The sequence below is a fragment of the Atopobiaceae bacterium genome (assembly GCA_022483015.1).
In the GTDB taxonomy this organism is placed as follows: domain Bacteria; phylum Actinomycetota; class Coriobacteriia; order Coriobacteriales; family Atopobiaceae; genus JALCUE01.
On sequence record JAKVOB010000001.1, the window covers coordinates 115,344 to 171,224 of the forward strand.

Below are 55,881 nucleotides of genomic sequence, written 5' to 3' on the forward strand. Positions count from 1 at the left end.
CTCTGGAACATGTCGCAGACGACGAAGGTGATTCTCTGCTCGATCTTCGTCCTTGTGTTGGTCATCGAGCCGAACCTGTCGCTCGCAGCCCCCTGGTTCACCTCCCAGAAGGCCTATGGCGAGACGGCCGTCGCCGCGCAGGAGGCTGCGGCCACGGAAGGGCAGGCAGCCACGCCCGAGGCAACCGTGGCGGAGGAGCCTGTCGCCGCTGAGGAGCCTGCGGTCGAGGAGCAGGAGCCTGTCGCCGTCGAGGAAGGGCCTTCGGCCGAGGCACCTGCCGCTGAGGAGCCTGCAACCGAGGAGCAGACCGCTGACGAGGCCGTGGAGCCCACACCCGCCGAGAGCCCGGTTGCAGTCGAGGCCACATCGCCCGTCACCACCCCCACAGCCGAGGTCGCCTCGACCACATCTGCGACCAGCGCACCGTCCTCCAGCACCTCGACGCCCGCACAGGACACGCTCGTACCCATGGCCGCCACGGATGTGGCCGTCAGCTATGACGGTGGGTCCGTCAGTGTGGACAGCGGCACGTTCTCATTCGGTACCTCGGGCGTCAGCATGGGCGTCCTGATTGAGGGCACGCGCTATGACGGCACGAGCAGCACCTTGTCCCTGACCGACGGCGAAAGCGTCACACTCGAGCTCTCGTTCCCCGAAGGGCAGGACAAGTCCGCGACCGTCACGCTCGGCCAGGGCAACTCAAAGACCATCCTCTCGGGCGACGCCGACAAGAACTTCTCGTTCACCATGAGCTCCGACATCACCCAGATAGCCATCAGCATCCAGGACCTCTCCTCGGCCGAACTCTCCTATGAGAACAACAAGGTCGTGCCGAGCGCCGGCACCTTCACGTTTGGGAGCACGGGCGTCACTGCCAAGGCCACGGTCGGTGGCGTGGACTACACGGGCGACTCCGGGGACATCATCGGTGTCATCGGGAGCCAGGTGGTCCTCACGTTCGACGGCATCCCCTCCGACAAGGTGGTGACCGTCGAGAAGGACGGCTCCAAGACCACCATCGACCCTACCGCCTCGGACAAGACCTTTACGTTCGCATTGGGTACCTCATCCACTCAAGTGAACATCTCGGTCGATGACGTCACCACCACGTCGATCATGTACCAGAGCGAGAAGCTCACCCCGACCGATGGCAGCTTCGCATTCACCCCCACGGGCATAGCCTGCACGGTCAAGGTGGGCGGGACGGGATATCAGGGCAGTTCCGCCGACATCCCCGCACCCATCGGCAGCACCGTCGAGATCACGTTCACCGGCATCCCCGCAGGCGGCAAGGCCGACGTCAGCGTGGGTGGTCAGCAGAGGCAAGTCACCTCGGCCAATCCCACGGTCTCGTTCACCATGGACCAGAGCACGAACCAGATCCAGGTCGACCTTCCGTCCACGACGATCGTCTGGTCAGGCGGAACACCTACGGTCCAAGGAGGCACCTTCACCTTTGGCACCATAGGGTTGACCATGACGGCAAAGGTAGGGGGAAGCAGCTACACCGGAAGCTCGGTACAGATCCCAGCGCTCTCGGGCGAGACGGTCGCACTCGACTTCGACGTCCCAACAGGCAAGTCCGTGCTTGTCGAGGTGCAGACCGCAGGCGGTCCTCAGAGCAAGACGCTGACCTCGAGCGACCACGCCTTCTCGTTCACCATGGACGAGAACTCGGGGACGGTCACCGTAGGCACCTCGACCACCCTCAGCCTGAGCTCCACGTATGATGCCACCTACCAGTCGACCTATGCCAGCATCCAGTACCGCGTGAACGGGGGTGTCTGGACCGACCTCGCCACGAACACCACGGCGGGCACAGGTCAGTCCCAGCAAGGAACCACCTATACCTACACCCTGCCGAGCGGCACGGCAGACGTCAGGATCATCCAGCCCACCGATGGCACCGGAAAGCTCACCACCAACGGGGGCAAAGGCTGGATGGGGTCGTTCCAGAGCCCCTCGGGCACGGGCGTCCTACAGCCCTATCCCAGCGAGTTCAACGCCAACACCGGCTATGAGATAGACGGCTATGGCGTAGGCTCGTACACCATCGGCTTCACGCCCGCGTTCTGGTCGCTGTTCTGGGACAGCAAGACCGGTGGGTCCGTCCGCGATCAGGACGTGCTCACCAACGGCACCTGTCTCATCCAGGACTTCACCACCAACCCAGCCATCGTGCAGCAGGCCTCCCACCAGCAGGCCGATGGCACCGAGGGCTACGTGATGCTCAACAGCAACACCGCGACCATCACGGCCACGCTCACCCCCGCCCGTGGCTACCAGGTCCTCTCGACCAACATCAAGGACTCTGGCGGCAGCCAGATAGCCCTCACGGCAGACGCCAACAATGCCTGCACGTTCACGTTCAACGTCGCCAACAACGCGAACACGGCCATCACCGGTGCCTTCACCAAGGTCGATGACTCCGCCGAGGAGACGAGCGGCAGCCTCACATCCGCCAGCGTCTCCGACACGAACTCGGTCATCGACTCCGGCAACCTGGACATGAAGGTCGCTGATGCCGCCACCGACACGGCAGCCACCACAGTCACGGACGGCGGCACCGCGGTGGCCACCTACGACGTGAACCTCGACCAGTATTGGAACCAAGGCACGAGCTCGGCCCGCTGGACGAAGAACCTCACCGACCTTGGCGACACGGTGACGTTCACGCTCCAGCTCGCCGACGGCCTCCAGCTCGCCGACGGCGAGACCTACCAGGTCGTGCGCACCCACAATGGTGTGGATACGGTCGTGGACTCCACCTATGACGCCGCGACCAACTCGCTCACCGTCTCGTCCGACAAGTTCTCCGAGTTCACACTCGTGAAGAGCGCCGAGGCTGTCGTGACCCCCACCACGCCAGCTGCGACGACCACGGCCGCCGCGTCGGGCACGGCGTCCACACCCACCATCGCCGCGGTGTCGACCACGTCCTCCACGACCTCGACCCCCAAGACCGCGGACCCGCTGCCGACCACCCTCCTGGCAGGGTTTGCGACCTGCGGCATCGTGGCCCTTGGCATCGGTCTCGCACGCAGGGGACGGACTCGTCGGGACGAGGACGGCCGCTAGGCTGCTAGTCCTCCCAGAACCGCTTCGAGAGACCGGCGCGCGTCTGCGTGCCGGTCTTCTCGTATACCGAGGAGAGGTGCCTCTGCACCATGCGAAGGGATATCCCGAGGTCGATCGCCACCTGCTTGAGGGGCGCCTCGGTGGTGACGACCGGCTCCAGGACCTCGCGCTCGCGGGGCGTGAGGTGGTAGGTCTCCTGGAAGAGGCCCATGCGCTCGTCGAGACTGAGGGCAGGGGTCGGCGTGGGCCCGTCAGACACCGGCGTGAGCCAGGTCGAGGCCTCAGACATGACCAGGAACAGCGACAGCGCGATGCCCACGAAGAGCACCAGGTCGACGATGAAGATCAGGATGATGTCGCCCGACTGCACGAGCGCGAGCGACGGGATGGCGATGGCAAGCGCCACGGCGTTGTTGAGCGCACGCCCCATACCAGCCCAGAGCGACGGACGCTTGGTGAGCGGCGCGAGGATGAGGAACGACGAGGTGAGGTAGACCGCGTAGAACCCAGACGAGAGGAAGAAGATGACGGCACAGAGCCAGGCGCTCCCACCCTCCTCGAGCACGAGCACCGCGATGGTCGAGAGCATGGCCATGCAGAACATCACGATCGGCATGGGACGACGGTCCTTGAGGTCGAACGTACAGCCGGCAAGCAGGGCGCTCGCCGCCAGGAGGAGCCGTGGCCATGAGGCGAGCTGCACGTCCCCACGGGCATTGGCCATGGTGACGATGTTGTCGAGCGTCCCGAAGAGGCAGGTCATGAGCACGATCGCGACGACCATGCCGACAAGCTCACGACGGAGGCCACGGGCGGCACCCCCGTCAAGGTCTGGCGCGGCCTTCGCCTCCACGTCATCGGCGGCAGGGAGATGGACCTCCCCACCAGCACGTCCGAGGCAGAGGATGAGACCTACGCCTGCGACCGCAAGGAGGCAGAGCTCGAGGGGCATCGACCCCAACAGGTTGTTCACCAGGAACTGCAGGAGCAGCCCGGCCGCGTACGAGACCGCCACGAGCCGGGACAGATAGGGCCCGGCGAACGAGACCGACGCCACCCGATGCGCCGCTGCCCCGGCGATGCCGAGGACGACGAACGCCACGCAGCCGACGGCCTGGACGGCAGAGGCATCCCCGAGCAGGAAGACGACCACGAACGAGACGGCGAGGACCGCCGCGCCGACGGCCTGCGAGAGGGACCTCCGCTCGTGAAGCACACGCTCGAGCGGGGCATAGGCGACGAAGCCGACGACGCTCGCTCCCAGCACGAGACCTTGGGCCAAGACGACCGACTCCGAGCCGACCAGCCCGCCCATGACGGTGTCGAAGCAGAACTCCCCCGTGAGGAAGACGAAGAAGAACAGGGCGAGGGCGGCCACGGAGGTCGCGGCATCCCGTATCGCGCGCAGCATCCCCAGCCTCCTTACCCCAGGAGCTCTTGGACCTTCTCGACCAGCTGGGCCTGCGGCACCGTGACCTGCTCGTGCGTGGCCATGTCACGAAGGGTCGCCGTCTGGGCGGCCACCTCGTCGGGACCGAGCACCACGCAGACGCGCGCATGGTGCTTGTCGGCCTGCTTGAACTGGCTCTTGAGCGAGCGGCCCTGGTAGTCGGCCTCGCAGCGGATACCGGCCTGGCGCAGGGCGAGCGTCAGCGGGAAGACCTTCTCGCGGAGGTCTGCCTCGGTGTTCGCCACATAGACGCAGGAGGGGTCCTCACCCGCAAGGTCCACCCCAGCGTCCTCGAGCGCGAGCACGATGCGCTCGAAGCCCACGGCGAACCCGATGCCTGGGGTGGGCTTGCCGCCCTCGAGCTCCATGAGGCCGTCGTAGCGACCGCCGCCACCGATGGCACCGATGTTGGCATCACCCGCATACTCGACCTCGAAGACGGTCCGGGTGTAGTAGTCGAGGCCACGCACGAGCGTCGGGTCCTCGTCATAGGCGATGCCTGCCTCGTCGAGGTAGCGCTTGACCTGCGCATAGTGGGCCGCGCAGTCGTCGCAGAGCGAGTCGGGCAGCTTGGGTGCGCCCTCCATCACCTCGTTGCAGTGCGGGTTCTTGCAGTCGAACGCACGCAGGGGGTTGATCTGGGCGCGCTCGATGCAGTCCTCGCACATCTCGTCGGCGTGGTCGAGGATGAAGGCGCGGACCTTGTCGCGGTAGGCGGGGCGACAGGCCGCATCGCCCATCGAGTTGATCATGAGGTGGAGCTTGGAGGCATCGAGCCCGAGGCGCTTGTAGAACTCCATGAGGATGATGATGCACTCGGCGTCGGCCGCAGGGTCAGGTGCCCCGAGCCACTCCATGCCCACCTGGTGGAACTGGCGGAGGCGCCCCTTCTGCGGACGCTCGCCGCGGAACATCGGCTCGGCGTACCAGAGCTTCACCGGCGCCCCGCCCTGCGGGACGAGGTTGTTCTCCACGGCCGAGCGCACCACGCCGGCCGTCCCCTCCGGACGCAGCGCCAGACGCTGGCGAGGCTTGAGATGCGACTCCCCGCCGGCCGAGAACACGCCTTCGAGCAGCGCACCCGAGAAGACGCGGAACATCTCCTTGCGCACCACGTCGGTCGACTCGCCGATGCCATGGACGAAGGTGTCGACCTGCTCCATGGCAGGGGTCTCCATGAGGTCGAAGCCGTAGGCATCGAAGAGGTCGCGGGCCACGTCCTGCATGCGCTGCCAGGCACGCATGTACCCTCCGATAAGGTCCTCGGTACCCTGTGCCTTCTGTGCCATGAGCGGTGTCCCTTCACGTGTGGCCGCGGCGCGGCCCGATACAGCGTGGTCAAGTATAGAGCAAGGTCGCACGAGGACCGCGAGCTCGGCCCCCGCGGAGCAGTGACCTCGCGCGCGGGCTTGCTCCCAGAAGCGGAAGGACGGCGTGCCTCGCGCCTGAACCCCATCGAGGCACTACGGCACCGATTGGGTCTCCCGACATATAGGGAAAGGGGCCCGGCCATGACAGCCGAGCCCCTTCTGCGCCATCGGACGAAGCCGGCACTAGCAGATCTTGTAGATCCAGCTGTCGGGATCGGCGATCTTGCCCGACTGGATGCCCGTGAGGGTCTCGCGGAGCTTGGTCATGACCGGGCCAGGCTTCTCCATGCCGGCACCGATGACGGTGGTGTCACCGTGGTCGTCGATCTCACCCACCGGGGAGATGACGGCAGCGGTGCCGCAGAGGCCCGCCTCCACGAACTTGCCGTCCTTGACCTCCTGGAACTTGACCGGACGCTCGTCGACCTTCATGCCCAGGATGTTCTGGGCCACATAGACGAGACTGCGACGGGTGATGGAGGGCAGGATCGAGTCCGTGAAGGACTTGGGCACCACGAGCGTGCCGTCCTTGTCGACGAACAGGATGTTCGCGCCACCGGTCTCCTCCACGTAGGTATGGGTCTCGGGGTCGAGGTAGAGGTTGTCGTTGAAGCCGGCCTCGTGTGCGAGCTCGTAGGGGTACAGGCTCATCGCGTAGTTGAGGCCCGCCTTGATGTTGCCGGTGCCATGGGGCGCGGCACGGTCGTAGTCGGGGATACGGATGGCGATGGGCACGGCGCCACCCTTGAAGTAGGGGCCGACCGGCGTGACCAGGATGCGGAACTGGTAGGAGTCGGCAGGCTTGACACCGATGACCTCGCCCGTCGCGAACATGAGCGGACGCACGTAGAGCGTGGCGCCGGAGCCGAAGGGCGGCACCCAGGCGGCATTGGCCTTGACGACCTGCTTGACGGCCTCGACGAACTTGTCCTCGGGGAACTGCGGCATGACGAGGCGAGCCTCGGAGTCGGCCATGCGCTTGGCGTTGAGGTTGGGACGGAAGCAGACGATGTCACCGTTCTCGGTGGTGTAGGCCTTGAGACCCTCGAAGCACTCCTGGCAGTAGTGGAGGATGCCGGAGCACTCGGAGAGCGTGACGGTGTGGTCGGTGGTTAGACCGCCTTCCTCCCATGCGCCGTCATGGTAGTTGCAGACATAGCTGTAGTCGGTCTTCTGGTACGCGAAGGTCAGGCTACCCCAGTCCAGGTTCTTCTTCTCCATGCTGTGCTCCTCCACTGCTTGGGACACCCGCAACGACGCTGCGGGTTAGCGAAGAATTGTACCTCGCGACACAGGGGCCACGCCGTCCTGTAGCACATCGGAAACAGAAGCGGGCAGCGTACGGGCCCCATGCCGCCCATGAGCCCGTACCGCTAGAATGTCCTGGACGACCCAGCGAGACAGGAGCATCGCATGCGCATGTTCGACAACGACTATTCCGAGGGGGCGGCGCCCCAGGTGCTGCAGGCCCTCATCGCCACCAACGCCGAGCAGTGCCCGGGCTATACCGAGGGAGACCCCCACTGCGACCATGCGCGCGAGCTCATACGCGAGGCCTGCGCCGCACCTGGTGCCGACGTCGAGTTCTGCATCGGCGGCACCTCGGCCAACCTCGTCGGCGTCACGGGCATGCTCCGCGACTTCGAGGGCGTCGTCTGCACCAAGGACGCCCACATCGTGGTGCACGAGACCGGTGCCATCGCCGCCTGCGGACGGAGCGTCCTACCCACCCAGGACGCGGACGGGTTCCTCTCGCCCGCCGAGGCCGAGCGCGTCTGGCATGCCCAGACCTCGTGCGGCAGGCACATGACCCGTCCGGCCGTGGTCTACATCTCAGACACCACCGAGCTCGGCGGCGTGTGGACCCGCGCGCGCTTCGATGCCGTCTGCGACTGGGCGGACTCCCATGACCTCAAGGTCTACCTCGACGGGGCGCGCCTGGGCTGTGCCCTCACCGCCGAGAGCTCCGACCTCGACCTCACGCACATCGCGCGGCGCTGCGCCGCCTTCACCATCGGGGGGACCAAGAACGGGGCCCTCTTCGGGGAGGCCATGGTCATCAACGACCCGATGCTCAAGCGCTCCTTCCCCTACCTCGTGAAGGAGCGTGGCGGCCTCATGGCCAAGGGACGCCTGCTGGGCGTGCAGTTCGAGACCCTCATGCAGGACGGCCTCTACTGGCAGCTTGCCGAGCACTCCAACGGGTGCGCCTGCGCCCTGCGCGACGGCCTGGTGGCCGCCGGCCTCAAGCCCTACGTCGCAAGCGACTCCAACCAGCAGTTCTTCGTGGTCACCAACGAGCAGGCTGCACGTCTCTGTGAGGCCTGCAGCTGCGAGAGCTTCTTCTGGCCTGACGCCGAGCACACCGTGGTCCGCTTCACCTGCTCATGGGCGACCTCGGCAGCCGACGTGGCCGAGCTCGTCGAGTTCGCCGGGAACCTCTAGGCATGGCGGAACGCGTGACGCCCGAGGCTGCGGCCCACACCACCCATGACCCCCTCTCCCGCCCGCTCGTGGTGGCCGCGCTCGCCTGCCTGGCATGCCTGCTCTGGGGGTCGGCCGTCCCGGTGACGCGTATCGGCTTCGGGCTCTTCGGCATCGACTCGGACCAGACGGGCAACCAGCTGCTCTTCGCGGGGATCCGCTTCATGCTCTCGGGCACCTGCGTCACCATCGCATGGGCGCTTCTCGCCCGCAGGCATGGCACGCTCGCACGCCCACGTGCCCTCGACCTGCGCCATGCGGCCGTGGTGGGCCTGTTCCAGACGTTCGGCCAGTACCTGCTCTATTACGTGGGGCTCGCCCACGCCACGGGCGTCACCGGATCGCTCGTGCAGGGGCTGGGCGTGTTCGTCTCGCTCCTGGCGGCATGCCTGCTCTTCCGCATGGAACGCCTCACGGAGCGCAAGGTGCTGGGCTGCGTCGTGGGCTTCGCCGGGCTCGTGGTGGCAGACTACGGCAGCCTCTCGAACGGCATCGGCTTCACCTTCCTCGGGGAGGGGCTCATCATGCTCTCGTCCGTGGCGACGGCCCTGGCCGGCCCCTTCGTGCGGCGCTACTCCACCGAGACGGACCCCATCCTCATGTGCGGCCTGCAGTTCGTGATGGGAGGGGCGGCCCTCACGTGCATAGGGGTGGCCCTCGGCGGGAGCTTCTCGGTGAGCACGCTCCCGCAGGCGGGCACGCTCGCCTGGCTCGTGATGGTCTCGGCCGTGGCCTACGGCACCTGGAGCGTGCTGCTCGCCCACAACGACGTGAGCCATGTGACCGTCTATGGGTTCATGACGCCCGTCTTCGGGGTGCTGCTCTCGCTGCTGCTCCTGGGTGACGAGGGCAATCCCGTGACGGTCCTCACCTTCGTGGCGCTGGCACTCGTGTGCGCCGGCATCATCACGGTGAACTCCGGCAAGGAGGGGTGAGCTCCCCCGCTCGGCCTCGTTCCCTCGCGCTACCCCTGTGCCCTGCCGCGCCTTCCCGGTAGCGCCTCCACGATGGCAGGCCCCGCCTCCGAGAACGCGATGGCGCAGAAGATGAGGGCGAAGCCCGCCACGAGCCTCGGCGTCAGCGCCTCGCCGGCGAACGCCACCGAGAAGGCCACGCCGCTCGGGCTCTCGAGCGACGAGAGGAGCGCCCCTGCCGTGGGATCGACCTTGGTGAAGGCATGGTTCATGGCTGCCAGGCAGCCGAACGAGCAGACCACCGCCAGGAACGCCAGCACGCAGATGTTGCTCGCGCTCCAGACGGAGGCCGGGGGTGCCTGCTCGGTCGCGAGCGAGCAGGCGACCGAAGCCACGCCCATGACCACGAACTGCCAGAACGTGATGGCCCAGACGTCGTGCGACTGTCCCCAGCGGTTCACGGCGACCATCTGGAAGGCATAGAACACGGCGCCCACCAGGGTGAGCAGGTCGCCCAGGTTGAGGGGGAGGCCGCCGTCGAGCGCCACGAGGCCCAGGCCGCAGAGGCAGACGAAGGCCGCGATCACGTTGTGGCGCTCGGGCCTGCCGAGGTGCGCGGCCCACATGCAGAACGGCACGAGCACGCAGTAGCATCCCGTGAGGAAGGCGTTCTTGCCCGGCGTGGTGAGCGTGAGGCCGAAGGTCTGGAAGGCATAGCCCGCCCACGAGAACACACCGATGACGAGACCTGCCACGACCGTCTGCCTGTCGAGGTGCGCACGGATCCGACGCCGGAAGACCACGAGCATGATGAGGGCCGCCGAGACGAAGCGCGTCGAGAGCAGGAGGAACACCGGGAACTGGCTCACGGCGTCCTTCATCACGAAGAACGAGAACCCCCAGGTGAGCGCACAGCCGACCAGAAGGAGCTTACAGAAGGACGATGAGTCCGCGAGCCGCCTGACCTTCTCCATCAGCGCCCCGCGAGCGAGAATCCCTCGAAGGTATCGATCGACTCGTCGGCGGCGGACGTGTCCTGCACGACCGAGCCCGCCTTGACCCCGATGACATAGGCACCGGCCGCGTTGGCGGCGGCGATCCCACTCGGCGAGTCCTCGAAGACGACGGTCGCGGAGCCCATGGCCCCGAGGTTGTCCATCGACGCCAGGTAGCAGGCAGGGTCAGGCTTGCAGGCATCGACCATGTCTCCGCACACCACCGAGTCGAAGAGGTCGGCCATATGCAGGCGGTCGAGCGCGAAGAGGATGTCTGAGGCCTTCGTGGTGGAGACGAGCCCCACCGGGATGTTGGAGCGGCGGAGCGAGCGGACCAGGCGCACGACGCCAGGGATGGGAGCGAGCTCGAGGTCGCGATAGATGTCGACGCCGTCGGCATCCTCCTCGAGATAGCGCTCGTAGGTGAGGTCGGACCCGAGGGACTCGAGGAGGGCCGGGATGGAGTCCTCGCCTGCCGTGCCAGCCAGGGCCTCGACCTGCTCCGTGGTGGGATCGAGCCCGAGCCGCCGCAGGGTGGCCATGTTGCGTCTGGCGCCAAGGACCTCCGTGTCACAGATGACGCCGTCGAAGTCGAACAGGACGCACTCGATGTCCTCCGGCCTTGCCATGGGTCCTCCTTGGGTCGCATGCCGACGTGCCACAACACGCCCCAGCATACCAGCCAGGCAGCCCTGCGCTATCCTGATCGGCAGGCACACAAGGTAAGCGCGGACGAGAGGGACGAGATGGCGGAAGCTCCAGCTGGCCTGGCGGGATGGCTCATGCCCGTGGCCTGCCTCGCCCTCGCGGCGCTCCTGGTCGTGCTCGGCATCCGGCTCGTCAGGCGCCTCCGCGCCCGCAGGCTCTCACGCGAGTTCCGGACGCGCTTCGGAATGGAGCCGGGACGAGGCATCCACCTGACCCGACGTCGCGCGAAGTCACAGGGGAGCAGCTATGTCCTCGCCTTCCCCCGCTGGGCACGGGCGAACCGGGACGGCTCCCATGACGACCGCTCGAACGACAGGGGGACGCACCACGGCACCTGTCAGCTCGACCTCGACTCCTACACGCTCACCTGCACGGACCCGATCATGATGGCTGGCCTCGTCAGTGACCTGCGCCGTCGCGGTGCCGTCATCGAGCCGTGCGCACTCGAGCGCCTCAAGGCGGAACGGATGGGGCGGACCCGGACGAGACGGGGCGCCCTCGACTCGCTCGAGGACATATGCCGGGCCTATGCCGACGAGCCTGCCGGCTTCGAGCGGCTCTGCGCCGACCTGCTGCGCTCGCAGGGTCATACCTGCGAGGTCACGCCCGCATCCAACGACGGTGGCTATGACATCGTCTGCAGGCGTGGGGACGTCCTCGACATGCTCGTCGAGTGCAAGTGCTTCTCGCAGGGCACCGTGGTGGGACGTCCCCTCGTGCAGAAGCTCGTGGGAGCAGACCAGGGACCTGACGGGGCGTTGGCCCCCCACCTGCTGTTCATGACCACGTCGCGCTACAGCTCCCAGGCCCAGGCCTATGCCGCCGAGACGGGCGTCTCGCTGATAGACGGCGGGCAGCTGCTCCGCATGCTCGAGGAGCAGGGCCTCCTGGGGGGCGCGGAGACGGAAGAGGCCGCCGCGGGCACGGCTGCCGATGGCTGGCAGCTGACCCGCGACGACCTCATGAGGCACTATCCACCCGACTGGTTTGTGGGACAGGACCGCCCCTGAGCGACCCGTGGCGCTAGACCCTCGCCGCCACCGCATCCCCCATGGCGACCGTGCCCAGGATGTGGTCCTTCGGCGTGGTGGCATCCGCGATGTCGACCGTACGCCAACCGTCATCGAGCACGGCGCCCACGGCCGCCTCGACCTCGTCGGCCGCCTCGTCAAGGTCGAGGCCGTGACGCAGGAGCATCGCCACCGAGAGGATCTGGGCGAGCGGGTTGGCGATGCCCTTCCCCGCGATGTCAGGCGCGCTGCCATGGCTGGGCTCGAACAGGGGCGTGCCCTCGCCCAGGCTCGCGCTCGCAAGCATGCCGAGCGACCCCGTGAGCATGGAGGCCTCGTCCGAGAGGATGTCACCGAAGGTGTTCTCGGTCACGAGGATGTCGAACTGGCCAGGGTTGTCCACGAGCTGCATGGCACAGTTGTCCACGAGCATGTCGTTCGAGGCGACCGTGGGGTACTCGGCGGCCACGCGATGCGCGACGCTGCGCCACAGCCGGCTGCACTCGAGCACGTTGGCCTTGTCGACCGAGGTCACACGGCCATGCTCGTGCTTTGCGGCCGCCTCGTAGGCGAAGCGGACCACACGCTCGATCTCGCCCTCGGTGTACTCGCACTTGTCCGACGTGTAGACGCCCGCGGCGCCATCCAGGCCGGCACCGGGCACGTTCTCCCGACGCTCGCGCTCACCGAAGTAGAGGCCCCCCGTGAGCTCACGGACGATGAGCATGTTGACGCCGGACAGGCGCTCGGGACGGAGCGGGCTCGCGTCGGCGAGCGCGGACCAGATCTGGACCGGCCGCAGGTTGATGTGCAGTCCCAGCTGCTTCCTGATGCCCAGGAGCCCCTGCTCGGGACGGGGCGCGCCAGGTTCGGTCGTGTCCCACTTGGGGCCGCCCACCGCGGCAAGCAGGACGGCGTCGGCCGCGCGGGCCGCGTCCATCGTCGCCTCGGGCAACGCCGTGGGCCTCTCGCCTGCCGCACGCGTCGCGTCGATGGCGCAACCGCCGATGAGCTGGTCCGTGCACTCGAAGGCAATGCCGTGCTTGGCACCCACGGCTGCGAGCACCTTCTTGCCCTCGGCGATGATCTCGGGGCCGATGCCGTCGCCGGGAAGCGTGCAGATCCTGAAGGTCTTTGTCATCATGATCACCAATCTTCGAGTTTGCTTCTGACCAGAGTAGCGTATGCGGGAGCACCGATGGCTCGCCCAGGCACACCGCCCGCCCACGTTTTCGAACCGGGCCATGCCATCGCTCAGGTGACATCCCGTCGTGCCAGCGTATCGCTGCCATTGAGCGTAGACTGTTTTTGAATCTCCGTCCTAGCCACGTCATCCTCGTCTCTCTGAGGGAGCGCCCATGTCTGAGTACATCGTCGTCACCGAGAGCGGTTCGGACATCACCTGCGACTGCGCCGCCCGGGAGGGCATCGTCGTCGTCCCCATGCACGTCACGTTCGGCGATGAGAGCCGGGACGATGACGGGAGCTTCGATCCCGAGGTCATCTACGACCACTACCGCACGACCGGCGAGCTGCCCCACACCTCGGGCTGCTCGCCCCATGACTTCGAGCTCGCCTTTGACCGCATCCACACCGAGCATCCGAGCGCACAGATCATCTACCTCGCCTACTCGGCCATCACCACGGTGAGCCATGCCTCCGCGTTGGTCGCAGCCGAGGGACGTGGCTATGTCCACGCCTACGACACCAAGAGCGTCTCGTCGGGCCTGCACATGGTCGTCACCAACGTGGCCCGTTGGCTCCGCGCCAACCCTGACGTCACGATCGGCGAGGTCGATGCATTCGTGGCAGACCAGGTCGACCGCATCCGAATGGCCTTCATCCCCGGGGACCTTGATTACCTGCGCGCAGGCGGGCGCCTGTCGAACGCGGCCTTCCTGGGCGCCATGCTCCTCCGGATCAAGCCGACGGTCGAGATCGTCGATGGGCAGCTGGTCGCGACCGAGAAGCGCCGCGGCTCGATGTACAAGTGCTCGATCGACCTCACCGACCACTTCCTCGATCACGAGCCGCTCGACACCGGTCGTGTGACCTTCATCTACTCCGTCGGCGACAAGCCGGACCATCACATCCGTGCGGTGGTGGAGGGCATGGTGGGCCGTCGGGGGTTCGACGAGGTCGAGTGGGTCAAGACCGGCGCCATCATCTCGTCGCACTGCGGGCCTGGGGCCTTCGGCATCGTCGGACTCACCGCCAAGGCCTAGGCCCCAAGGGCCGTCACTCCCGTTCGCCCAGGGTACGCCTGGTGTGTGCCACGAGCCCTCCCTCATCGATGATCTCCTTGATGAAGGGTGGGAACGGCTGGGCCGAGAAGCTCTGGCCGTTCGTCTCGTCGGTGATGGTGCCGGAGTCGGCGTCCACGCTCACCTTGTCGCCGGCCTTGATGGCATCGACGGCCTCGGGGCACTCCATGATGGCGAGGCCCGTGTTGATCGAGTTGCGATAGAAGATGCGTGCGAAGCTCTTGGCGATGACGCACGAGACGCCGGCGGCCTTGAGCGCCACGGGCGCATGCTCTCGGCTCGAGCCACAGCCGAAGTTCTCCTCGGCCACGATGATGTCACCGGGCCTGACCGTGGTCGCGAACGTGGGGTCGAGGTCGCACATCGCGTGCTGTGCGAGCTCGGCCGGGTCTGACGTGTTGAGATAGCGCGCGGGGATGATGACATCGGTGTCGACGTCGCGCCCGTAGCGGAAGACCGTTCCCTCGAAGTGCATGGCAGCTCCTCTCGTGGTGGCGCCCGGAGGCGTCGCGTGGCAGTGTTAGTCGAGGTCCGTAGGCAGGGCGATGTGGCCCGCGACGGCGCTCGCCGCGGCGACGGCAGGGCCGGCCAGGTAGACCTCGCTCGTGACGTCGCCCATGCGGCCCACGAAGTTGCGGTTGGTGGTCGAGACGCACCGCTCCCCCGCCGCGAGGATCCCCATGTAACCACCCAGGCAGGGGCCGCAGGTGGGCGTCGAGAAGACGCAGTGGGCGTCCACGAAGACGTCGGCGAGTCCCTCGTCCATGCACTGCTTGAAGACGGCCTGCGTGGCCGGGATCACGATGCAGCGCACGCCATCGGCCACGGTGCGGCCGCGCAGGACGTCGGCCGCCGCACGCATGTCCTCGATGCGACCGTTGGTGCAGGAGCCGATGACGGCCTGGTCGATCCGCACGTCGCGTGACTCCGTGACAGGGCGCGTGTTGGAGGGCAGGTGCGGCCAGGCGACGGTCGGGACGATATCGGCACCATCGATCTTGATGGTACGGGCATACTCGGCGTCCGGGTCGGAGTGGTACTCGGTGTAGGGACGCTCCGTGCGGTCCTTGAGCCAGGTGCGCGCGACGTCGTCGACCTCCATGAGACCGGCCTTGCCGCCGGCCTCGATGGCCATGTTCGAGATGGTCATGCGGCCTTCCATCGACAGGTCGTGGATGGCCGAGCCGGTGAACTCCATGGCCTGGTAGAGCGCTCCGTCGACACCGATCATGCCGATGACGTAGAGGATGATGTCCTTGGCGGTCGCACCAGGGGCGAGCTCGCCGTCGATCTGGAAGCGGATGGTGGAGGGCACCTTGAACCAGGCACGGCCCGTGGCCAGCCCCACGCCGGCGTCAGTCGATCCCACGCCGGTCGAGAAGGCCCCAAGCGCCCCATAGGTACAGGTATGGGAGTCGGCACCGATCATGAGGTCGCCAGGGCCCACCACGCCCTTCTCGGGGAGGAGCGCATGCTCGATGCCGGCACAGCCCGTCTCGTAGTAGTGGGTGATGTGATGGGCATGGGCGAACTCGCGCATGGTCTTGGTCTGCTCGGCGCTCTTGATGTCCTTGTTGGGGGCATAGTGATCAGGCACGAGGCACACGCGGTCGCGGTCGAACACCTCCGTCGCACCGAGCTCGTCGAACACCTTGATGGCGATGGGTGCCGTGATGTCGTTGGCGAGCACGAGGTCGAGGTCGCACTCGATGAGCTGGCCAGGGCGCACCTCATCGAGCCCGGCATGGGCCGCCAGTATCTTCTCTGCCATTGTCATAGGACGTGCCATGTGGTTCTCCTCTCATCCTTCTGCGTCAGCAAGGGTCGGCATGCGAGGCCTTCGCTCGGGACCTCGCAGACCGACCCCATCGCCTGCCGGGTCATAGGACAGCCAGCGGGCTACGGTTGCTTCGGTAACGACCAGCGACTACTCCGCGCCCGTCTCGCGCTCTGACGTGAGCAGGCGGTTGAGGGCGTTGAGGTAGGCCTTGGCCGAGCTCACGATGATGTCGCCGTCGCTCCCGCGACCGGTGAAGACCTCGCCCCCCGCAGCCGTCACGCGGATGGTGACCTCGCCCAGGGCGTCGATGCCACGCGTCACGGCCTTGACCGAGAACTCGGTGAGGTCGTTCGAGACGCCCACGATCTTGTTGACGGCCTTGTAGACGGCGTCGACCGGGCCGGTGCCATAGGCGCAGTCGGTGGTGGTGTTGCCGTCCTCGTCGGTGAGCGTGATGGTCGCCGTGGGCGTGAGCGGGAAGCCACAGCTGATCTGCACCGCGTCGAGGCTCCAGATGGCCTTGGTCGACCGGTCGCGCTCGTGGATGATCGACTCGAGGTCCTCGTCGTAGACCTCCTTCTTCTTGTCGGCCACCTCCAGGAAGGCCTGGTAGATCTTGTCGAACTCCTCGTCGGCGAAGGTGTAGCCGAGCTCGGCGTAGCGGTGGCGCAGCGCGGCATGGCCGGAACGGGCCGAGAGGATGATCTGCGAGCCACCGGCGCCGACGTCGGCCGGGTCGATGATCTCGTAGGTGTCGCGCGCCTTCAGGACGCCGTCCTGGTGGATGCCCGAGGAGTGGGCGAAGGCGTTCGCGCCCACGATGGCCTTGTTGGGCTGCACGTTGATGCCCGTGATGGAGCTCACGAGCTTGGAGGCGTGGCAGAGCTCCTGGGTGACCACGTCCGTGTGGGCGTCGAGGTCGTCGCCATGCATGCGGATGGCCATGACGACCTCCTCCATGGCGGTGTTGCCGGCACGCTCGCCCAGGCCGTTGATGGTGCACTCGATCTGCGTGGCCCCCTTGGCCACGGCATCGAGCGCCAGCGCCGTCGCCATGCCGAGGTCGTTGTGGGTGTGGACGGCGATGGTCACGTCCTCGATGCCGTCCACGCGCTCGCGCAGGTCCTCGATCCGGGCACCGAACTGCCACGGCATGGAATAGCCCGTGGTGTCGGGGATGTTGACCACGGTGGCACCGGCCTTGACGGCCGCCTGGATCACGCGGACGAGGAAGTCCTCGTCGGACCTGCCAGCGTCCTCGGCATAGAACTCGACGTCATCGACGTAGTTGCGGGCGTACTTCACGCAGTGGATGGCCCGCTCGACGCACTCGTCCTCAGAGATCTTGAGCTTCTCCTTGAGGTGGGTGGGGCTCACGCCCAGTCCGGTGTGGATGCGCGGGCGCTTGGCGGTCTTGAGCGCCTCGGCCGCGACGTCGATGTCCTTGTCGACCGCGCGGGTGAGACCGCAGACGACGCAGTCATCCCCTGCGATGCGACCGATCTCGCTCACGCTCTTGAAGTCGCCAGGGCTCGAGATGGGGAACCCGGCCTCGATCACGTCGACCTTCATGCGCACGAGCTGCCGCGCGATGATGAGCTTCTCCTCGGTGTTCATGCTGGCACCGGGGGACTGCTCCCCGTCACGAAGCGTGGTGTCGAAGATGGCGATCTTGCGGGTCATGGCTTCCTCCTGCTCTAAGACCTGTCAAGGCCTTGACGGGGAACCGTATGGCTCGCGTGATGCAGGGGAAGGAGACGGTGACGCACGCGAGGCAAGGGTTCCAAGATGGGAACGCGGACGCGTGCGAGAGACGAGGTGTCCTAGCGCGCGCCCTTGGTAAGGAGCGTGGCAAGCGATAGGAGCGCTAGGCAACGGGTGGCCGGGGCGGGCTGGATCATGTGTGCCGCCTCCTGCATGGGCATGCCTCTCGTCGATGCGCAGGGCCCAGAGCCCCGCGGTTGCGAGAAGGATAGCACGATTCGTGCCCCATCACACCTCCGGGGACAGGATTCCCCTCTTTATGAGGACGCGCACCAGCGCCTCCACATACTCGGGATCGAACTGGGTGCCGGAGCAACGCCTGAGCTCGACGACGGCTGCCTCGGGAGAGATGCCCTTGTGATAGGGACGGCTCGTCACCATGGCGTCATAGGCGTCGGCCACGGCGATGACCTTGGCTGCAGGCTCGATCTGGTCTCCCGTCAACCCGTCAGGGTACCCGGTCCCATCGACGTGCTCGTGATGCTGCCTCAGGATTGATGCCACCCGGTCGCCGAGCACCGGCTTGGCTATCTGCTCGGACCAGACGCTGTGGTCCTTCATGATCTTGTACTCCTCGTCGGTGAGACGCCCCGGCTTGGTGAGGATCTCTATCGGGACGAGCTCCTTGCCGATGTCATGGAAGCGGGCAGCGAACTGGAGCATCGAGACCTCGTCCTCGGGAAAGTCCGTCTCGTGGGCGACCGCCCCCACGAGGGCCCTCACCCGCTCGCAGTGCGCCAGGGTGTCACCGTCGCGCTCCTGGAGGTCCTCGAGCGGCGGCATGAGCGAGCTCGTCCAAGCGACGTCGTCCTCGTAGGTCGAGCCCGTCGAGACGCAGAAGAGCTCCGATGCCTCGCTCGCGAGATAGACGACATCCGCCCTGAGGTCCGACAGCGTGAATACGTCACCGGGCAGCAAGACGATGTCAGGCTCACCCTTGGGACTCAGGACGAGCCTGCCCGAAAGGAGGTAGTACTCCTCGAAGTCTCCCGTGTCGACCGGCCTGAACACCCCGCAGGCGTTCTCATCGAACTGGAAGACGAGCGTGTCGGTGTTGCGATCGCTGCAGACGCGCACGACGCGGGCATGCGAGAAGTCCTGGACGTAGCGGCCCTCGTACCCCTCATGATGATAGACGGAGATGCCCTCCATGGGCCCGCTCCTCGCCTCTGCCTGCACCCCCACGGATAAGACTGATGAGGTTCTTACCCCCAAGCCAGCGAAGGAGCCGGAACAGCTCAGACTGCGTCGCGAGCGGTCCGGTTATCCCGCCGAGCGACTAGCGGGTCGGCGCGGCAGGACCGTCCTTGGTGGCCTCGTTGCCCGTGACGATGGCACGCGTGATCTCGTCGTTGAGCTGGTTGAAGCCTCCGGGGGTCGATGCGGGGAGCACGACCGTCTTGGCATTGCCCGACTCGGAGAGGCTCCTCATGACGTCGAGGTACTGGTTGAACATGACGATCTGGTTGACGTCCTCGATGTCCATGCCCACGGCCTGCAGGCTCTTGATCTGGTCGACGATGCCGTCGGCGATCTCACGACGGTAGTTTGCCTGTCCCTCGCCCTGGAGGCGCGTCTTCTCGGCGTCGGCCGTGGCCTGGGTCACGATCTCGATGCGCTTGGCCTCGGCACGCTCGCGGGTGGCCTCCTTCTCGCGCTGGGCGGCGTTGATGGAGTCCATGGCCTTCTTGACCGAGGGGGAGGGGTCGATGGACGTGATCAGGGTCTTGATCACGTCGAAGCCGAACCGCTTCATCTCGGTGCCGACGGTCTCCTGCACGTCGAGGGCGACGTCGTCCTTCTTGGCGAAGGCGTCGTCGAGCGTGAGCTTGGGGATGGCCGAGCGCAGGGCGTCCTCCATGTAGGACTGGAGCTGGAGGGCCGGGTCCGCGAGCTGGTAGTAGGCCGTGGGGACGTTGGTCTCGTCCACGCGGTACTGGGCGGAGGCGACGACGTTCACGAAGACGTTGTCGAGCGTCTTGGTCTCGAGGCTGACGTCGAGCTGCTCGATGCGCAGGCTCATCCTGGCCGCGATGCGGTCGATGAAGGGGGCCTTCACATGGAACCCTGCCGTCACGTACTTGTCGTACTTGCCCAGGCGCTCGATGACGAACGCCTTCTGCTGGGGCACGATGTAGAACGATCCCGTCACGACCATGACGATGAGGACGAGGATGACGAGGAATGTGATCACGATGACCTCCTGGGGCTCACACACTACCAACGGAACACACACTTGGTGCTACCTCACGCGTGGACCGTAGAGAACGTCAAGCAACACGACCTGGTTGCCATCATAGCGATAGATGATGACGAACGGACTGACCACGAGCTTCCTGATGTCCTCACCAAACCGCTCGATTACCGTCTCGCGAATCAGGCGGGAGCCCATCTCAGGAAAGACCGAAAGCCCATGGACCGACTCGAGTAGCCTCTCAAGGATTCGATCTGATGACACATCTGCCATGGCCCGTACGAACTCGTTCGTATATATGAGGGGAGTATCAGGCATGGCAAGCCTGTTGCGCTCGCCCTGCCCTCAGCTCCTTGATACGGCTCTCTCCCTCTTCCATCGAATAGACCCGACCAGCCTCCACATCCGCGAGACCGCGTGCGATGCCCTCGTTCACGCGTTCCTCGAAGGCAAGCTGCTCGGCCTTCCGCTGGACATACTCGTCCAGCACCTCCTCGGAGCACAGCACGTAGGCACCATGCCCGTTCTCCGTGATGCGAACGAGGCCTTTCCTGGCCTCCTCACGCACGGCAGCAGAGTCCTTCGAGAGGGCGCTCACCGGAAAGATGGCCTCCATGTCACTCCCTCCATCTGCGTTACGTTGGCATGGATGATACTACCATGTTCAGTATATCTTCGGAACATCTGAGGAACATATTCTGATTATTCGGCGTCAGTCTTATACCAACCCGAGCCTGGCGCAGGCGTTCCAGATGCCGTCATCGTCGACCGACGTGGTGACGAGGTCGGCCGCGGCCTTGGCACCCGGGGTCCCGTTGGCCATGGCCACCCCACAGCCCACGGCCGCCAGCATCGAGGCGTCATTGTCGCCGTCGCCGAAGGCCACGGCCTCGTCGAGCGTGAGGCCCATGCGCGCGAGCGTGGCCTTGACGCCCTCGGGCTTGCCACCCGTGGCGGGGATGACGTCGCAGAAGACGTCGCACCAGCGTGTGGTGGCCACGCCCTCGACGGCCTCGGTGATGAGGTGATCCCGCGACGGGTCCTGGAAGGCACAGAACTGGTAGACGTCGTGCGTGAGGCCGCGGCGGACGTCGCCCACGGTGTAGGTGAGGTTGGCGTTGCTCCCCGCCTCGAGCACGCGCGGCGAGAGGGCGCTCACGTAGGAGCAGGTCTCCTCCATCACGAGGATGTCGTAGCGACCCTCCTCGCACTGGCCGATGATGCCGGCCACGGCAGCGGGGGCGATCGGGTTCTTGAGATAGATGCCATCAGCGTCGAAGCAGAGCTGCCCCGAGAGGAGCACGTAGGCATCGAAGCCGTCCTCGACGCACGGTTGGAGCTGGTAGCGGGGACGGCCCGAGGCGACGCAGCACCTGATGCCCTTCTCGCGCAGGCACGCCAGGGCGTTCCTGGTGGACTGTGACATCCGGTGCGTCCTGGTGCTCACCATGGTGCCGTCGATGTCGAAGAAGGCGGCCCGTATCCGAGATGGCATCGCGCTACATCCCTGCCCGTCCGATGGCGGCCACGGCCTCACGGATCCTCTCGGGAGGTAGCACGAGGGCGAAGCGCACGTAGCCCTCGCCGTGGGGGCCGAAGCTCGCCCCGGGGGTCACGATGACGCCGGCACGCTCCATGAGGCGCAGGCAGAACTCCATGGAGTCCCCGCCGCCGGGGATGTGCGCCCAGACGAAGAGGGTGCCGTGCGCGTTGGGGCGCTCCCAGCCGATGGCCTCGAGGCCGTCGCATAGCGCGTCACGTCGGTCCTGGTAGGCCAGGCGCTGGGTCTCCACCTGCTCGAGCGGGCCGGTGAGCGCGGCGATGGCGGCATGCTGGATGGGATAGAACATGCCGAAGTCGATCTGGCTCCTGAGCTTGCGTAGGGCCGCGACCACGTCGGGGCGTCCCACCAGGAAGCTGATGCGGGCACCCGTCACGTTGAACGACTTCGAGAGGCTGAAGAACTCCACGCCCACATCGGCTGCCCCCGGATTGTTGAGGAAGCTCCTGCCGGCCACGCCGTCAAAGACGATGTCGGAGTAGGCGTTGTCATGGATGATGAGGATGTCGTGCTGACGCGCGAAGGCGATGACCTGCTCGTAGACCTCAGGCGTGCCCACCGAGCCCACCGGGTTCGCCGGGAGCGACACCACCATGTACTTGGCACGGTCGGCGACGGCAGGGTCGATGCCTGCCACATATGGCAGGAAGTCGTGCTCGGCCACGAGCGGATAGTACTCGAGCCTGGCCCCGCCGAGGAGGCTGCCCGCCTGGAACACCGGGTAGCACGGGTCGGGGATGAGCACGGTGTCACCCTCGTCGAGGAGCGCCATCCCGAGGTGCCCCATCCCCTCCTGCGTGCCGTTGACCGAGCAGACCATGTCGGGCGTGATGGAGACGCCGAAGCGGCGCTGGTAGTAGGAGCAGACGGCCTCGAGCATCTCGGGGAGGTCATGCAGGCTGTACTTCCAGTCCTCGGGGTGCTGGGCACTCTGCACGAGGGCGTCGACCACGTGCGCCGGGGGAGCGAAGTCGGGCGTGCCCACCGAGAGGTCGTAGATGGTCCTGCCCTGGGCCTCGAGGTCGAGGCGCTTTGCCTGCAGGGACGAGAAGACCTCGTCGCCGAAGAGGTCGAGGCGATGTGAGAGCTGCATGGGATGCCTTTCGAGAAGGACGTGAGAGACCTGGGTCGATGGTTCCACGATACCCCAATGCCACGGGAGAGCCGCGGCACGAGGTGGGATGGGCCGCGCGGAGGCGAGGCGACCGCCCATGTCTCCCGCCCCTGCGACCCCCCAGGGTCCCTCTCGGTAGAGGAAAGACAGCCTCCCGACACATCTTTCCCGCCCGGTCGTGGCAGACTAGACGCATTGTGGCCCGACGAATCGAGGACGTAGAGATGACACGCACCTTCAAGACCATGCCCCACCGTCGCACGAGGCTCGCCCTTACCCTCAGCTGCCTGCTGGCGCTCGTCATAGGCATGGTCGGCCTCTCGGCCTGTGGTGATGACACGTCGACCACCACGAGCACCGATGCCCCCGACTACCTGAGCCTTGCCAAGGACGCCTGCAGCTGGTCCAAGCTCGAGGAGCAGGGCCTGGTCATCAAGTACACCACGGCCGAGGCCACGAGCGGCTCGGCCTTCCAGACGCTGGGACTCGACTACGTGCTCGAGGGCAGCACCGGCGGTCGCAAGTTCACCCTGCTCCATGGCTATGACCAGCAGTACCAGTGCGAGTCTGAGTACCTGCGCTACAACGGCAGCTGGTACTCGCAGTTCGCGGGCTTCACGGCCACGCGCTTCATGATGTCGTCCGACCTCTGGTCGAGCAGCATCACCTATCCCAACCCGTCCATGTTCGACAGCTTCAGCCCCAAGCTCGTGAGCGACGTCAAGAATGATGACGGCACCTACTCGCTCGTCTACCAGATCACGCCCAAGAACGATGACGACGTCTGGGGCGATACCTTCTCGAGCTACCTCTCGAGCGGCGTGAGGCACCTCTACTGGGGGCTCACCCTCGACTCCAGCTATCGCCCGACCTCCGAGACGCTCGCCACCGACGCCGGCCTCACCGACACGGTGTGGGAGCCGCTCACCTACGAGTACGTCAACGCGTCCGACTACGACCTCACGTCGCTGTTCACCTTCGCCGACGCCTACGAGCAGTCCGACATGATCAAGGTCACGGTCGTCGACGCGGTCACCGGCGACGAGATCCAGACCATGGAGGTACAGCGCAACACGCCCGTCTATGTCGAGGTGCCCGACGGCGTGTCGATCTACACGGACGCGGCGTGCACGCAGGACTACAACCAGACCATGCTCGAGAACTGGCGCACGCTCGGCACCGAGCTCACACAACCGGCCGACCTCACGCTCTACGAGAAGTCGGACAGCATCGCGCTGACGACCACGGACGCAGGGACCCCCGTGACGACGGCAGCGACCACCGACGAGACCGCCACGGGCGCGGCGTCCGGCTCGACCGACGCTGACGCCGCCACGACCGCCGGTGCCTCGTCAGTGCCTCTGGCGGCAACCACCGCAACGTCATAGGCACGCCCACACCCGACCGCGCAGAACGCCTGCTCACCTGTTGAGCAGGCGTTCTGCGTTTCGGGCGACGACCTGCGCCATGGGCTCGTCGCGGATGCGCCCCACGAGCTCGAGGGCATGGGCGAGGGACCCCTGCTGGCGTTCGGGCGAGCAGGGCCTGTCGGGCGCCTCAGGGAGGTCCGTCTCGAGCAGGATGGCCTCGGCAGGCAGGTCATGCACATAGGCCCGGCCCTTCCGCGTCGCGAGCATGCGCTCCCCCACCGAGAAGGAGCAACCCAGGCGCACCGCACGTGCGAGCTCGTCCGACGTCCCCGAGAACCAGTGCAGCACGCAGCGGCAGCTGGCAGCCACGCCCGTGGCCTCGAGCACGTCGAGCACCTCGCCCGCGGCATGCACGGAGTGGATCGAGACCACGGGACGCCTCCCGGCCGCCTCGACCGCATCCATCGCGCGCTCGAGGGCCGCACGTTGCACATCATGGGTCGCGACATGCGCACACCCCAGGTCGAGCCCCACCTCACCGACGAGGTCGGCCCCGCCCACGAGCTCGCAGAACCGGCCGAGGGGGACCTCCGGGTCCGCCGCTTCGGAGACGTCCCACGGATGCAGGCCCAGGCCCACGACTACGTTGGTCGATCCTGCCAGCTGGGCATGCGCGGCCTCGTAGCCTGCCGGGCCCACCGTGCACGAGAGCGCGGAGACCCCAAGGGACCCGAGGGCCCTGGCATGCGCCGCCGGGTCCGGCACGAAGTCGAGATGGCAGTGGGCATCGAGCAGGTGCGGGGCCGCAGGCTCGCCGTCAGCGGCCATCGCGTGCCCGCTCGTCATCGATCCCCGTGAGATGCCTGATGACGTCACCTGCCAGCATCTGTCCCATGATCGGCGGCATGAACGAGGCCGTGCCCAGCGTGGCCCCGCGTCGCTCCTGCCCCGCCGGGGCGTCCGCGTCATCGGGTGCCGCCGCACTCGCACGCGCGTCGACCTCGAGCGGTCGCTCGGGCGAGAAGAGCACGCGCAGGTGGCGTATCCCCTGCTTGCGTGCGCGCTTGCGCACCGCGTGGCAGAGCGGGTCCACGCGCGTGTCGTAGATGTCAGCGAAGCGCAGACGCTCGGGATGGACCTTGTTGGCCGCCCCCATCGAGCTCACGAGCGGGACTCCCATGCGTTCGCAGAGCTCGGCCATGACCAGCTTGGTGGCCACGGTGTCGAGGGCGTCGACCACATAGTCGAGGCCGCCCTGGTCCTGCCGGCACCTCTCGAGGAGGGCCTCGGCGTTCTCGGGAAGCACCCTCATGTCATAGGTCGTGACCTGTGCGGCCGGATCGATGTCGAGCACCATGTCGCGCATGACCTCGACCTTGCGCCTGCCCACCGTCGAGGTGAAGGCGATGGCCTGACGGTTCACGTTCGAGGCCGACACCTCGTCGGAGTCCACGAGGGCGAGCGAGCCCACACCGCCGCGAGCGAGGGCCTCGGCACAGCTCGACCCCACACCGCCCAGGCCGAGCACCAGCACGCGGGCATGGGCGAGCCGCGCCAGCCCCTCCCGGGAGAAGAGCAGCTCGAGCCGTGCGGAAGCCTCCCCCTCCATGGGCCTCAGGCCGCCCGTTCTTCTCGCCAGACCAGCAGGCCGACGAGAGCGCTCACCACGGGGAGCACGAACGAGCCCGCGAGGTTGGAGGGGTCGAGGGTCGCAGAGCCCAGCCAGAGGTCGATCGCGAACGAGGCGACGGAGACGGCGAGCGAGATGAGCGCCATCACGAGGTACGGCGTGACCACCATCCGGCCGCGCGCGGCGCGGATGCCGAAGATGCCGCAGAGCAGGTCGAAGAACCCCGATGCCAGCAGGAAGGCGGCCACCACCAGGAGCAGGTCGGGACCCGAGAGCCCGCCTGCGAAGAGGCCGAGGGACGTGTTGGCCATGCTCTGCTGGAAGCCCTCGGCAAGCGAGCTCGAGCCTGTCATGAGCGCCGACGCAAGGCCGAGCAGGACGTAGAGGACCGCCATGAGGACCATCAGGACGGAGCAGATGACGAGCACCGCCTTCTTCCATCCATGGGGCGCGTAGGTCGTGTCCATGTGGGTCTCCTTTTCTGCCGCAGGGGTGCGGACGAGGGTCGCGACGACTAGAAGTTCGTGATGTACAGGAACTGCAGCATCGCATAGAACACGTAGACGACGACCGCGATGATGTTCATGGCGTCCTTGGGTACCCGATCGATCCAGCGTGCGATGAAGGGATAGATCACCCATGTGATGATGGTCGAGACCACGCCGAAGAGCGCGCCGTTCTGCAGGCAGATCTGCCCCATGAAGTTGAAGGGCAGAGGCGTGTAGTCCCAGAGCTGGAGCGTCGGGTTGGTGGCAAGGCCGAAGACGAGCTCGACGAGCGAGCAGACGATGCCGTTGATCACGAAGCTCAGGACGATCGGGAGCACGGGCACATGGACGTGCGCCTGGAGCCAGTTCTTGATGGGATAGAGCAGCAGCACGCACATGGCGAAGCCCATGCCCTCCGTGGGGAACGGGTAGAGCCAGTCACGCCAGAGGGAGGTGTCGGCCGGGTTGACGTCACCCGGCACGAGGCCGTTGAGGATGGCCACGCCGAAGGCGGCCTCCATCCAGTGGCCTACCACCGCGAAGATGCAGTAGAACATGACCAGGTCACGCCAGAAGCGGAGCTCGTTGGGCTTCGGGATGGCCGTGTCGTGCGTGGGAGCGAGCGAGAGGGGCTCCACGAGCACGGCCTTGACGCGACGCGAGGTGAGCATGTAGAGGATGACGAGCCCGTTTATCACCCAGGCGGGCCATTGCGCCATGACGTCCCCGCCGGAGACGGCCGCGAGCGCCACGTCCGTCGCTATGGCGAAGAGGTTCAGGAAGACGAAGTAGGGCCTCGCCGCCCGCATGCGCTGCATGATGAGCCAGACGCCCACGCCGTTGAGGACGACGGTCACCGCCCCCACGAGGGTGTTGAGGTCATAGACCATGACATCGCGCGAGACCATCCCCAGGTAGACCAGGGTCGTCACCACGTTGAAGATGCAGCCTATCTCGACAAGCCGTAGGAATCCGAGCTTGTGGCCGTTCGAGAAGTCCTTCTTGGACGTGCTCATGTGGTGTGGGCGCTCTTCCGCGCCAAGCTCAGCTTCCATGGGCCCCTCCTCGCGTCTCGGGTCTTTCGCCCCAGTCTAGCGTGTGCCTGGGCGTCCGAAGGGATGAAGTCGCCCAACGTCGTAAGCAGGACGGCGGAGGCCGTGGCACAATCACATCAGTACAAAACGGGGGCGCGGCCATCCGCGCACGGCACACAAAGGACTCCACATGCCTGAGGCAATCCGCAAGGTCAACGTCATAGGCCATCTCCATCCCGACACCGACAGCATCTGCTCGGCGATCTCCTATGCCTACCTCAAGAACCAGATCGGTCCCAAGGTCTACGAGGCGAGGCGTGCCGGCACCATCAGCCGTGAGACCGCCTTCGTGCTCAAGCACTTCGGCTTCGAGGAGCCTGAGCTCATCACGAGCGTGACCCCGCAGATCAAGGACATCGACATCAACCACCAGGAGGGCATCGCCCCCGAGACGAGCCTGTTCGCCGCCTGGCTGCTCATGGGCGAGGCCCACGTGGACACCCTCTGCATCACCGACAAGGACGACGACCTCCAGGGCCTCATCGCGCTCAAGGACATCGCGACGGCGAACCTGGACATCTTCGACACGAGCATGCTCTCGGTCGCACACACCATGGTGGGCAACATCGCCAAGACCCTCGACGGCCAGATTCTCGTGGGCGACGCGGCCGACACCATCGACCAGGGCAACCTCTGCGTCGGGACCACCCCCGAGATGATGGACGGCGTCATCAGCCCCGGCGACATCGTCCTCGTCACCAACCGCTACGAGTGCCAGCAGTTCGCCGTCGAATGCGGTGCCTCCTGCCTCGTGATCTGCTGTGGCGCCGACGTCTCCGAGAAGGTCCGCGACGCCGCCGAGCGTGCGCACTGCACCATCATCACCACGCCCTATGACACCTACGCCACCGCCCGCCTCATCTGCATGTCCTGCCCCGTCCGCGCGCGCATGCTCACCGACGACATCCTGAAGTTCAGCGTCAACACCGCCGTCGACGACGCGCAGAAGGTCATGGCACAGTCCAAGCACCGCTACTTCCCCGTCATCGACGAGGAGGGCCACTATGTCGGCATGGTGAGCACGCCCAACCTGCTCACGATCAAGCGCAAGCACGTCATCCTCGTCGACCACAACGAGCGCTCCCAGGCAGTCGAGGGCCTCGAGCAGGCCGAGATCATGGAGATCATCGACCACCACCGCATCGGGACCATCGAGACGAGCGGCCCGGTCATGTTCCGCAACATGCCCGTGGGATGCACCTGCACCATCATCTACTCGATCTTCCAGGAGAACGACGTCGAGATCCCCGCGAACATCGCCGGCCTCATGCTCTCGGCGATCCTCTCCGACACCCTCATGTTCCGCTCGCCCACCTGCACGATCGTCGACGAGCGCGCCGCGCACGCCCTCGCCGGGATCTGCGGCGAGGACATCGAGGCCTACGCCGACGCCATGTTCGAGGCCGGCGCCGACCTCACGGGACGCACCGCCGAGGAGGTCTTCCACTCGGACTTCAAGGTCTTCAGCCGTGGCCAGGCCCGCTTCGGCGTGGGCCAGAGCAGCTTCATGACCGAGAAGAGCCGCAAGGCCGCCGAGGCCCTCGTCGCCCCTTACCTCCCCGAGGCCGCGGCCGACGAGGAGCTCCCGATGGTCTTCTACATGTTCACCGACGTGAAGTCCCAGACCACCGAGTTCGTCTCGTGGGGCGAGGGCGCATCCGACGTCGTCGACAAGGCCTTCGACGTCACCTCCACCGACGGCATGGCCGTGCTTCCGGGCGTCGTCTCCCGCAAGAAGCAGGTCATCCCCAACCTCATGGCCGCCATGCAGGAGATCAAGGAGTAACGACGCGAGCCCGGCGGGGGCTCCGGACGTGACGTGTTCCTCTCGCCAGACGTGTGGCACACGTGGCCCCTGTTACACAGGTGGCCTCATTCGCAGGATTCCTGCCGAACAGGGGCACTTGTGTAACAGAAGCCTGCCGAACCCACGGACTTGTGTGACACCCTGGCGAGGGAGCATCCCGCCCGTCAGGTCCCACGACGGGTTCCAGCCGACCGCATGACGAGGGAGCGACCGTGAAGGACGTCTACACCATCGGCGAGAGGGGCCTCCGGCACGGCGGCGACATCGGCGCCGGGTCGCTCGTGCTCCTCGTCGACCCCACCTCCGCAGAGATCGACTCGGTCGTCGAGGCATGCGGCAGGCTCGGCACGTGCGAGCTCGACCGCGGCGACCTCCTGTTCGCCCTCGATGACGAGGAGCCCTCGCGCCTCGAGTCAGAGGACGGTTACACGATGCTCGTGCTCGATGCGCCCGTCCGCGAGCCGAGGGGCAAGACGAGCAGCTACCAGACCTACCCTGTGGGCATCTTCGTCACGGCCGGCGGCGTCACCATCGTGGTCTCGCTCGTCGACGTGCGCACCTTCAGGCGCGAGACCCGGGAGCGGGCCCTCGTGAGCCCGGCTGGCAAGCCCCACTACGTCTACGAGCTGCTCATGGCCATCGCCCTGAGCTACCAGGGGTTCCTGCGCGAGATCGAGAAGACCCGCAAGTCGCTCGTCGACGGCCTCGACAGCCGCGCGAGCAACGACGACCTCATGCTGCTCCACGGCCTCGAGACCGACATCGTCTACTTCGAGACCTCGCTCACGGGCAACCGCGCCGTGCTCGACCGCGCCGCCAGGAGCCGGCTCGCGGCCGACGACGAGGACCGCGACCTCTTTGCCGACGTGAACGTCGAGGTGAAGGAGGCCGCCGAGATGGCCCACATCTACCAGCAGCTGGTCGCCGGCACGCGGGACCTGTTCACCAACGTGATGAACAACGACCTCTCTGTCACGATGAAGGTCCTCACGAGCCTCACGGTGATCATGGCCGTGCCCACCATCGTGAGCGGCTTCTATGGGATGAACGTCGACGGGACGTGGATGCCGCTCTCGTCCACGCCGCACGGGTTCATCATCGTCTGCATCATCACGGCCGCGATCTGCGCCCTCTGCGCACTGCTGCTGCATCGCAAGAACATGCTGTAGCGCAGCGCCTCCTGGTGAGCGAGGCAGGCAGCTAGACCCTGGCGACGGCCTTGATCTCGACCTTGGCACCCTTGGGGATGGCCGCGACCTGGAAGCAGGCGCGCGCGGGATACGGCTCCGAGAAGAACTCCGCGTAGACGTCGTTCATGGCCGAGAACTCCGAGATGTCGGCCATGACGACGGTGGTCTCGACCACATCGCCCATGGACGCGCCGGCGGCAGCGAGGATCTCACGGATGTTGGTGAGGCTCTGACGGGTCTGCGACGCGATGTCGGGGCCGGCGAACTCTCCGGTGGCGGGGTCGATGGGGATCTGGCCCGAGACGTTGATGGTGGCACCGGCGGACTTGATGCCCTGCGAGTAGGGACCGAGGGCGGCGGGTGCTTGAGGCGTGGCGATGGCGGTGGCGGACATGGCAGCTCCTTGGGATGAGGGCGCTCGGGTGGGGCGCGGTTGGTCCTATCCTAGCGAGTTCGCGGGCAGACGTGGGGACGGCGCCAGATGCACGCACGCATCCCCTGACGTCTCACTGCCCGTGGCTGCCCCTCCCCCGCAGCGTCCGCACGCCCATGGCCACGAGCAGCGCCGCCGCCCCCACCAGGGCGATGGCCCCTCCCGGCCGCACGCCCAGGCCATAGGAGGCCACGATTCCCACCAGGCACGACGCAAGCGAGATGCCCACACTCGCGCCGAGGCAGGCCCGATACCCACGCGCCACCTGCAGCGCCGCCGCCACGGGGACCACCAGCATCGAGGACACCACGAGCGAGCCGATGGTCCGGGACGAGATGGACACGACCACGCCCACGACGACGGCGAACGCGACATCGACCAGACGCGTCCGCACCCCGCAGGTCCGCGCCAGGCCCTCGTCGATCGACACCACGAACAGGGCACGGCGCAGCACGAACAGGACCACCAGGGTGGCGATGCCCAGCACGATGACCAGCGCCAGCTCGGCATCGCTCACCGACACGAGGCTCCCGAACAGGTAGTCGTCAAGCGAGCGGGTGTTACCCGCGAACGACGAGAGGATGCCGGCGAGCCCTGCCCCCGTGGCCGCGACCACGGCGATGGCGACGTCGGCATAGTGTGGCATCCTCCGCCGCACCCCCTCGATCGAGAGCGCCGCGATGACACAGGCGACAAGCGCCCCCACCACGGGGTCCACGCCAGCGACGAGCCCCGCCGCCACGCCGGCGAGCGAGCAGTGCGAGAGCGCGTCACCCGTCATGGACGTACGCCGCAGCACGAGCGTCGACCCCACGAGCGGCAGCACCACGGCCAGCACGACGCCGCAGGCGATCGCCCTCCTCATGAAGGCATAGGCCAGCATCAGGCGACCCCCTCGGTTATGGCGGAGCGCGTCAGGTGCAGGATGCGCCCGCCCGTCCCCGCCGCGTTCGCGAGGTCGTGCGTCACCACGAGCGCCGCCAGGCCATCATCGCGGCAGAGGTCCGCCACCAACGAGAAGAACGCCTCGGTCGCAGACGCGTCGAGCGCCGAGGTGGGCTCGTCGAGCACGAGCAGGTCAGGAGCGCCCACGAGGGCCCGGGCCAGCATGGCCCGCTGGCGCTGCCCTCCCGAGAGCTCCGAGACCGGACGGTCTGCGAGCTCGGCCACGCCGCAGCGCGCGCAGGCCGCGAGCACCTGCGAGCGGGCATCCGCGCCCAGCCTGCCGAAGGCCCCTGCCTCGGCGAAGAGGCCCGTCCGCACGACCTCGGCCACCGTGGCGGGGAACGACGCGAGCCCCTCGAGGTCGCCCTGGGCGAGATAGCCCACGCGTCGCCAGTCGGCGAAGCGCCGCGCGTCGGTCCCCATGAGACGTGCCTCGCCCGCCGTAGGAGAGAGCTGCCCCAGCACGAGCCCTACGAGCGTGGACTTGCCGGCACCGTTGTCACCCTCGACGAGGCAGAGCTCGCCCGGGAGGACGCACGCGTCCCACGGGCCGAAGCCCTCCGAACCCGGATAGCGGAACCCCAGGGCACGGAGCTCTATGAGCGGCTCCCCATGAGGCCTCGTGACGCGTCGACCCGCACGTCCCTCTCGCCTGCAGCGTGCCCTCATGCCAGTGCCGCCTTGAGCTCGGAGAGGTTGCCCCTCATGACCGAGAAGTAGTCCTGCCCCTGCGCCAGCTCCTCGTCGGTGAGGCCCTCGAGGGGGTTCAGCTGCTCGGCCGTGGCACCGGTCTCCGAGGCGATGGCCTGGGCGACCTTGGGGCTCACGAGGTCCTCGTAGAAGATGGTGGTGATGCCGTCCTGCCTGACCTCGTCGGTGATGGCGGCCATGGCCTGGGCGTCAGGCTCGGCATCAGGGTCGAGGCCCTCGATGCCCACCTGGGTGAGCCCATACTCGTCGCAGAGGTATCCCCAGGCCTCGTGCGAGACCACGATCCTCTTGTTCGTGCAGGCCGAGAGTGTGCTCGCGTACTCCTGGTCGAGCTGGTCGGCCTCGGCGGCCGCCGTGGCATAGTTCGCCTCGAAGGTGTCGGCATCTGCCGGGTCGGCCTTCTCGAGCGCGTCGGCGATGGTGCGCATCTCGGCCTTGGCGTCCTTGGGCGAGTTCCAGACATGTGGGTCGTCCACGAGCTGGCCCGCCTCGGCCCCCTCGTCGGCCGTGACCTGGCGCAGGGTGATGCCGTCAGAGGCACATACCGATGCAGGGGCGTCGGAGCCGGCGGACGCCAGCACGTCGGACACCCAGGACTCCATCCCCGCCCCGTTGTAGACGAGGAGGTCGGCCGAGTCGATGGTCTGGATGTCGGCAGCGCTCGGCTCCCAGTCATGGGGCTCGGTACCCGCCGGCACCATGCAGGTGACGTCGACCTTGTCACCACCGATGCGCTGCGCGAAGTCGGCCATGGGATAGAAGCTCGCGACGACCTTGACCTTGGACGAGGTGCCGGCATCGGCAGCCTGCGTCGTGGCAGTCGAGCCGGCGCTCGCGGACGAGCAGCCGCAGGCCGCGAGGAGCACGGACACGGCGAGGCAGAGCACGGTCGCAATGCGGCCTAAGAGCATGGAGCTGGAACGAGACACGTTGAAGGACCTCCCAGACGAGTGACGAGAAGATGTGGCTCTCGCTCGCGATGGAAGATGGGGACCGGTGGCCGAGGCGCAGGACGCAGGCCGCGCCGTCAGTCGCCTGACGATGCCCCCGCGCGCCCCTTGGAGCACTCGTGGCAGTAGCCGTAGAGGACCGTCCTGTGAGGCTCGACCGTGAAGTCGTGCTCCTCGCTCACATGCTCCACGAAGGTCTCGAGCCCCTCGCAGTCGAGCGGAAACACCCGGTGGCACCCCAGGCAGGCGAGGCACGTCCCCTCGTCGGAGCCCTCGACGAGGCAGTAGCGCGCAGGCCCTCCCTGGCCATCGGGAACCTGCACGACCACGCCCGTGGCCGAGAGGCGCTCGAGCGTGCGGTAGACCGTCGTCTTGCCCACGCCACCGCCGGTGGCGGCAAGCGCCGACACGATCTGGTCCACCGTGAGCGACTCCCCGACATGGGCGCGCATGAGGTCGAGCACGGCCCCCTGCTGCCTTGTCGCGTATGGTCCCCTCTTGCCAGCCATCGTCTCACCGTTCCAAAGTGAAAACGAAAACCGTTTTCACTTTACTCAAGGGTCGGGTCATGTCAACACCCGGTCCGGACCTTTTCAATCAGTCTAGCGCGGAGGGACGGGCCAGCGTGCGAACAGGGCCGCAACGGGACGTCCTTCTCGGCCATGAGGTGCCTCCACTGCGTCTGTCGATGCAATTCCTAGCGTTTCAGAGCCACACAGGCACCAGAAAACGATAGGGGATGCATCGACAGACGAAGGCAAGGTCCCGGGTATCAGGTATCGGCCATGTTGCGACTCGCACGGCACCGCCACGTCCGACGCGCCCTCAGCCCACGTAGTCCCCGCGGCTCACGACCACCTCGCAGCCAGCAGACCCCACCACGCGCTCGAGCGCCGCGTGGTTCTCGGCAGCCTCGGCCCCCGAGCAGAGCTTGCCGTCGTAGAGCAGGTACTTGCCGCGCACGCCCGCCGGCGACAGGTTGGGCATGATCACGTTGGCCCCCGCCAGCAGGCCCAGGCGACGGCCGTCCGCGGCGACCGTGCCGAGTGCGGTCGTGGCCGGCAGGAGCGCATGGGGGAACATGAGCCTGAGGATCCCCAGCAGATGCAGGGTGTCGGCCATGCTGCCCGCCGGCTCGTGGGCGAAGGGCGTGTCATGGTGCGGCAGGAAGGGACCGATGCCGATCATGTGCGGCCCCAGTCGCTCCATGAAGCGCAGGTCGGCGATGACGTCGGCCACGGTCTGGCCGGGCGAGCCCACCATGAGCCCGCATCCCACCTGGTAGCCGATGGCCTTGAGGTCGACCAGGCAGCGCTTGCGATGCTCGCACGACAGCTCGGGCGGATGCAGTCTGCGGTAGTGGACGGGGTCGGCCGTCTCCTCGCGCAGGAGGTAGCGGTCGGCACCTGCGTCGAAGTAGGCCTGGTAGCTCGCGTGCTCGCGCTCCCCTATGGAGAGGGTCACGGCGCAGTCGGCAAAGCGCGCCTTGATGGCGGCCACGATGGCGCAGACGCGGTCGTCCGAGAAGAACGGGTCGTCGCCACCCTGCAGCACGAAGGTCCGGAGTCCCAGATCATATCCCTGCTCACAGCAGGCCAAGATCGTGTCCGCGTCGAGGCGGTAGCGCTCGGCATGGGCGTTGCCCGCCCTGAGGCCGCAGTAGTAGCAGTCGTTCCGGCAATGGCTCGTGAACTCGATGAGCCCGCGCAGGTAGACCACGTGGCCATACGTGCGCTCGCGCGCCTCGCGTGCCGCCGAGAAGAGCGCCTGCTCGTCAGCCTCCGACCACCCTGGCGCAAGGAGCCGCACGAGCTCGGCATCGGCAAGCGTGCGCTCGCGCGCCAGGCGGGCGATGAGCCCGGCCCGCCCGGACGCCGGCACGCGGACGTCCCTCTCCTCGTCCGTCACTCGTCCAGCTCCTTCTCCACGTCAGGGAGCACCCGGAGGCTCCGACGCAGGATGCCCCGCATCTGCGCGATGAGCACCCCGTAGTTGGTCATGGGGACGCCCTGGTCGGTGGCCTGGCGCATGCGATGGCACACCTCCCGCTCGTTGAGCATGCAGCCGCCGCAATGGACCACGAGGGCGTAGCGCGTGAGGTCGTCGGGGAAGCCCCTCCCCGACGAGCTCTCGAAGGTGAGGTCGAGCCCCGTGTACTCGCGCATCCAGCGGGGGATCTTGACCGTGCCGATGTCGTTGCACTGCCGGTGGTGCGTGCAGCCCTCGGCCACGAGGATGCGGTCGCCGTCATGCAGGCCAGCGACGGCGCTCACGCCCCGCACGGCCTCGGCGAGGTACCCCTTGTGGCGCGCCATGAGGATCGAGAACGACGTCAGCAGGACGTCGTCCGGCACGATGGCGGCGACCTCCTTGAAGACCTGGCTGTCCGTGATGACGAGCGAGGGCGGCTCGCGCAGGCGCCCCAGGGCGTCGGCCAGCTCGGTGTCCTGCACGACCATGGTGGTGGCGCCGGAGTCGAGCAGGTCGCGGATCACCTGCTGCTCAGGCAGTATGAGGCGCCCCTTGGGGGCGGCCTTGTCGATGGGGATCACGAGCACCACGACGCTCCCCCTCCCCATGAGGTCCCCCACGAGGCCGGGCTCGGGCGCGTCGTTCTCGCCCAGCGCCGCGATGCGCTCCTTGAGCCCCTCGATGCCCGTGCGCTCGGTGGAGCTCACATAGACCTCGTTGGCGTCGGCCGTGGGCACCTCGTCGAGCAGGTCGGCCTTGGTCATCGCGAGCAGATATGGGATCCCACGGTCCTCGAAGAGGGAGACGAGCTGGTGGTCGCAGGGCTGCATCCCCTGGGTCGCGTCCACCACGAGCACCGCCACGTCCGTGCGTTCGAGCACGCGCCTGGTCGCCGCCACGCGCTTGGCCCCCAGCTCGCCCGTGTCGTCGAAGCCGGGCGTGTCGATGATGACGACCGGCCCCATGGGCAGCAGCTCCATCGACTTGGTCACGGGGTCGGTCGTGGTGCCCCGCACGTCGGACACCACCGAGAGCTCCTGGTTGGTGACAGCGTTCACCACGCTCGACTTGCCGGCGTTCCTCCTGCCGAAGAAGCCGATGTGCACACGCTCCCCCGACGGGACGTCATTCAGGCTCATAGTGACCCACCTTCCATAAGATGCGCGAGGTCGATGGCCTCGCCCCTATACACACGACCGGAGAACGCCAGATGCGGGACCGAGAGAAACCGTGCCGCAGGCGGCGCGACGAGCTTCCAGAGGGGATCTGCCACGATGAGGTCGGCACCCTCGAGCTCGCGCGCGACCTCCTCCTCGCCCCGGGCGAGGACGTCGCCCGCGCCCAGGAGGGCGTTGTCGGCCTCGAGCGGGCAGACCAGGCGGAACGGACGTCCCAGGCGGCCGGCCAGGGCGACGGCGACCGACCCCATCGCCACCGGCTCGCCCACCACGACCGCCGTGGCAGCCGGGGCATCGGCACGCCTGCTCCCGCAGGGCGCCGAGCACTCCCCCGTCCTCTCGGCGGCGTCGAGCGCCCTCGCGAGTCCGTCCGCGAAGCCCGGTACGGGCGTGCCGGCCACCCAGGGCGTGCCGAAGCGCTCGCGGAGCACCTTGGCCGCAGCCATGCCGGTGGCCGAGACCACGAGGTTGACCGACCCCTGGGCCGCACGGCCGAGCCCGTCGAGCGTGTCCCCCATGGCCCAGCAGGACGTGACCTGCCAGCCGGCACCCTCGACCCAGGCGCGTATCGAGCCCAGCGCGCCGTCGGCCATGAGGTCGAGCGGCGTGGCCCCCAGGATGTTGAGGTGACGGGGCTGCGGTCGGGCGTCGTCCACGAAGCGTCTGGCGACCTCCGCGAAGGCCGCTCCGGCGCCGCGCACGTAGTCGTGCATGCCGTTGGTGGGCAGTGCGAAGCAGGGCACGCCGCACTCGCGCCCGATCGTGGCCGCGAGCGCGTCGAGGTCGCTTCCCACGAGGTAGGGGATCGGCGAGGCCACGAGCGCCACGAAGCGCGGTGCGAGGTCGCGCGCCGCCGCGACGACGTCGTCTACGAGGCGCCGGTCGTTGCCCATGAGGGCGTCCGACTCCTTGAGCCCCGAGAGGAACACCAGGCTGTCCTGGTCATACCAGCGCGTCTCGTCGAAGGTGTTGTAGGTTGAGTTGCAGCCCGACGGGTCGTGCAGCACCACCATGCCACCCAGCTCGAAGAGGGCCGAGGCCGCCCCCGAGACGTCCCCCGTGTAGACCGGCTCTATCCGCTGCGTCTGTCTCATAGGCAGCTCGCGCATCCCAGACCCTTGCGCTGCACGAGCGCCTTGGTGTCCTTCTCGGTGGCGACGGCCTCGACCATGAGGCGAGCCAGGTGACGGATGCCGTCGAAGCCCCAGAGCCCCCCGCCCTCGACCATGTCCACGAAATGTGGGGTGTCGAGCGCCCAGGCGGCCCACTGGCCTATCGCGAGCACGTCGCCCTCGCCCCCACGGGGACGCGTGCGCATGCGTGCCTGGACCATCGGATAGAGCATGAGGTCAGGTGCATGCTCGACGAGCCAGGCGGCATCGTCCGTCTCGTCGGGACGGACCGCGTCGAGGAAGGCCCATCGCACGTCGAAGCCATGCTCGAGCAGGAGGCGCGCAAGCCCGAGCGGGCGGGGATGCACGTTCTGGTCGATGGCCACGGGCAGGCCGGCGAGCGCCTCACGGGCCTGGTCCAGCGCGTCATCGGCCGCCGCCCGCAGGTCCGTGCAGTCGGGATGTGCCATCTCGAGCCCGTCTGCCAGCGCATCGATCCCGTGGGCGATCTCGTCATACGAGAAGGACCCCGGCAGGTAGAGCAGGTCCGCGCCCAGGCGCCCGGCCAGGGCCTCGATGCCATGCCGCGCCGTGGGATAGGTGCAGACCATGAGCTGCGCCTCGGCCAGGTGCTGGTAGTCCGCATAGGTCGCGCACCCCTGGACCTGCCTGACCTCGCAGCCGGCATCCCGGGCGAGTCCCAGCAGGTCGGCCGTGTCGTCGAGGGCGAAGTCGCTGCCGAGCACGTCGACCACGCGCTCCTGGTGGGGACATGGTCGCAGGGGGTCGTACATGGACGCGCGCAGCTCCTGCTCGGGGGTGAGGTGCTCCTTCTGGCGGATGGGGTCCATCCAGCACTCGACGAAGTCCACGCCGGGGAAGCGCCCGCGTAGGGTCCGCATGACATAGGCCACGTCACACCCCGTGAAGCGGTGGACGCAGACCAGGAACAGCAGGACCACCGGCGGCAGCTCGTCGAGCTTGGCGAGGACGTCGGCCACGCCGTCGATGGTGAAGCGCTCGAGGTCACCAGCCACGAGGTTCTTCTCGTCCAAGGCAACGAGCGAGAAGCGGTCGAGCTCCCCCATCTCGGCAGCCGTCATCACGACGCCGCGGACGCAGTTCTCGGCACAGACGTAAACCTGGTGCGCCTCGGGCACGAGCATGCCCGTGTGCACGATGTTCCAGGTCCCATGCACGGGGGCGTTGAACTCGAGGCCCTGCGAGAAGGGCCGCGGGAGCCGCGCGTCGGCCATGCGCACGCCGACGTCGGTGGGCACGGGCCGCATGACCTGCGTCAGCATGGTACGTCCCCCTCCTCGGGGGAGACCACGTTGGAGTAGGTGGCCTTGGCCGTCACGCCCGCGAGGCGCCCGAGCCTGCCCGAGAGCGTGTTGATCACGTCCTGCGGGGCATCGATGGCCACGCAGATGATGTTGACGCCCTTCTGCCGGTAGGGGATCCCCATGCGCCCGATGATGTAGCCCGCATCCTCCGAGAGGAGGTTGTTGAGCTCCTCGGTGTCGGCTCCCCCGCTGACGATGATCGAGACGATCGCGACCCTGGTCTCCATGATGTCCTCCTAGCAGATGCGGGGCAGGAGCTCGCCCGTGGGCTGGGGCAGGAGCGTCCGCGTGCCGATGCTCGTGCGCATGATGACCTTGCCGGGATGGTCGGCCGAGACGGTGCCGATGACGGCCGCCCCGTGCGAGTGGTCCGTGGCACGCAGGGCAGCGACCACGTCGTCGGCCACGTCGGCCGGTGCGAAGACGACCATCGTGCCCTCGCAGGCCAGGTAGAGCGGGTCGAGGCCGAGCATGTCGCAGACGCCACGGACCTCGGGCGCCACCGGCACGGCCTCCGCGTCGAGCTCCACCGAGACGGACGACTCGCCCGCGATCTCGTAGAGCACGGTGCCCACCCCGCCACGCGTGGCGTCGCGGATGACATGCACGTCAGAGGTGGTGTCGAGCATGGCCTTGACCGGTCCCCAGAGCGGGGCGCAGTCGGTCGTGACGTCGGCGTCGATGCCGAACTCGTCGCGCGCGAGCAGGATCGTGCAGCCGTGACGGCCGATGTCGCCCGTCACGATGACCTTGTCGCCCGGGCGGGCGGCATCGCCGGCGAGGTGCGTGCCCGGCATGACCTCGCCCACGCCCGTCGTGGTGATGAAGAGGTTGTCGACCTGCCCCCTGCCGGCCACCTTGGTGTCACCGGCCACGATCTCGACGCCGGCCTCGGCCGCCGTGGCGGACATCGCCGAGACGACCTGCTCGAGCCTCTCCAACGGGAAGCCCTCCTCGATCACGAAGGAGCACGTGAGGTAGAGCGGACGCGCGCCCATGCAAGCCAGGTCGTTCACCGTGCCACAGACGGAGAGCTTGCCGATGTTGCCACCCGGGAAGAACGGCGGGCTCACGATGAAGCCATCCGTGGTCATGGCGATCGGGCCGGCCGGCCGGGGCAGCACCGCGGCATCGTCCGCCGTGAGGTGTGGGTTGTCGAAGTGGGCCTTGAACACCGTGTCGATGAGCTCGGCGGTCTGCCGGCCTCCGGCCCCGTGCGCGAGCATGACGGTATCGCTCATAGCTGTTCTCCTCCGTATTGGTAGTAGGCCGAGCAGGCGCCCTCACCCGAGACCATGCAGGCGCCCACGGGATGCTGCGGCGTGCAGACCTTCCCGAAGAGCGGGCAGTCATGCGGGGTGCAGGCTCCCCTGAGCACGTCGCCGCAACGGCAGGCCGGGTTGGAGCGGCCCTCCACGTGCGGCAGGTCGAACTTCCTGCGGGCGTCATAGGCGGCGTAGGCATCGCGCAGGCGCATGCCCGAGCCGGGGATCTCGCCGAGGCCGCGCCACGTGGCGTCGCACGGCTCCATGAGACGGGCGACGAGCCCCTGGGCGCCCTTGTTGCCCTCGCGGGTCACCACGCGCGGATAGGCGTTGGCGAAGAAGGGCCTGCCCTCCTGCGACCTCCTGAGGATGATGGCAAGGGCGCACATGATCTCCGGTGCGGTGAACCCGCAGACCACACCCGAGACCCCCTGGCCCACGAGGTCCTCCTCGGCCCTGGTGCCCGTGATGGCGCAGACGTGCCCCGGATAGAGGAACGCGTCGGCACTCCCCTTCAGGGCCTGGTAGGCCTGTGGCATCGTCTTGTTGGCCGTGAGCAGCGAGAAGTTGCCGAGCCCGGCGGCGTCGGCCCGCTCCACGGCCAGGCAGTTGGCAGGCGTGGTCGTCTCGAAGCCGACCGAGAGGAACGTGACCTGCTCGGAGGCATGGTCGCGCGCATAGTCCACGGCGTCGAGCGGCGAATAGACCACCTGCACGCGCGCGCCCTTGGAGCGGGCGCCCGCCAGGCTCATGTCGGTCCCCGGCACGCGCACGAGGTCGCCGAAGGTGCACACGGTGACGTCGTGCTCGAGGCCCAGCATGACGGCCTCGTCGATGAAGCCGGGCGGCGTCACGCACACCGGGCAGCCCGGGCCCGAGATGAGCCTCACCTGGGGCGGCAGCAGCCCACGGATGCCCAGGCGGAAGATCTCGTGCGTATGGGTGCCGCAGACCTCCATGATGCGCAGGGCAGGACCGTCATAGGACTCGATGATCGCCCGCGCCTTGTCGGCCGCCCCCGTCACGAGAGCTCCTCGAGCAGGGCGTCCGTCTCGTCCTCGTCGTCCGACGTGATGCGCGAGATGGCCACGCCCGCATGCACCATGACGTACTCACCTGGCTCGAGGTCATCGAGCAGCTCGGCCGAGACCTCGCGCTGCGCCCCCGTGGCGTCCACGACGGCCGTCCCCTCCTGCACCCGCACTACCTTTGCCGGCAGTCCTACGCACATGTGACTCTCCTCTCCTCGCGCCGTCCGGCGCGTCGGTTCCCTCGCATGTCACGGCCACCATCACGAAGACCATGAGCCGCAATTCCCTCTCCTCCTCGCTGAGGTAGCGCATCCGGCACCTTTTATAGGCCATAAAGGTGCCGGATGCGCTACCTCAGCGGGCGCCATCACCCGTGACCACGGAGCCGCTCCATCGCCACGACGGCCTGTCCGAGCGAGATGCCCCCGTCGTTGGGAGGCACCAGGCAGTGCGTGAGCACCGAGAAGCCCGCCTCGGCAAGGCCGTCCGCCACCATCCCCAACAGCAGCGTGTTCTGGAACGTCCCGCCCGAGAGCGCGACCGTGCCCACGCCGCTCTCGTCACGGGCCGCCACGCAGGCGTCGACCGCCTGGGCTGCCAGGGCCCTGTGCGCAAGGAGCGCGAGCGCCCCGGCGTCGGCCCCCGCAAGCCTGAGGTCCATGACCTCCGAGAAGAGCGCGCGGGTGTCCATGACGATGCGACCATCGGGACCGCTCGTGAGGCCCGGCACCGCCCAGCCGTCGCACGACGCGCCTGCCCGCAGCGCGGCCTCGGCCGTCACCTGCAGCGCGCAGGCCGCCTCCGACTCGTAGGTCGACGCGCGCCGTATGCCCAACAGTGCCGAGAGGGCGTCGAACAGGCGGCCCGTGCTCGTGCAGGTGACGGCATTGACGTGCCTCTCGGCCATTCGCGCCTGCACGCGGCAGGTCCGCTCGTCGGCGAGCCCGAGCCGCTCGCAGGCCACCACCAGCTCGTCGGTGCTCCCGACGAGCTCGCGCGCCATCGAGACGGCGACCCTCCAGCCCTCGCGGGCGGCGGCGTCCCCGCCCACCAGCAGGAAGGGGCTGATGCTCCCCAGGCGTTCGAAGCCCGCGGCGTCGGCCAGCAGGAGCTCGCCACCCCAGATGGTCCCGTCCGTGCCGTAGCCCGTCCCGTCGAAGGCCAGGCCCAGGACCGGACCCGCGCAGTCGTTCTCGGCCATGCACGAGACGACGTGGGCGTGGTGGTGCTGCACCTCCACGAGAGGCAGCCCCGACTCCTCGGCCACGAGGCGCGTGTTGTACCGCGGGTGCAGGTCACAGGCCACGACTGTGGGCTCGATCTCGAGAAGGGCCTCCATGCGGCCGACCGTCTCGCACAGGGCGTCGAGCGTCCGTACGTCACCCATGTCGCCCACGTAGGGCGACGGGTAGAAGAGGTCGTTCTTGGCCAGGCAGAAGGTGTTCTTGAGCTCGCCACCCACGGCAAGGACCTGTCCGGCATACCCGCGCGACAGCATGGTCGGCAGCGGCGCGTAGCCCCGTGAGCGGCGGATCATGTACGGCCGGCCATGGAACCAGTCCATGACGGAGTCATCGGCACGTACGCGGATGGCCCGGTCGTTCGTGAGGATGCAGTCGCAGAAGCCGGCAAGCTCGGCGGCGGCGTGCTCGTCATCCTTGCAGATGGGCGCCCCCGAGACGTTGCCGCTCGTCATGACGAGGCAGTCGGGCACCTCGATGCCGTCATCGTACGAGAAGAGCAGCAGCTGGACGGGTGCGTAGGGAAGCATCACGCCCACGCGCGGGTCGTCGGGCGCGACCGCCTCGCAGAGCGTCGCCGTCGTCGCACGTCCGAGCAGCATGATCGGCTTCTGGTGGTTGTCGAGCACCTCCTCCTGGGCCGGCGTGAGCTCACACTCGCGACGCACCACGCCCATGTCGCGCATCATCACGGCGAAGGGCTTGGCCGGGCGCCCCTTGAGCGTGCGGAGCCGCCCCACGGCCTCCTGGTTGGTGGCGTCGCAGCACAGGTGGAAGCCACCGATGCCCTTCACGGCCGCGATGCCGCCGGCAGCGATGGTACGGCGCACGTGGCTGATGGCATCGTGCCCGCGCTCGGGCCGCCCCAGCAGGAAGACCTCGGGACCGCAGTCGTTGCAGCACACGGGCTGCGCGTCATAGCGACGCGACCCCGGGTCGGCGTACTCGTCGGCACAGGTGGGGCACATCCCGAAGGAGGCCATGCTCGTGCGCTCACGGTCGTAGGGCATGGTGTCGAGGATGGTGAGGCGCGGCCCGCAGCAGGTACAGTTGATGAAGGGGTGCAGGTACCTGCGATTCGTCGGGTCGAAGAGCTCGCGCTTGCAGTCATCGCAGATCGCGATGTCCGGCGACACGAAGATCTCGCCCGTGACCTTCTCGCTCTCCACGATCTCGAAGTCCGAGAGGGACGGCGCGTCCCCGACCGGCTTGACGTCGAGCTTCAGGATGGACGCCCGACGCGGCGGCTCGTGCTCGAGCAGGTGCAGGAAGCGACCCACCTGGGCCTCGGTGCCCTGGGCCACGACCTCGACATAGGGACCCTTGTTGCAGACGCTGCCGCACACGCCCGCGCTCGTCGCATGGCGGGCAACCGTGGGCCTGAAGCCCACGCCCTGCACGATGCCATAGACGCGGATGCGGCGCGTGACCAGGCCCGATGCCAGCGCATCACCCCTCGGGACCTCGGGATGCGAGCCCGTCATGGGACCAACCTCCCTGACACCGCGAAGTGGGGGGCGTCGACCCACGTCCCGGCAAACCCAGGGGCGAGCGCGCGCATGTCCGTGTCGGCCACGACCACGTCGAAGCCGCCGTCGGCCACGAGCCGCGAGAGGTCGTCCTCCTCGTCCAGGTGGACGTCACCGGGACGCGCGAGGGCGTCGTCGAGCATGAACCAGGAGGCGACCACGACCTCGGCACCGGCCTCCTCGCACCTCTCGCGCAAGGTGTCGGCCGCGACCTGCTGGTGGCACACGAGCACGCGCCTGCCTTCGAGCTGGAGCCCCGCGAGGAGGTCGTCCGCAAGCGGGTACGCCACCGAGAGGGGCGTCCCGTAGGTACGCTCGAGCCAGCGCGCGCCGGCCAGGCCGGACGGCGCCACCACGAGGTTCCGCTCGCAGGTGGATGCCGCACGCACGTCGTCCATCGAGGCCCCGGCCCCGTAGCAGACCACGTCGTCCCAGCCCTCCTGCCTGAGCCGTCCGCGCAGGAGCCTGCCGGCATGGGTCGTCGACAGGTCGAGCGGCGTGGCCCCGACGACGCCGAGGCGTCCCGGCACCACGGGCCCCCTCTCGGTCGCGAAGGCCTGGAACAGGGCGAGGTAGGCCTTGCTCGCGCCCACGTCATAGAGATGCATGCCGTCCGTGTCGATCGCGAGCGCCGGCAGGCCGCACGCATGCGTCGCCATGGTCGCCACGGCGGCGAGGTCCGTCCCGATGACGGCAGGGACCGGCGTCCCCACCAGGGCCACGAAGCTCGCTTCGATGCGGTCTGCGGCCGAGGCCAGCTTGGCGACCAGACGGTCGTCCCGCCCCATGATCGCGTCCATGTCGCGCAGGCCCGCGCTGAAGATGGCACTCCTGCGGGTGGACCAGCGCGGCTCGTCGAAGCCGCAGACGTTGCCGGCACACCCCCCGGCGTCCACGATCACGATCATGCCGCCCAGGTCGAAGAGCACCGAGGACGCTCCCGACTGGTCGGGGGCGAAGGGCGTGAGGCACCTCCTGAGACCCCTCACGCCATCACCTCGTCCAGACGACGGAGCAGCTCCACGAGCCCCTCGTAGCCGAACGGCTGGACCTCGTCGTTCCAGGCCACGTTGGGGACGTCGGGCTGGTAGTAGGCGGCATCGTGGCCGATGGTGACGTCGGCGGGCAGGAGCGAGGCATCATAGTCGAGCATCGTGGGCTCGAGGTTCGAGAAGACGCGGGTCTCTGGGCTCACCTCGGCGAGATGACGCAGGTAGGCAAAGCTCTCGTCGGTCACCGTGGCATAGAGCTCCGTGACGCGGAGGCCGGCGCGGGCGAGCGCGAGGGCGAGCTCGAAGGGGTCTGCGTTCGCGCACTCCCCTATGGCCACGCGGGCCCCGGCGTGCCTCTCCGAGAAGGACGCGAGCGCCGAGACCGCCTCGGAATGAGGGCGGGACGTCGTCGAGGTCGCAGCCCAGCACCTGGCCGAGGGCCTTGTACTGGCTCGCGATCCTCTCGACCTGGTAGAGGCGACGCAGCTCCACCGACGGCATGCCCAGTCGGCGCTCGAGGTCAGCCGCGGCCACACGCGCCTCGGGGTCGAGCACGAGGTTGAAGTTGGCCTCGGACATGGCCAGGTACTCGTCATAGGTGGAGCACCGCGCGAGCTCGTTGACCTTGCGGATGCCGGCCTGCCCGAGCAACCCATGGAGCTCGCACGCATCGCGCAGCGGCGAGAAGAACCCCATGACGTTGACCACGCGGGACCTGCGCGGACGCCCCTCGAGCAGCGAGTAGAGCTCCTCGCGCACGTAGACCATGGGCGGGCGGCGGCCCTCGCGCGTGAGGGCGTACATGTAGCAGGGGCGCACCGGCACGCCCGCGGCCTTGGAGGCCTGGGTGCAGACGCGCTCCATGTCGGTGCCGAGCAGCGCGTCCACGCACGTGATGCAGATCATGACCATGGAGGGCGGCTGGGCCAGACCCTCGCAGACCTCGCGCACGGCCTCCGGGATGAGCTTGAGGTGACGGCTCGTGACCACGTCCGTCTGGTCCATCGTGAGGTAGAAGAAGCGGTCACGGTAGCCCGGCAGGCGGCTCACGAGCGAGGTGTTCCTCCCGCAGCATCCCGGCGACACGATCAGCATGACCGAGCCTGGGATCGAGAGGCCGGCGCGCTTCACGCCGAACCCCTCCGCACCCGGTGAGTTGAAGGCCAGGGCCGCGGGGGAGCTGTAGATGAGGTGCTTGGACGAGACGAGCTCCGAGGGTAGGTCGGCCGGACCCCGACGCACGAGGTCGGCCACCGAGAAGCTCGCGGCAGCAGCACCCTGCGCGGACGCGCGGCCACAGGGCCCCGAGCAGGCCAGGCCATCCTCGTGGGGATGCCCTGTCATGACGCGCCCCCCTGGCGTGAGAGGAGGGTATGGGCGAGGTCGATGAAGCGCCGGCTTATGCCGGAGGTCGCGTCGGCCTCGACGACCGTCCTGCCCTCGTCCTCGCACGCGATGATCTGGTCGCTGCGGGGGATCTCACCCAGGATGGGAAGTCCGGCGCCGTCGGCGAAGGCCTTGACCTTCTCGTTCTCGTCGGCGACGTCGCGATGGTTGAGCACGATGCCGGCGACCTTGGCGTAGCTTCGGTCCTCGAAGTTGTGCACGGCCTCGTTGATGTTGTTGGCCGCGTAGAGCGCCATCTTCTCACCCGAGGTCACAATCACGACCTCCTGGGCATAGCCCTCCCTGATGGGGGCCGCAAAGCCGCCGCAGACCACGTCGCCCAGCACGTCGTACAGCACGACGTCGGGCTTCCAGGTCTCGAAGAGTCGCAGCTCGTCGAGGAGGTCGAAGGTGGCGATGATGCCACGACCGGCGCATCCCAGGCCCGGGGTGGGGCCGCCCGTCTCGATGCAGAGCACCCCGCCGAAGCCCTCGCGAGAGACCTGGCCCAGGCTCGTGGGCTCCTCGTCGTGCTCGCGGAGGTAGTTCATCACCGGCGTGAGCGGCTCGCCGCCGAGCAGGTTCACCGTCGAGTCGGCCTTGGGGTCGCACCCGATCTGGATGACGCGGAGGCCCATCGTCGAGAACGCGGCCGAGAGGTTCGACGTGACGGTCGACTTCCCGATACCGCCCTTGCCGTAGATGGCGACCTTGAGCATGGCACTCCCTCGACGGTCGCAGGCAGCCTGCCCACGGGGCGCGACGGTCGTGGGATCATAGGGAGGGGAAGCGATGGCATGGACGTGCCGACAGCCGGCCACGCCCTGCGCATACGATTCCGGCTCGGGGACCCTTGCCGTCACTGCATGCGAAACGAATCATGTGGGTCTTTCGGGAGGCGCGCGGCCGCCCGTCAGACATGACTAGTGTGGGCGGCAGAGTCCCATATGTCAATGGTGAACTCGCAGGTGGCACCCCTCCTCCGAACCTGGCCGTCCCGGCAGCCTGAGATCGTGCCCGACATGTTAGAGCGCCCGAAAACGGGTACAGCGAATATGGCGTTTTGAACACAAGTCAAAAACAGGCATCGGAGCGAGAGGCATCACCATGGACATGGACGCGTTCTACGACAAGCTCGAGCATGCAGGCTACATCCCCCAGACCTACTCCGACAAGGTACGCGACGGTGCAGCGCTCGCCCATGCCCTCGTCGGCGGCGGACTCACGGTCGTTCAGGTGGAATGCATGGGCACGTCAGGCGCCAAGGCCATCCACGACATGGCCACCGCCAAGCCCGACCTCCTCGTGGGCGCGGGGGCCATCGCCACCACGGACGCGCTCGCCACGGCCATCGAGTCCGGCGCCGGCTTCGTGACGCTGCCCACCTATGACGAGACGCTCTGCCGCGCCTGCCTCGATGCCGACATCCCCTGCATCCCCACCACGGTCGACGAGGGTGGCATCTTCAAGGCCCACAAGATGGGCCTCATCGTCACGGGCATGGTCACCGCCAACCCCCAGGACGCGATCTCGTGCATCGATCGGTTCGCGGCCGCCTTCGAGGGTCACCGCTTCATGCCCATCGGCTGCGTGGACGAGGACAACACCGCGGACTTCCTGGCAGATCCCGCCGTCCTGGCCTGCTGCTCGGAGGACTGGGTGACCAGGCCGGACTTCGTCGAGGGCGGGGAGTACGAGGGAATCACCCGTCTGGCAGCCGAGGCCAACGCCTGTGTCAGGAGGGCCCGCAAGTAGGGACATACGTCACGGTGCCTCGCGACATGACGATCCTCTCCGCATCCCCGTTTCACCAGAAGACGTGTCGTCTAGGGTTATTCCGAGCTCAACGGACATATGACCCGAGCTGACACGTCTTCTGACAAGGAGACGGCCACTTCCACGGAACGGCCCCATCGAGAGGGACGTTCCGTCGAGTCGGTCGGGCGAGTGGTATCGCCTCTGCCATACGTTCCATCTATTCCAGATGATGCTAGATAGGCATTTGTTATCGCACCCCCCTGGCCATATGCTCTTTGTGAGCAACGGCGCCCCCACCGGCGCATGGCGAAAGGACGAATGCGATGCCAGCCACAGACCAAGACGCCACGACGACCGACCGGGTCGACCTCACCGAGAGCCTCGCAGGCCTCACCTCGGAATTCGCCAGCACCGATCCCGAGTTCGTCGACCTGTTCGACGCCTTCGCCTTTGACGAGGTGCCCGACCGCGTCCCCCTCGACGACCACACCCGCGCCCTGGGATGGCTCTCGACCCTCGTCGGATGCCAGGGCATCGACGCCTACCGCGTGATGCTCCCCCTGGCCCTCACGATGGGCATCACCCCCACGGAAGCCAAGGAGGCCGTCTACCAGGCGACGGCCTATCTTGGCCTAGGGAGGGTGTTCCCCTTCCTCACGGCGACGAACGAGGTGCTTGCCGAGAAGGACGTCACGCTTCCCCTCGCGCCCCAGGCGAGGACCACGCCCGAGGGTCGCCGCGAGGCCGGCACGCAGGCCCAGGTAGACATCTTCGGTGACGGCATGCGCGACTTCTGGAGGAACGGCGACGCCGAGTACCCCCAGATCAACGAGTGGCTGGCCGCGAACTGCTTCGGCGACTACTACACGCGCGGCGGCCTCGACCTCAAGGCCCGCGAGCTCGTCACGTTCTGCATCATCGCGGCCCAGGGTGGCTGCGACGGCCAGCTCCAAGGCCATGCCGCAGGCAACCTCCACATCGGCAACGGCGAGGCGCTCCTCCTGGCCGTCATCTCGTCGAACCTGCCGCTCATCGGCTACCCCCGCACCCTGAACGCCATCACCGCGCTCGAGGCCGCAGCCGCCTCGGCAGACAAGGAGTGACCATGTCCCGCACGCTCGTCACGTACTTCACCTACTCGAACGGCAACACCGAGGGCATCGCACGGGCGGCTGCCGAGGCATTGGGCGCCGACCTCTGCGCCATCGAACCCATGAGCCCCTATGTCGGCAGCTACGACGACGTGGTCGAGCAGGGCAAGGAGGAGGTCGACACGGGCTTCATGCCCGACATCGAGCCTGCCGAGTTCGACCCCGAGTCCTATGACGTCATCGTGGTGGGTACCCCGACCTGGTGGTACACCATGGCACCCCCGGTCCGCACGTTCCTGGGGGCACACGACTGGGAGGGCAGGACCGTCGTCCCCTTCATGACCAACGCCGGATGGCCGGGGTCCGTCATCGACGATATGGAGGACGCCTGCCCGGGGGCCGCCTTCGCCCATGCGAAGGAGTTCCGCTTCGACAGCCAGGGTGGTGACCAGATGGTCACGCCGCAGGCAGAGCTTGACCGTTGGCTCGACGAGCTTCGGACGCACGACTGACGCCCGACCAGCCGGACGACCCCACGCAGGTCATCGCCTCGAGTGGGTATCCTTGTAGCATCAAGGCACGACCTCCCATAGGAAGGGATCCATCATGAGCACATCCGCAACCACGCTCGCCCGACCGCTGCCCTCCGTGAGGGTCCAGACGCTCGCGACCATCGCCGCCATAGTGGGGGCCGTCGCCGTGCCACAGCTGTTCCATGTCGCCGGTGCGGCCCTGGGGCTGGGCACCGCGTTGGGCGAGACGTTCCTCCCCATGCACCTGCCCATCATCCTCGTCGGCCTTCTCGCCGGCCCGTATGCAGGCATCATCGCGGGCGTCTTCGGTCCCCTGGCGAGCTTCGCGATCTCGGGCATGCCCGGCATCGGGATGCTCCCGTTCATGATGATCGAGCTCGGCACCTATGGCCTGGTGGCGGGGCTCCTCCGCCCGACCAAGGCCCCCACGGTCGGCAAGGTCCTCATCACACAGGTCGCAGGCCGCCTCGTCCGTGCGGCAGCCATCCTGGTGGCCGTCCTCGCCCTGGGAAACCAGGCCATCGCCATCAGCACCATCTGGACGAGCGTCGCAGCAGGCCTCCCCGGCCTCATCCTCCAGTGGGCCCTGCTCCCGCTGGTGATCCACCTCGTCGACAAGGCCCAAGGCACCTCGCTCGAGGGTTAGGTCCCATGACCGCCTCATCGAGCAGATCCGATATGACCCGCGCCCAAGGGCTCCTTGGACGCGGGTCCTTCACGTGCGTGCTCTGCAAGGGTGACGTCACGCTCACGAGCTCCGCGCGCGGCGTCGCGCCGCTCCTCGCCTGGCTGGCGTCCAAGAAGGACCTCGCGGGGTTCTCGGCCGCGGACAAGGTGGTGGGTCGTGCGGCGGCGTTCCTCTATGTGCTCATGGGTGTGGGTGCGGTCTTTGCCGACACGATGAGCGAGGGGGCACAGGACGTGCTCCTGGCCCACGGCATCGAGACCAGCATGGCGACGCTCGCCGACCACATCGTGAACCGGGCCGGCACAGGTCCGTGCCCCATGGAGGATGCCGTCCATGGCATCGATGACCCCGAGCAGGCGCTCGAGGCCATCAAGGTCAGGCTTGCCGAGCTGAGAGGTGCCAGGAACTGTTCCTGAGCGGACGGTCTGGCACGGGGCCCCAAGGCCCCCGTCCTTCTCGCCAGCGGTCGTCGCGGCCTACTCGAACTCGGCCGCGACCTCCTCCAGGAGCTTGCGGATGGGCAGGTGCTGCGGGCAGACCTGCTCGCATCTGCCACATCCGAGGCACTCCGAGGCCTTGGCGTGCCCTCCCGTGGTATGGACCTGGCCGTAGTAGTAGGCCGAGTTCCAGCCCCCGAAGGCGCGCTTGTCGTTGAGGCAGCCAAAGACCTCGGGGATGTTGATGTGCTTGGGACAGCCGGCAGTGCAGTAGTGGCATGCCGTGCAGGGTATGAGGCCCTTCGCGGCCAGGACCTCGTGCACATGCCTGAGCCCCGCGACCTGCTCGTCATCGAGCGGAGACGGGTCGACCATGGTCGAGAGGTTGTCGCGCAGCTGGGCCATGTCGCCCATGCCCGACAGGATCATGGCGACCCCCGGCTGCGTCGCGGCGAACCTCAGCGCGAAGCCCGCGTTCGAGAGGTGCTCCGGGTTGGGGACCTCATCGAGCGCCGCCTGCGCGTCATCAGGCAGGTTCACGAGGTTGCCGCCCTTGACGGGCTCCATCACGATGACCGGGAGTCCTCGCTCGGCACAGACCTCGTAGCAACGCCTGCTCTGGATGGCCGGCGCCTCCCAGTCCTCGTAGTTGAGCTGGATCTGCACGGCCTCGACCTCGGGGTGCTCGTCGAGGATGCGCGCGAGCACCTCAGGCCGGTCATGGAACGAGATTCCCATGTGGTGGGCCTTGCCCTGAGCCACGAACTCCCGGGCCTGCTCATAGGCACGGCATTCCATGAAGTGGTCGTAGTTCGAGAGGCCCTGCGCGTGCATGAGCAGCAGGTCGAAGTGGTCAACGCCACAGGCGACGAGCTCGTCCTCGAGCACGGGCATGACGTCGTCGGCCGTCTTGAAGAAGTTGGCCGTGAGCTTGTCCGTCAGGAAGAAGGCGTCGCGCGGATGCCGTTTGACCAGGCATTCGCGCACCGCGACCTCGCTCTGGCCGTCGAGGTAGCCATGTGCCGTGTCGAAGTAGTTCAAGCCAGAGGCCAGGAACGCGTCGAACATGGCGCTCGTCGCCTCGAGGTCGACCTTCCCGTCGACCATCGGTAGGCGCATGCACCCGAACCCGAAGCGCCCGACCTTCTCGTCAGTCCATGATGCCATGGTCGTTCCTCCTCGTGTCGTCCCTGGCCGCCATCAGAGGCTCGCGACGAGGATCTGACGGACCTCGTCGGGAGAGAGCTCGTGATACCCGCCGTCGAGCACGAAGGTGGCCTTGACGGTGTCATCGATCAGGTCCTCGGAGAGTCCGAGCTCGCGCGAGTGCATGACGACGCCGATCTCGCCCATCCACGCCTCGAGGGCGTCGAGCCCCTCGCTCGCGACCTGCTCGTCGGTCTTGCCGTTCGCGTCCACGTCGAAGACCTCGGTCGCGAAACGGCGGAACTTGGGCAGGCCATAGGGCATGACGAGGCGGTAGTAGGGCATGGCCACAGCCGAGAGGGTCATGCCGTGGGTCGCGTCGGTGACGGCACCGATGGCCTGGCCCAGCATGTGCACCTCCCAGTCGGTCGCCTTGCCGCAGGCGATCAGCGTGTTCAGGGCGAGCGTGCAGGCCCAGGTCACGTTCGAGCGGGCCTCGTAGTCCGCAGGGTCGGCCACGGCTGCACGCCCGTTGCGTACGAGCGAGCGCATGAGGCCCTCGGAGAGGTAGTCACTCACGTTGTCATCGTCACCCGAGAAGTACTGCTCCTGGACATGGTTGAACGCATCGAAGATGCCGGCCCTCATCTGGTAGTCCGGCACGGTGAACGTGACCTCGGGATTCACGATGGCGAAGCGCGGGATGACGTCCGACCCGAAGACGTGGCCGATCTTGAGCTTGGCCGCATGGTCGGTGATGACGGAGCCGGCGTTCATCTCCGAGCCCGTCCCGCTCATCGTGAGCACGTCGCCCACGGGGATGATGCGGTTCTGCGGGTCCTCCATGTGCAGGTAGTAATGCTCCCAGGGGTCACCGTCGCACCAGGCGCCGACCGAGACGCCCTTGGCGTAGTCGATCGTGGAGCCTCCGCCCACGGCAAGGATGAGGTCGACGTCGTTGTCACGTGCGACCTTGCAACCCTCGCGGAGCTTGTCGGCCGTGGGGTTGCTCATGACACCCGCGACCTCGGCCACGGTCTTGCCGGCCGCAGCGAGGATGGAGATGACCTCGTCATAGAGGCCGGTGCGCTTGACGGAGCCGCCGCCGTAGACGAGAAGCACGCGGTCGCCGTAGGACGCGAGCTCGCCCGCGAGCTCGTCGAGGGCCTCGGGACCGAAGTGGACGGCGCAGGGGTTATGGAACGTGAAGTTACCTAGCATGTGAGCTCCTCGCTTGTGATGGTTTTGATCGTGCGACCTCGTGACGGGCATCGACCTATCCGAGCTTGGCGTAGTCCTCGTCGGACACCGGCTCGAGCCACTCGTTGGAGGCGTCCTCGCCCGGCACCTCGATGGCGAGGTGCTGGAACCACGAGTCCTTGGTCGCGCCATGCCAGTGCTTGACGCCCTCGGGAATGTTGACGACGTCCCCGGGGCCGAGCCTTCGTGCGGGCTTGCCCCACTCCTGGTACCAGCCACATCCGGCCGTGACGAGCAGGATCTGGCCGCCACCCTTGGTGGCATGGTGGACATGCCAGTTGTTGCGGCATCCCGGCTCGAAGGTGACGTTGCCGACGCCAACCTGCTCCGTGCTGAGCATCTTGAGGTAGCTCTGTCCCACGAAGTACTGCGCGTACGCGTCATTGGGCGCGCCCGTCTCGAACACGCTGAGATCTCCCTTACCCATGGTGGTGTCCTCTCGTTCGGTCTTCGTACACCCACATCTCGTGGCACATCCGCCTGCCGGATCGGCAGCGGCATCGCCCTTGCATCTGAGCCGGAATATGAGGTAGTCCAGGCAATCGAGACGCTGCTGGTCGCCGTGGATCCGCTCGAGGAGTCTCTGCCTCACCCGGGCGAGCATGAGGTCGCGCGTCCGGGCGTCGGCGGTCGCGATGCGCGACGCCTCCCCTGGCGGGCAACCGATGTCACACAGGCAGCAGGTGATGTCCCCGTCATCGAGCACCATGCCTCCCCTCCCCGTCGGTTCCGTGGTTCCATTCTCCGGTGAGGTGGCAGGAATGTAAAATGCCTATCTTGCACTATTGGGTATACGTGACACGTATGTCATTCTCGTCAGCAGGGAGCGCCTCATGGAACTTCGTACGCTCGAGTACTTCCTCGCCGTGGCCCGCGAGGAGAACATGACCGCAGCCGCCGACGTCCTCCACGTGACCCAGCCCACCCTCTCGCGCCAGATAGCGGACCTCGAGCGCGAGCTCGGGGCCACGCTGTTCATCCGGTCGAACCGGGCGACCACGCTCACCGAGGACGGCATGCGCCTGCGACAGCGCGCCGAGGAGATCGTGGGGCTGGCCGAGCGCTGCGAGGCCGAGTTCCGCCTCCCCGACGAGGACCTCGCCGGGACCGTCGCCATCGGCGCAGGCGAGACCGTGATGATGCGCCGCGTGGCACGGGTGGCCCAGCGCATCCATGCGCGCCATCCGCTCGTCCACTTCGACCTCTACAGCGGCAACGCTGACGACGTCGCCGAGAGGCTCGAGCACGGCACGCTCGACCTCGGCCTCATGCTCGAACCCGTGGACAAGGCCCGCTACGAGTACCTCACCCTGCCCGACAAGGACACCGTGGGCGTGCTCATGCGCGCCGACGACCCACTCGCGCAGGAGGATGCCATCACCCCCGAGCAGCTCGCGCGGATGCCGCTCCTCCACTCGTCACGCGACGTCGCGCATAACTTCGACCTCAGGACCTGGTCCAAGAACCGGATAGACCCCGACCAGGTCGACTTCGTGGGGACCTACAACCTCATCTTCAACGCAGGCCTCTTCGTCGAGGCAGGCGTCGGCTACTCGCTCACCCTCGAGGGGCTCAGTGACGTGAGCGGGACGAGCAGCCTGCGGTTCGTGCCGCTGCGCCCTCGACTCACCATGGGTGGCGTCATCGTGTGGAAGAAGTACCGGCTGCCCTCGCACGCCGCCGAGGTCTTCCTCGACGAGCTGCGCGCGGACCTCGAGAGCGAGGAGGGCGCGTCCTGAGGTCCCGACGGACCGATGTGGCCACCCTCATGACAACGTGAGCTGCAGGGCATAGGTGCCGACCGAGGTGGCGTACTGGACGTTGCGGCACGGATGGCCGGAGTCGCCCAGGACATCGAAGGCGTCCTGCCCCTGGAAGAGGGCGCAGAGCCGCGCGTAGGTGTCCGCATCGGCGCAGCACACGTCGAGCACGTCGCCATCCTGCGAGGCGAGGATCCCCTCGAGCTCGGAGACATCGTAGGCAGAGAGCATGAGGCCGCGGCGCACGTACCAGTTGTCTGCGGTGGCAGAGGACGCCGGCATGTCCTCGGCGTAGGTGGGGGCATGCGTCGCGCCCATGACGTCGCTCGTGACGTTGAGCCAGTCGTGCCGGAGCGTCGCGTCCGCCTGGTCGTCACCCGTGACGTCCGTATAGTAGACCTCGCCGTCGAGGACCGAGCGGTTCCACGCATGGCTCTCGCCGTCATAGGTGCCCTCCACGTCGTAGCACGAGACGCCTGCCCTGCGCATGAGGTAGCAGTAGGCGTTGGCATATCCCATGCAGACGCAACGGCCATTGACCAGGGCCCCGTAGACGTCCTGGTCGGACTCGTCGACCGACGCCTCGTAGGTGACGTGCTCGCAGAGCCAGTCGTGCAGGTAGACGGACTTCTCGTAGTCACCCATATCAGCCGTCAGGCCCGAGAGGGCTGAGTCCGCCACCGACTCCACGGCCGTCCGCACGGCAGCCGTGTCACCGTACTTCTCCGAGAAGTGCATCGTGGTCCCCAGGATGGACCTCGTGTAGCTCCCCGACCCCGAGACCCAGAAGAGGTCGGGCGTCTGACGGACCGCGTCGAAGAGCGCGTCCAGGTCGGAGTCGCTCGAGGCCCCC

General features: G+C 67.4%; 55 protein-coding genes and 1 pseudogene (2 of these 56 running past the window's edge). 15 read left to right on the forward strand and 41 right to left on the reverse strand.

Going from position 1 to position 55,881, the window contains the following annotated elements:
- Positions 1-3,078 carry the 3' portion of a hypothetical protein gene (locus tag LKE50_00475; protein ID MCH3967119.1) on the forward strand. It extends 9 nt beyond the left edge of the window, so the window shows 3,078 of its 3,087 coding nt (coding positions 10-3,087); its start codon lies off the left edge, out of view; its stop codon occupies positions 3,076-3,078.
- Positions 3,079-3,082: 4 nt separating this feature from the next.
- On the opposite strand, the gene LKE50_00480 is transcribed toward LKE50_00475, so the two are convergent.
- The 3 genes from LKE50_00480 to LKE50_00490 all read right to left on the reverse strand — a co-directional run bounded on the left by LKE50_00480 (position 3,083) and on the right by LKE50_00490 (position 7,119).
- Entirely contained in the window at positions 3,083-4,489 is a 1,407-nt protein-coding gene (locus LKE50_00480; GenBank protein ID MCH3967120.1) for a LuxR C-terminal-related transcriptional regulator, read from the reverse strand.
- Positions 4,490-4,500: 11 nt separating this feature from the next.
- On the reverse strand, positions 4,501-5,817 hold the full coding sequence (gene hisS, locus LKE50_00485; protein MCH3967121.1) for a histidine--tRNA ligase: 1,317 nt from the start codon (positions 5,815-5,817) through the stop codon (positions 4,501-4,503).
- Between the two features lie 264 nt (positions 5,818-6,081).
- Positions 6,082-7,119 carry a branched-chain amino acid aminotransferase gene (locus LKE50_00490; GenBank protein MCH3967122.1) on the reverse strand — a complete coding sequence of 346 codons (1,038 nt, stop codon included), beginning with the start codon at positions 7,117-7,119 and terminating at the stop codon, positions 6,082-6,084.
- A 192-nt stretch (positions 7,120-7,311) separates the two neighbouring features.
- Between LKE50_00490 and LKE50_00495 the strand changes: the two genes are divergently transcribed.
- Together LKE50_00495 and LKE50_00500 are read left to right on the forward strand one after the other, a co-directional pair.
- The gene (locus LKE50_00495; GenBank protein MCH3967123.1) at positions 7,312-8,343 is read left to right on the forward strand and encodes a beta-eliminating lyase-related protein; all 1,032 of its coding nucleotides are present in this window, start codon (positions 7,312-7,314) and stop codon (positions 8,341-8,343) included.
- Positions 8,344-8,345: 2 nt separating this feature from the next.
- Positions 8,346-9,317, forward strand: coding sequence for a DMT family transporter (locus LKE50_00500; protein ID MCH3967124.1), 972 nt, complete (start codon positions 8,346-8,348; stop codon positions 9,315-9,317).
- Positions 9,318-9,346: 29 nt separating this feature from the next.
- On the opposite strand, the gene LKE50_00505 is transcribed toward LKE50_00500, so the two are convergent.
- The gene (locus tag LKE50_00505; GenBank protein MCH3967125.1) at positions 9,347-10,270 is read right to left on the reverse strand and encodes a DMT family transporter; all 924 of its coding nucleotides are present in this window, start codon (positions 10,268-10,270) and stop codon (positions 9,347-9,349) included.
- The gene (locus LKE50_00510) at positions 10,270-10,920 is read right to left on the reverse strand and encodes an HAD family phosphatase (protein MCH3967126.1); all 651 of its coding nucleotides are present in this window, start codon (positions 10,918-10,920) and stop codon (positions 10,270-10,272) included. Before LKE50_00510 ends, LKE50_00505 begins: the two co-directional genes overlap by 1 nt.
- A 117-nt stretch (positions 10,921-11,037) precedes the next feature.
- Here LKE50_00510 and LKE50_00515 point away from each other — a divergent pair, with 117 nt between their 5' ends.
- Positions 11,038-12,009 (forward strand): restriction endonuclease, encoded by a 972-nt coding sequence (locus tag LKE50_00515; GenBank protein ID MCH3967127.1) that lies wholly within the window; start codon positions 11,038-11,040, stop codon positions 12,007-12,009.
- Between the two features lie 13 nt (positions 12,010-12,022).
- On the opposite strand, the gene leuB is transcribed toward LKE50_00515, so the two are convergent.
- Positions 12,023-13,153, reverse strand: a complete 1,131-nt coding sequence (gene leuB, locus LKE50_00520; GenBank protein MCH3967128.1) for a 3-isopropylmalate dehydrogenase — start codon at positions 13,151-13,153, stop codon at positions 12,023-12,025.
- A gap of 214 nt (positions 13,154-13,367) precedes the next feature.
- Between leuB and LKE50_00525 the strand changes: the two genes are divergently transcribed.
- On the forward strand, positions 13,368-14,234 hold the full coding sequence (locus LKE50_00525; protein MCH3967129.1) for a DegV family EDD domain-containing protein: 867 nt from the start codon (positions 13,368-13,370) through the stop codon (positions 14,232-14,234).
- A gap of 13 nt (positions 14,235-14,247) precedes the next feature.
- On the opposite strand, the gene LKE50_00530 is transcribed toward LKE50_00525, so the two are convergent.
- The 9 genes from LKE50_00530 to LKE50_00570 form a co-directional block, all read right to left on the reverse strand.
- A complete protein-coding gene (locus tag LKE50_00530) occupies positions 14,248-14,748 on the reverse strand; it encodes a 3-isopropylmalate dehydratase small subunit (protein MCH3967130.1) in 501 nt (166 codons plus the stop codon).
- Positions 14,749-14,793: 45 nt separating this feature from the next.
- Entirely contained in the window at positions 14,794-16,062 is a 1,269-nt protein-coding gene (gene leuC / locus LKE50_00535; GenBank protein ID MCH3967131.1) for a 3-isopropylmalate dehydratase large subunit, read from the reverse strand.
- A gap of 138 nt (positions 16,063-16,200) precedes the next feature.
- Positions 16,201-17,736 carry a 2-isopropylmalate synthase gene (locus LKE50_00540; GenBank protein MCH3967132.1) on the reverse strand — a complete coding sequence of 512 codons (1,536 nt, stop codon included), beginning with the start codon at positions 17,734-17,736 and terminating at the stop codon, positions 16,201-16,203.
- 309 nt (positions 17,737-18,045) lie between these two features.
- A complete protein-coding gene (locus LKE50_00545) occupies positions 18,046-18,969 on the reverse strand; it encodes an HD-GYP domain-containing protein (protein ID MCH3967133.1) in 924 nt (307 codons plus the stop codon).
- Positions 18,970-19,096: 127 nt separating this feature from the next.
- Positions 19,097-20,011 (reverse strand): SPFH domain-containing protein, encoded by a 915-nt coding sequence (locus tag LKE50_00550; GenBank protein ID MCH3967134.1) that lies wholly within the window; start codon positions 20,009-20,011, stop codon positions 19,097-19,099.
- 48 nt (positions 20,012-20,059) lie between these two features.
- A complete protein-coding gene (locus LKE50_00555) occupies positions 20,060-20,329 on the reverse strand; it encodes a type II toxin-antitoxin system RelE/ParE family toxin (protein MCH3967135.1) in 270 nt (89 codons plus the stop codon).
- Positions 20,322-20,627, reverse strand: coding sequence for a hypothetical protein (locus LKE50_00560; protein MCH3967136.1), 306 nt, complete (start codon positions 20,625-20,627; stop codon positions 20,322-20,324). Before LKE50_00560 ends, LKE50_00555 begins: the two co-directional genes overlap by 8 nt.
- A 102-nt stretch (positions 20,628-20,729) precedes the next feature.
- On the reverse strand, positions 20,730-21,506 hold the full coding sequence (locus LKE50_00565; protein ID MCH3967137.1) for a Cof-type HAD-IIB family hydrolase: 777 nt from the start codon (positions 21,504-21,506) through the stop codon (positions 20,730-20,732).
- A gap of 4 nt (positions 21,507-21,510) precedes the next feature.
- On the reverse strand, positions 21,511-22,665 hold the full coding sequence (locus LKE50_00570; protein ID MCH3967138.1) for an aminotransferase class I/II-fold pyridoxal phosphate-dependent enzyme: 1,155 nt from the start codon (positions 22,663-22,665) through the stop codon (positions 21,511-21,513).
- Between the two features lie 245 nt (positions 22,666-22,910).
- Between LKE50_00570 and LKE50_00575 the strand changes: the two genes are divergently transcribed.
- On the forward strand, positions 22,911-24,074 hold the full coding sequence (locus LKE50_00575) for a hypothetical protein (protein ID MCH3967139.1): 1,164 nt from the start codon (positions 22,911-22,913) through the stop codon (positions 24,072-24,074).
- A gap of 33 nt (positions 24,075-24,107) precedes the next feature.
- Here the strand turns inward: LKE50_00575 and LKE50_00580 are convergent, their stop codons facing one another.
- From LKE50_00580 to LKE50_00595, 4 genes are read right to left on the reverse strand one after another with little or no spacing between them, the layout of a single operon-like run.
- Positions 24,108-24,902 carry a TatD family hydrolase gene (locus LKE50_00580; GenBank protein ID MCH3967140.1) on the reverse strand — a complete coding sequence of 265 codons (795 nt, stop codon included), beginning with the start codon at positions 24,900-24,902 and terminating at the stop codon, positions 24,108-24,110.
- Positions 24,874-25,665, reverse strand: coding sequence for a tRNA threonylcarbamoyladenosine dehydratase (locus LKE50_00585; GenBank protein ID MCH3967141.1), 792 nt, complete (start codon positions 25,663-25,665; stop codon positions 24,874-24,876). Before LKE50_00585 ends, LKE50_00580 begins: the two co-directional genes overlap by 29 nt.
- A gap of 5 nt (positions 25,666-25,670) precedes the next feature.
- The gene (locus LKE50_00590) at positions 25,671-26,153 is read right to left on the reverse strand and encodes a hypothetical protein (protein MCH3967142.1); all 483 of its coding nucleotides are present in this window, start codon (positions 26,151-26,153) and stop codon (positions 25,671-25,673) included.
- Between the two features lie 47 nt (positions 26,154-26,200).
- On the reverse strand, positions 26,201-27,229 hold the full coding sequence (locus tag LKE50_00595) for a putative ABC transporter permease (protein MCH3967143.1): 1,029 nt from the start codon (positions 27,227-27,229) through the stop codon (positions 26,201-26,203).
- A gap of 169 nt (positions 27,230-27,398) precedes the next feature.
- Here LKE50_00595 and LKE50_00600 point away from each other — a divergent pair, with 169 nt between their 5' ends.
- Positions 27,399-29,054, forward strand: a complete 1,656-nt coding sequence (locus LKE50_00600) for a putative manganese-dependent inorganic diphosphatase (protein ID MCH3967144.1) — start codon at positions 27,399-27,401, stop codon at positions 29,052-29,054.
- Positions 29,055-29,287: 233 nt separating this feature from the next.
- Positions 29,288-30,244: a magnesium transporter CorA family protein gene (locus tag LKE50_00605; protein ID MCH3967145.1), complete on the forward strand. Its 957-nt coding sequence runs from the start codon at positions 29,288-29,290 to the stop codon at positions 30,242-30,244.
- Between the two features lie 31 nt (positions 30,245-30,275).
- Here LKE50_00605 and LKE50_00610 read toward each other — a convergent pair whose 3' ends face one another.
- The 18 genes from LKE50_00610 to LKE50_00695 all read right to left on the reverse strand — a co-directional run bounded on the left by LKE50_00610 (position 30,276) and on the right by LKE50_00695 (position 47,074).
- The gene (locus LKE50_00610; GenBank protein ID MCH3967146.1) at positions 30,276-30,659 is read right to left on the reverse strand and encodes a Rid family detoxifying hydrolase; all 384 of its coding nucleotides are present in this window, start codon (positions 30,657-30,659) and stop codon (positions 30,276-30,278) included.
- Positions 30,660-30,771: 112 nt separating this feature from the next.
- Positions 30,772-31,581: a metal ABC transporter permease gene (locus LKE50_00615; GenBank protein MCH3967147.1), complete on the reverse strand. Its 810-nt coding sequence runs from the start codon at positions 31,579-31,581 to the stop codon at positions 30,772-30,774.
- A complete protein-coding gene (locus LKE50_00620) occupies positions 31,581-32,312 on the reverse strand; it encodes a metal ABC transporter ATP-binding protein (GenBank protein ID MCH3967148.1) in 732 nt (243 codons plus the stop codon). Before LKE50_00620 ends, LKE50_00615 begins: the two co-directional genes overlap by 1 nt.
- Positions 32,309-33,283: a zinc ABC transporter substrate-binding protein gene (locus tag LKE50_00625; GenBank protein ID MCH3967149.1), complete on the reverse strand. Its 975-nt coding sequence runs from the start codon at positions 33,281-33,283 to the stop codon at positions 32,309-32,311. The genes LKE50_00620 and LKE50_00625 overlap by 4 nt, the downstream gene beginning before the upstream one ends.
- 98 nt (positions 33,284-33,381) lie before the next feature.
- Positions 33,382-33,813, reverse strand: a complete 432-nt coding sequence (locus LKE50_00630; protein MCH3967150.1) for a transcriptional repressor — start codon at positions 33,811-33,813, stop codon at positions 33,382-33,384.
- Positions 33,814-34,129: 316 nt separating this feature from the next.
- Positions 34,130-35,212, reverse strand: a complete 1,083-nt coding sequence (gene hydE, locus LKE50_00635; protein ID MCH3967151.1) for a [FeFe] hydrogenase H-cluster radical SAM maturase HydE — start codon at positions 35,210-35,212, stop codon at positions 34,130-34,132.
- The gene (gene hydF, locus LKE50_00640; GenBank protein ID MCH3967152.1) at positions 35,209-36,414 is read right to left on the reverse strand and encodes a [FeFe] hydrogenase H-cluster maturation GTPase HydF; all 1,206 of its coding nucleotides are present in this window, start codon (positions 36,412-36,414) and stop codon (positions 35,209-35,211) included. The genes hydE and hydF overlap by 4 nt, the downstream gene beginning before the upstream one ends.
- Entirely contained in the window at positions 36,411-37,547 is a 1,137-nt protein-coding gene (locus tag LKE50_00645) for a nitrogenase component 1 (protein ID MCH3967153.1), read from the reverse strand. Before LKE50_00645 ends, hydF begins: the two co-directional genes overlap by 4 nt.
- Positions 37,544-38,869, reverse strand: a complete 1,326-nt coding sequence (locus LKE50_00650) for a hypothetical protein (protein ID MCH3967154.1) — start codon at positions 38,867-38,869, stop codon at positions 37,544-37,546. The genes LKE50_00645 and LKE50_00650 overlap by 4 nt, the downstream gene beginning before the upstream one ends.
- Complete coding sequence (locus LKE50_00655; protein ID MCH3967155.1) at positions 38,863-39,138, reverse strand: iron-only hydrogenase system regulator; 276 nt, start codon at positions 39,136-39,138, stop codon at positions 38,863-38,865. The genes LKE50_00650 and LKE50_00655 overlap by 7 nt, the downstream gene beginning before the upstream one ends.
- Positions 39,139-39,147: 9 nt before the next feature.
- Positions 39,148-40,152: a hydrogenase expression/formation protein HypE gene (hypE, locus tag LKE50_00660; protein ID MCH3967156.1), complete on the reverse strand. Its 1,005-nt coding sequence runs from the start codon at positions 40,150-40,152 to the stop codon at positions 39,148-39,150.
- Positions 40,149-41,201, reverse strand: a complete 1,053-nt coding sequence (hypD, locus tag LKE50_00665; GenBank protein MCH3967157.1) for a hydrogenase formation protein HypD — start codon at positions 41,199-41,201, stop codon at positions 40,149-40,151. Before hypD ends, hypE begins: the two co-directional genes overlap by 4 nt.
- Positions 41,198-41,407, reverse strand: a complete 210-nt coding sequence (locus LKE50_00670; GenBank protein MCH3967158.1) for a HypC/HybG/HupF family hydrogenase formation chaperone — start codon at positions 41,405-41,407, stop codon at positions 41,198-41,200. The genes hypD and LKE50_00670 overlap by 4 nt, the downstream gene beginning before the upstream one ends.
- A 167-nt stretch (positions 41,408-41,574) precedes the next feature.
- Positions 41,575-43,932 carry a carbamoyltransferase HypF gene (gene hypF, locus LKE50_00675; protein ID MCH3967159.1) on the reverse strand — a complete coding sequence of 786 codons (2,358 nt, stop codon included), beginning with the start codon at positions 43,930-43,932 and terminating at the stop codon, positions 41,575-41,577.
- Positions 43,929-44,966 carry a nitrogenase component 1 gene (locus LKE50_00680; GenBank protein ID MCH3967160.1) on the reverse strand — a complete coding sequence of 346 codons (1,038 nt, stop codon included), beginning with the start codon at positions 44,964-44,966 and terminating at the stop codon, positions 43,929-43,931. Before LKE50_00680 ends, hypF begins: the two co-directional genes overlap by 4 nt.
- Positions 44,963-45,130: a hypothetical protein gene (locus tag LKE50_00685; protein ID MCH3967161.1), complete on the reverse strand. Its 168-nt coding sequence runs from the start codon at positions 45,128-45,130 to the stop codon at positions 44,963-44,965. Before LKE50_00685 ends, LKE50_00680 begins: the two co-directional genes overlap by 4 nt.
- On the reverse strand, positions 45,117-46,313 hold the full coding sequence (locus LKE50_00690; protein MCH3967162.1) for a nitrogenase component 1: 1,197 nt from the start codon (positions 46,311-46,313) through the stop codon (positions 45,117-45,119). Before LKE50_00690 ends, LKE50_00685 begins: the two co-directional genes overlap by 14 nt.
- Positions 46,310-47,074 carry a nitrogenase iron protein NifH gene (locus LKE50_00695; GenBank protein ID MCH3967163.1) on the reverse strand — a complete coding sequence of 255 codons (765 nt, stop codon included), beginning with the start codon at positions 47,072-47,074 and terminating at the stop codon, positions 46,310-46,312. The genes LKE50_00690 and LKE50_00695 overlap by 4 nt, the downstream gene beginning before the upstream one ends.
- Before the next feature lie 388 nt (positions 47,075-47,462).
- On the opposite strand from LKE50_00695, the gene LKE50_00700 reads away from it, so the two are divergent.
- From LKE50_00700 to LKE50_00720, 5 genes are all read left to right on the forward strand, one after another.
- Complete coding sequence (locus tag LKE50_00700; GenBank protein ID MCH3967164.1) at positions 47,463-48,110, forward strand: bifunctional 4-hydroxy-2-oxoglutarate aldolase/2-dehydro-3-deoxy-phosphogluconate aldolase; 648 nt, start codon at positions 47,463-47,465, stop codon at positions 48,108-48,110.
- Positions 48,111-48,436: 326 nt separating this feature from the next.
- Positions 48,437-49,216, forward strand: a complete 780-nt coding sequence (locus tag LKE50_00705; protein ID MCH3967165.1) for a carboxymuconolactone decarboxylase family protein — start codon at positions 48,437-48,439, stop codon at positions 49,214-49,216.
- A gap of 2 nt (positions 49,217-49,218) precedes the next feature.
- Entirely contained in the window at positions 49,219-49,716 is a 498-nt protein-coding gene (locus LKE50_00710) for a hypothetical protein (GenBank protein MCH3967166.1), read from the forward strand.
- Between the two features lie 94 nt (positions 49,717-49,810).
- Entirely contained in the window at positions 49,811-50,383 is a 573-nt protein-coding gene (locus LKE50_00715) for an ECF transporter S component (GenBank protein MCH3967167.1), read from the forward strand.
- Between the two features lie 32 nt (positions 50,384-50,415).
- Positions 50,416-50,841, forward strand: a complete 426-nt coding sequence (locus LKE50_00720) for a DUF1893 domain-containing protein (GenBank protein MCH3967168.1) — start codon at positions 50,416-50,418, stop codon at positions 50,839-50,841.
- Between the two features lie 60 nt (positions 50,842-50,901).
- Here the strand turns inward: LKE50_00720 and LKE50_00725 are convergent, their stop codons facing one another.
- The 3 genes from LKE50_00725 to LKE50_00735 are packed head-to-tail and all read right to left on the reverse strand — an operon-like array spanning position 50,902 to position 53,977.
- Positions 50,902-52,029: an aldo/keto reductase gene (locus tag LKE50_00725; GenBank protein MCH3967169.1), complete on the reverse strand. Its 1,128-nt coding sequence runs from the start codon at positions 52,027-52,029 to the stop codon at positions 50,902-50,904.
- A 33-nt stretch (positions 52,030-52,062) separates the two neighbouring features.
- Entirely contained in the window at positions 52,063-53,229 is a 1,167-nt protein-coding gene (locus LKE50_00730) for an iron-containing alcohol dehydrogenase (protein ID MCH3967170.1), read from the reverse strand.
- Positions 53,230-53,284: 55 nt separating this feature from the next.
- Positions 53,285-53,977, reverse strand: a complete 693-nt coding sequence (locus LKE50_00735; GenBank protein ID MCH3967171.1) for a cupin domain-containing protein — start codon at positions 53,975-53,977, stop codon at positions 53,285-53,287.
- Positions 53,978-54,101: 124 nt separating this feature from the next.
- On the opposite strand from LKE50_00735, the pseudogene LKE50_00740 reads away from it, so the two are divergent.
- Positions 54,102-54,251: pseudogene (locus LKE50_00740) on the forward strand (LysR family transcriptional regulator).
- A gap of 156 nt (positions 54,252-54,407) precedes the next feature.
- Positions 54,408-55,007 (forward strand): LysR family transcriptional regulator substrate-binding protein, encoded by a 600-nt coding sequence (locus LKE50_00745; protein ID MCH3967172.1) that lies wholly within the window; start codon positions 54,408-54,410, stop codon positions 55,005-55,007.
- A 27-nt stretch (positions 55,008-55,034) separates the two neighbouring features.
- Here LKE50_00745 and LKE50_00750 read toward each other — a convergent pair whose 3' ends face one another.
- Positions 55,035-55,881, reverse strand: partial view of a hypothetical protein gene (locus tag LKE50_00750; protein MCH3967173.1) — the 3' portion only. The gene runs 275 nt beyond the window's last position; the window shows 847 of its 1,122 coding nt (coding positions 276-1,122); its start codon lies beyond the right edge, outside the window — the gene reads right to left on this strand; it ends in the stop codon at positions 55,035-55,037.

What these genes read in the sequence shown, in the direction of transcription:
- LKE50_00480 (MCH3967120.1), bottom strand. Translation starts at nt 4,489, where the DNA reads ATGCTGCGCGCGATACGGGATGCCGCGACCTCCGTGGCCGCCCTCGCC.
- hisS (MCH3967121.1), bottom strand. Translation starts at nt 5,817, where the DNA reads ATGGCACAGAAGGCACAGGGTACCGAGGACCTTATCGGAGGGTACATG.
- LKE50_00490 (MCH3967122.1), bottom strand. Translation starts at nt 7,119, where the DNA reads ATGGAGAAGAAGAACCTGGACTGGGGTAGCCTGACCTTCGCGTACCAG.
- LKE50_00495 (MCH3967123.1), top strand. Translation starts at nt 7,312, where the DNA reads ATGCGCATGTTCGACAACGACTATTCCGAGGGGGCGGCGCCCCAGGTG.
- LKE50_00500 (MCH3967124.1), top strand. Translation starts at nt 8,346, where the DNA reads ATGGCGGAACGCGTGACGCCCGAGGCTGCGGCCCACACCACCCATGAC.
- LKE50_00505 (MCH3967125.1), bottom strand. Translation starts at nt 10,270, where the DNA reads ATGGAGAAGGTCAGGCGGCTCGCGGACTCATCGTCCTTCTGTAAGCTC.
- LKE50_00510 (MCH3967126.1), bottom strand. Translation starts at nt 10,920, where the DNA reads ATGGCAAGGCCGGAGGACATCGAGTGCGTCCTGTTCGACTTCGACGGC.
- LKE50_00515 (MCH3967127.1), top strand. Translation starts at nt 11,038, where the DNA reads ATGGCGGAAGCTCCAGCTGGCCTGGCGGGATGGCTCATGCCCGTGGCC.
- leuB (MCH3967128.1), bottom strand. Translation starts at nt 13,153, where the DNA reads ATGATGACAAAGACCTTCAGGATCTGCACGCTTCCCGGCGACGGCATC.
- LKE50_00525 (MCH3967129.1), top strand. Translation starts at nt 13,368, where the DNA reads ATGTCTGAGTACATCGTCGTCACCGAGAGCGGTTCGGACATCACCTGC.
- LKE50_00530 (MCH3967130.1), bottom strand. Translation starts at nt 14,748, where the DNA reads ATGCACTTCGAGGGAACGGTCTTCCGCTACGGGCGCGACGTCGACACC.
- leuC (MCH3967131.1), bottom strand. Translation starts at nt 16,062, where the DNA reads ATGGCACGTCCTATGACAATGGCAGAGAAGATACTGGCGGCCCATGCC.
- LKE50_00540 (MCH3967132.1), bottom strand. Translation starts at nt 17,736, where the DNA reads ATGACCCGCAAGATCGCCATCTTCGACACCACGCTTCGTGACGGGGAG.
- LKE50_00545 (MCH3967133.1), bottom strand. Translation starts at nt 18,969, where the DNA reads ATGGAGGGCATCTCCGTCTATCATCATGAGGGGTACGAGGGCCGCTAC.
- LKE50_00555 (MCH3967135.1), bottom strand. Translation starts at nt 20,329, where the DNA reads ATGCCTGATACTCCCCTCATATATACGAACGAGTTCGTACGGGCCATG.
- LKE50_00560 (MCH3967136.1), bottom strand. Translation starts at nt 20,627, where the DNA reads ATGGAGGCCATCTTTCCGGTGAGCGCCCTCTCGAAGGACTCTGCTGCC.
- LKE50_00565 (MCH3967137.1), bottom strand. Translation starts at nt 21,506, where the DNA reads ATGCCATCTCGGATACGGGCCGCCTTCTTCGACATCGACGGCACCATG.
- LKE50_00570 (MCH3967138.1), bottom strand. Translation starts at nt 22,665, where the DNA reads ATGCAGCTCTCACATCGCCTCGACCTCTTCGGCGACGAGGTCTTCTCG.
- LKE50_00575 (MCH3967139.1), top strand. Translation starts at nt 22,911, where the DNA reads ATGACACGCACCTTCAAGACCATGCCCCACCGTCGCACGAGGCTCGCC.
- LKE50_00580 (MCH3967140.1), bottom strand. Translation starts at nt 24,902, where the DNA reads ATGACGAGCGGGCACGCGATGGCCGCTGACGGCGAGCCTGCGGCCCCG.
- LKE50_00585 (MCH3967141.1), bottom strand. Translation starts at nt 25,665, where the DNA reads ATGGAGGGGGAGGCTTCCGCACGGCTCGAGCTGCTCTTCTCCCGGGAG.
- LKE50_00590 (MCH3967142.1), bottom strand. Translation starts at nt 26,153, where the DNA reads ATGGACACGACCTACGCGCCCCATGGATGGAAGAAGGCGGTGCTCGTC.
- LKE50_00595 (MCH3967143.1), bottom strand. Translation starts at nt 27,229, where the DNA reads ATGGAAGCTGAGCTTGGCGCGGAAGAGCGCCCACACCACATGAGCACG.
- LKE50_00600 (MCH3967144.1), top strand. Translation starts at nt 27,399, where the DNA reads ATGCCTGAGGCAATCCGCAAGGTCAACGTCATAGGCCATCTCCATCCC.
- LKE50_00610 (MCH3967146.1), bottom strand. Translation starts at nt 30,659, where the DNA reads ATGTCCGCCACCGCCATCGCCACGCCTCAAGCACCCGCCGCCCTCGGT.
- LKE50_00615 (MCH3967147.1), bottom strand. Translation starts at nt 31,581, where the DNA reads ATGCTGGCCTATGCCTTCATGAGGAGGGCGATCGCCTGCGGCGTCGTG.
- LKE50_00620 (MCH3967148.1), bottom strand. Translation starts at nt 32,312, where the DNA reads ATGAGGGCACGCTGCAGGCGAGAGGGACGTGCGGGTCGACGCGTCACG.
- LKE50_00630 (MCH3967150.1), bottom strand. Translation starts at nt 33,813, where the DNA reads ATGGCTGGCAAGAGGGGACCATACGCGACAAGGCAGCAGGGGGCCGTG.
- hydF (MCH3967152.1), bottom strand. Translation starts at nt 36,414, where the DNA reads ATGAGCCTGAATGACGTCCCGTCGGGGGAGCGTGTGCACATCGGCTTC.
- LKE50_00645 (MCH3967153.1), bottom strand. Translation starts at nt 37,547, where the DNA reads ATGAGACAGACGCAGCGGATAGAGCCGGTCTACACGGGGGACGTCTCG.
- LKE50_00650 (MCH3967154.1), bottom strand. Translation starts at nt 38,869, where the DNA reads ATGCTGACGCAGGTCATGCGGCCCGTGCCCACCGACGTCGGCGTGCGC.
- LKE50_00655 (MCH3967155.1), bottom strand. Translation starts at nt 39,138, where the DNA reads ATGGAGACCAGGGTCGCGATCGTCTCGATCATCGTCAGCGGGGGAGCC.
- hypE (MCH3967156.1), bottom strand. Translation starts at nt 40,152, where the DNA reads ATGAGCGATACCGTCATGCTCGCGCACGGGGCCGGAGGCCGGCAGACC.
- LKE50_00670 (MCH3967158.1), bottom strand. Translation starts at nt 41,407, where the DNA reads ATGTGCGTAGGACTGCCGGCAAAGGTAGTGCGGGTGCAGGAGGGGACG.
- hypF (MCH3967159.1), bottom strand. Translation starts at nt 43,932, where the DNA reads ATGACGGGCTCGCATCCCGAGGTCCCGAGGGGTGATGCGCTGGCATCG.
- LKE50_00685 (MCH3967161.1), bottom strand. Translation starts at nt 45,130, where the DNA reads ATGCTCGACTATGATGCCTCGCTCCTGCCCGCCGACGTCACCATCGGC.
- LKE50_00690 (MCH3967162.1), bottom strand. Translation starts at nt 46,313, where the DNA reads ATGACAGGGCATCCCCACGAGGATGGCCTGGCCTGCTCGGGGCCCTGT.
- LKE50_00695 (MCH3967163.1), bottom strand. Translation starts at nt 47,074, where the DNA reads ATGCTCAAGGTCGCCATCTACGGCAAGGGCGGTATCGGGAAGTCGACC.
- LKE50_00700 (MCH3967164.1), top strand. Translation starts at nt 47,463, where the DNA reads ATGGACATGGACGCGTTCTACGACAAGCTCGAGCATGCAGGCTACATC.
- LKE50_00705 (MCH3967165.1), top strand. Translation starts at nt 48,437, where the DNA reads ATGCCAGCCACAGACCAAGACGCCACGACGACCGACCGGGTCGACCTC.
- LKE50_00710 (MCH3967166.1), top strand. Translation starts at nt 49,219, where the DNA reads ATGTCCCGCACGCTCGTCACGTACTTCACCTACTCGAACGGCAACACC.
- LKE50_00715 (MCH3967167.1), top strand. Translation starts at nt 49,811, where the DNA reads ATGAGCACATCCGCAACCACGCTCGCCCGACCGCTGCCCTCCGTGAGG.
- LKE50_00720 (MCH3967168.1), top strand. Translation starts at nt 50,416, where the DNA reads ATGACCCGCGCCCAAGGGCTCCTTGGACGCGGGTCCTTCACGTGCGTG.
- LKE50_00725 (MCH3967169.1), bottom strand. Translation starts at nt 52,029, where the DNA reads ATGGCATCATGGACTGACGAGAAGGTCGGGCGCTTCGGGTTCGGGTGC.
- LKE50_00730 (MCH3967170.1), bottom strand. Translation starts at nt 53,229, where the DNA reads ATGCTAGGTAACTTCACGTTCCATAACCCCTGCGCCGTCCACTTCGGT.
- LKE50_00735 (MCH3967171.1), bottom strand. Translation starts at nt 53,977, where the DNA reads ATGGTGCTCGATGACGGGGACATCACCTGCTGCCTGTGTGACATCGGT.
- LKE50_00745 (MCH3967172.1), top strand. Translation starts at nt 54,408, where the DNA reads ATGCGCCGCGTGGCACGGGTGGCCCAGCGCATCCATGCGCGCCATCCG.